The sequence below is a fragment of the Williamsia sp. M5A3_1d genome, assembly GCF_053345315.1.
In genome coordinates, this window is sequence record NZ_JBKEZX010000001.1 from 972,924 (window position 1) to 1,029,960 (window position 57,037).

At 68.9% G+C, this 57,037-nt stretch carries 53 protein-coding genes (2 of these 53 only partly in view); 30 read left to right on the forward strand and 23 right to left on the reverse strand.

The genetic code is table 11. The annotated features are described in order from the left end of the window. Positions 1-1,454, forward strand: the 3' portion of a protein-coding gene (locus tag ACLBW1_RS04500) for an MFS transporter (protein WP_447810329.1). It extends 13 nt beyond the left edge of the window; 1,454 of the gene's 1,467 nt are visible here — the last part of the coding sequence; its start codon lies beyond the left edge, outside the window; the stop codon is at positions 1,452-1,454. A 70-nt stretch (positions 1,455-1,524) separates the two neighbouring features. Next, positions 1,525-2,040, forward strand: coding sequence for a PaaI family thioesterase (locus tag ACLBW1_RS04505; protein WP_447810330.1), 516 nt, complete (start codon positions 1,525-1,527; stop codon positions 2,038-2,040). Between the two features lie 31 nt (positions 2,041-2,071). Here ACLBW1_RS04505 and ACLBW1_RS04510 read toward each other — a convergent pair whose 3' ends face one another. Then, complete coding sequence (locus ACLBW1_RS04510) at positions 2,072-2,662, reverse strand: hypothetical protein (RefSeq protein ID WP_447810331.1); 591 nt, start codon at positions 2,660-2,662, stop codon at positions 2,072-2,074. 191 nt (positions 2,663-2,853) lie between these two features. Here ACLBW1_RS04510 and ACLBW1_RS04515 point away from each other — a divergent pair, with 191 nt between their 5' ends. The 3 genes from ACLBW1_RS04515 (at position 2,854) to clpB (ending at position 7,637) form a co-directional block, all read left to right on the forward strand. After that, positions 2,854-3,675: a DUF1707 SHOCT-like domain-containing protein gene (locus ACLBW1_RS04515; RefSeq protein ID WP_447810332.1), complete on the forward strand. Its 822-nt coding sequence runs from the start codon at positions 2,854-2,856 to the stop codon at positions 3,673-3,675. Positions 3,676-3,748: 73 nt separating this feature from the next. Further along, complete coding sequence (locus ACLBW1_RS04520) at positions 3,749-4,897, forward strand: TerD family protein (RefSeq protein WP_447810333.1); 1,149 nt, start codon at positions 3,749-3,751, stop codon at positions 4,895-4,897. A 175-nt stretch (positions 4,898-5,072) separates the two neighbouring features. Continuing rightward, positions 5,073-7,637, forward strand: coding sequence for an ATP-dependent chaperone ClpB (clpB, locus tag ACLBW1_RS04525; protein ID WP_447810334.1), 2,565 nt, complete (start codon positions 5,073-5,075; stop codon positions 7,635-7,637). A 12-nt stretch (positions 7,638-7,649) separates the two neighbouring features. On the opposite strand, the gene ACLBW1_RS04530 is transcribed toward clpB, so the two are convergent. Then, complete coding sequence (locus ACLBW1_RS04530; RefSeq protein ID WP_447810335.1) at positions 7,650-8,006, reverse strand: winged helix-turn-helix transcriptional regulator; 357 nt, start codon at positions 8,004-8,006, stop codon at positions 7,650-7,652. Positions 8,007-8,105: 99 nt separating this feature from the next. Here ACLBW1_RS04530 and ACLBW1_RS04535 point away from each other — a divergent pair, with 99 nt between their 5' ends. Beyond that, the gene (locus ACLBW1_RS04535; protein ID WP_447810336.1) at positions 8,106-8,825 is read left to right on the forward strand and encodes an SDR family oxidoreductase; all 720 of its coding nucleotides are present in this window, start codon (positions 8,106-8,108) and stop codon (positions 8,823-8,825) included. Next, positions 8,822-9,601 carry an SDR family NAD(P)-dependent oxidoreductase gene (locus ACLBW1_RS04540; RefSeq protein ID WP_447810338.1) on the forward strand — a complete coding sequence of 260 codons (780 nt, stop codon included), beginning with the start codon at positions 8,822-8,824 and terminating at the stop codon, positions 9,599-9,601. Before ACLBW1_RS04535 ends, ACLBW1_RS04540 begins: the two co-directional genes overlap by 4 nt. Before the next feature lie 62 nt (positions 9,602-9,663). Here ACLBW1_RS04540 and ACLBW1_RS04545 read toward each other — a convergent pair whose 3' ends face one another. Further along, positions 9,664-11,184 carry an MFS transporter gene (locus ACLBW1_RS04545; RefSeq protein ID WP_447810339.1) on the reverse strand — a complete coding sequence of 507 codons (1,521 nt, stop codon included), beginning with the start codon at positions 11,182-11,184 and terminating at the stop codon, positions 9,664-9,666. 145 nt (positions 11,185-11,329) lie between these two features. On the opposite strand from ACLBW1_RS04545, the gene ACLBW1_RS04550 reads away from it, so the two are divergent. Continuing rightward, positions 11,330-11,977, forward strand: coding sequence for a TetR/AcrR family transcriptional regulator (locus ACLBW1_RS04550; RefSeq protein WP_447810341.1), 648 nt, complete (start codon positions 11,330-11,332; stop codon positions 11,975-11,977). 3 nt (positions 11,978-11,980) lie between these two features. On the opposite strand, the gene ACLBW1_RS04555 is transcribed toward ACLBW1_RS04550, so the two are convergent. Further along, complete coding sequence (locus ACLBW1_RS04555; protein WP_447810342.1) at positions 11,981-12,334, reverse strand: VOC family protein; 354 nt, start codon at positions 12,332-12,334, stop codon at positions 11,981-11,983. Between the two features lie 118 nt (positions 12,335-12,452). Here ACLBW1_RS04555 and ACLBW1_RS04560 point away from each other — a divergent pair, with 118 nt between their 5' ends. Then, a complete protein-coding gene (locus ACLBW1_RS04560; protein ID WP_447810343.1) occupies positions 12,453-12,884 on the forward strand; it encodes an SgcJ/EcaC family oxidoreductase in 432 nt (143 codons plus the stop codon). A gap of 63 nt (positions 12,885-12,947) precedes the next feature. Here the strand turns inward: ACLBW1_RS04560 and ACLBW1_RS04565 are convergent, their stop codons facing one another. Genes ACLBW1_RS04565 through ACLBW1_RS04580 form a run of 4 tightly spaced genes read right to left on the reverse strand, consistent with a single transcriptional unit; the run spans position 12,948 to position 17,314 of the window. Next, the gene (locus ACLBW1_RS04565; protein ID WP_447810344.1) at positions 12,948-13,628 is read right to left on the reverse strand and encodes an SDR family NAD(P)-dependent oxidoreductase; all 681 of its coding nucleotides are present in this window, start codon (positions 13,626-13,628) and stop codon (positions 12,948-12,950) included. A 17-nt stretch (positions 13,629-13,645) separates the two neighbouring features. Then, positions 13,646-14,284 carry a DUF998 domain-containing protein gene (locus ACLBW1_RS04570; protein ID WP_447810345.1) on the reverse strand — a complete coding sequence of 213 codons (639 nt, stop codon included), beginning with the start codon at positions 14,282-14,284 and terminating at the stop codon, positions 13,646-13,648. Beyond that, positions 14,281-15,933, reverse strand: a complete 1,653-nt coding sequence (locus ACLBW1_RS04575; RefSeq protein ID WP_447810346.1) for a dihydroxyacetone kinase family protein — start codon at positions 15,931-15,933, stop codon at positions 14,281-14,283. The genes ACLBW1_RS04570 and ACLBW1_RS04575 overlap by 4 nt, the downstream gene beginning before the upstream one ends. Then, positions 15,926-17,314, reverse strand: a complete 1,389-nt coding sequence (locus tag ACLBW1_RS04580) for an amino acid permease (RefSeq protein WP_447810347.1) — start codon at positions 17,312-17,314, stop codon at positions 15,926-15,928. Before ACLBW1_RS04580 ends, ACLBW1_RS04575 begins: the two co-directional genes overlap by 8 nt. A gap of 94 nt (positions 17,315-17,408) precedes the next feature. On the opposite strand from ACLBW1_RS04580, the gene ACLBW1_RS04585 reads away from it, so the two are divergent. After that, positions 17,409-18,308 (forward strand): SCO6745 family protein, encoded by a 900-nt coding sequence (locus ACLBW1_RS04585; protein ID WP_447810348.1) that lies wholly within the window; start codon positions 17,409-17,411, stop codon positions 18,306-18,308. Positions 18,309-18,317: 9 nt separating this feature from the next. Here the strand turns inward: ACLBW1_RS04585 and ACLBW1_RS04590 are convergent, their stop codons facing one another. Then, positions 18,318-19,133, reverse strand: a complete 816-nt coding sequence (locus ACLBW1_RS04590) for a MerR family transcriptional regulator (RefSeq protein WP_447810350.1) — start codon at positions 19,131-19,133, stop codon at positions 18,318-18,320. A gap of 37 nt (positions 19,134-19,170) precedes the next feature. Continuing rightward, positions 19,171-20,613, reverse strand: a complete 1,443-nt coding sequence (locus ACLBW1_RS04595; protein ID WP_447810351.1) for an amidase — start codon at positions 20,611-20,613, stop codon at positions 19,171-19,173. A 119-nt stretch (positions 20,614-20,732) separates the two neighbouring features. On the opposite strand from ACLBW1_RS04595, the gene ACLBW1_RS04600 reads away from it, so the two are divergent. Beyond that, positions 20,733-21,461 carry a GntR family transcriptional regulator gene (locus ACLBW1_RS04600; protein WP_447810352.1) on the forward strand — a complete coding sequence of 243 codons (729 nt, stop codon included), beginning with the start codon at positions 20,733-20,735 and terminating at the stop codon, positions 21,459-21,461. Positions 21,462-21,633: 172 nt separating this feature from the next. Continuing rightward, a complete protein-coding gene (locus ACLBW1_RS04605) occupies positions 21,634-23,013 on the forward strand; it encodes an MFS transporter (RefSeq protein WP_447810353.1) in 1,380 nt (459 codons plus the stop codon). A gap of 69 nt (positions 23,014-23,082) precedes the next feature. Here the strand turns inward: ACLBW1_RS04605 and ACLBW1_RS04610 are convergent, their stop codons facing one another. Then, complete coding sequence (locus ACLBW1_RS04610) at positions 23,083-23,688, reverse strand: flavin reductase family protein (RefSeq protein WP_447810354.1); 606 nt, start codon at positions 23,686-23,688, stop codon at positions 23,083-23,085. Between the two features lie 172 nt (positions 23,689-23,860). Between ACLBW1_RS04610 and ACLBW1_RS04615 the strand changes: the two genes are divergently transcribed. Next, positions 23,861-24,328, forward strand: a complete 468-nt coding sequence (locus ACLBW1_RS04615) for an OsmC family protein (protein WP_447810355.1) — start codon at positions 23,861-23,863, stop codon at positions 24,326-24,328. 178 nt (positions 24,329-24,506) lie between these two features. Here the strand turns inward: ACLBW1_RS04615 and ACLBW1_RS04620 are convergent, their stop codons facing one another. The 6 genes from ACLBW1_RS04620 to ACLBW1_RS04645 are packed head-to-tail and all read right to left on the reverse strand — an operon-like array spanning position 24,507 to position 34,031. Beyond that, positions 24,507-25,691, reverse strand: coding sequence for a M20 family metallopeptidase (locus ACLBW1_RS04620; RefSeq protein ID WP_447811140.1), 1,185 nt, complete (start codon positions 25,689-25,691; stop codon positions 24,507-24,509). A gap of 14 nt (positions 25,692-25,705) precedes the next feature. Next, on the reverse strand, positions 25,706-26,932 hold the full coding sequence (locus ACLBW1_RS04625; protein WP_447810356.1) for an aminotransferase-like domain-containing protein: 1,227 nt from the start codon (positions 26,930-26,932) through the stop codon (positions 25,706-25,708). 32 nt (positions 26,933-26,964) lie between these two features. Next, entirely contained in the window at positions 26,965-28,158 is a 1,194-nt protein-coding gene (locus ACLBW1_RS04630) for a M24 family metallopeptidase (protein ID WP_447810357.1), read from the reverse strand. A gap of 13 nt (positions 28,159-28,171) precedes the next feature. Further along, a complete protein-coding gene (locus ACLBW1_RS04635; RefSeq protein ID WP_447810358.1) occupies positions 28,172-29,656 on the reverse strand; it encodes an NAD-dependent succinate-semialdehyde dehydrogenase in 1,485 nt (494 codons plus the stop codon). Further along, positions 29,653-32,682 carry an FAD-binding and (Fe-S)-binding domain-containing protein gene (locus tag ACLBW1_RS04640; RefSeq protein WP_447810359.1) on the reverse strand — a complete coding sequence of 1,010 codons (3,030 nt, stop codon included), beginning with the start codon at positions 32,680-32,682 and terminating at the stop codon, positions 29,653-29,655. The genes ACLBW1_RS04635 and ACLBW1_RS04640 overlap by 4 nt, the downstream gene beginning before the upstream one ends. A gap of 8 nt (positions 32,683-32,690) precedes the next feature. Beyond that, positions 32,691-34,031, reverse strand: a complete 1,341-nt coding sequence (locus ACLBW1_RS04645; RefSeq protein WP_447810360.1) for an aspartate aminotransferase family protein — start codon at positions 34,029-34,031, stop codon at positions 32,691-32,693. Between the two features lie 90 nt (positions 34,032-34,121). Here ACLBW1_RS04645 and ACLBW1_RS04650 point away from each other — a divergent pair, with 90 nt between their 5' ends. The 5 genes from ACLBW1_RS04650 to ACLBW1_RS04670 all read left to right on the forward strand — a co-directional run bounded on the left by ACLBW1_RS04650 (position 34,122) and on the right by ACLBW1_RS04670 (position 38,152). Next, on the forward strand, positions 34,122-35,123 hold the full coding sequence (locus ACLBW1_RS04650; RefSeq protein WP_447810361.1) for a D-2-hydroxyacid dehydrogenase: 1,002 nt from the start codon (positions 34,122-34,124) through the stop codon (positions 35,121-35,123). Positions 35,124-35,238: 115 nt separating this feature from the next. Further along, complete coding sequence (locus tag ACLBW1_RS04655) at positions 35,239-35,790, forward strand: hypothetical protein (RefSeq protein WP_447810362.1); 552 nt, start codon at positions 35,239-35,241, stop codon at positions 35,788-35,790. A gap of 34 nt (positions 35,791-35,824) precedes the next feature. Then, positions 35,825-36,934, forward strand: coding sequence for a hypothetical protein (locus tag ACLBW1_RS04660; protein WP_447810363.1), 1,110 nt, complete (start codon positions 35,825-35,827; stop codon positions 36,932-36,934). After that, entirely contained in the window at positions 36,931-37,470 is a 540-nt protein-coding gene (gene pyrE, locus ACLBW1_RS04665) for an orotate phosphoribosyltransferase (protein ID WP_447810364.1), read from the forward strand. Before ACLBW1_RS04660 ends, pyrE begins: the two co-directional genes overlap by 4 nt. After that, positions 37,451-38,152 (forward strand): TrmH family RNA methyltransferase, encoded by a 702-nt coding sequence (locus ACLBW1_RS04670; protein WP_447810365.1) that lies wholly within the window; start codon positions 37,451-37,453, stop codon positions 38,150-38,152. The genes pyrE and ACLBW1_RS04670 overlap by 20 nt, the downstream gene beginning before the upstream one ends. A gap of 97 nt (positions 38,153-38,249) precedes the next feature. On the opposite strand, the gene ACLBW1_RS04675 is transcribed toward ACLBW1_RS04670, so the two are convergent. Continuing rightward, a complete protein-coding gene (locus ACLBW1_RS04675; protein WP_447810367.1) occupies positions 38,250-38,957 on the reverse strand; it encodes a DedA family protein in 708 nt (235 codons plus the stop codon). Between the two features lie 156 nt (positions 38,958-39,113). Between ACLBW1_RS04675 and fbaA the strand changes: the two genes are divergently transcribed. Continuing rightward, positions 39,114-40,151, forward strand: coding sequence for a class II fructose-bisphosphate aldolase (fbaA, locus tag ACLBW1_RS04680; protein ID WP_447811141.1), 1,038 nt, complete (start codon positions 39,114-39,116; stop codon positions 40,149-40,151). 84 nt (positions 40,152-40,235) lie between these two features. Here fbaA and ACLBW1_RS04685 read toward each other — a convergent pair whose 3' ends face one another. Beyond that, positions 40,236-41,549, reverse strand: a complete 1,314-nt coding sequence (locus ACLBW1_RS04685; protein ID WP_447810368.1) for an Rv0361 family membrane protein — start codon at positions 41,547-41,549, stop codon at positions 40,236-40,238. Positions 41,550-41,689: 140 nt separating this feature from the next. On the opposite strand from ACLBW1_RS04685, the gene ACLBW1_RS04690 reads away from it, so the two are divergent. Both ACLBW1_RS04690 and ACLBW1_RS04695 read left to right on the forward strand, forming a co-directional pair. Further along, positions 41,690-42,106: a DUF3151 domain-containing protein gene (locus ACLBW1_RS04690; RefSeq protein WP_447810369.1), complete on the forward strand. Its 417-nt coding sequence runs from the start codon at positions 41,690-41,692 to the stop codon at positions 42,104-42,106. A gap of 34 nt (positions 42,107-42,140) precedes the next feature. Next, positions 42,141-43,259, forward strand: a complete 1,119-nt coding sequence (locus tag ACLBW1_RS04695; RefSeq protein WP_447811142.1) for an FUSC family protein — start codon at positions 42,141-42,143, stop codon at positions 43,257-43,259. Between the two features lie 14 nt (positions 43,260-43,273). Here the strand turns inward: ACLBW1_RS04695 and ACLBW1_RS04700 are convergent, their stop codons facing one another. Then, positions 43,274-43,705: a PPOX class F420-dependent oxidoreductase gene (locus ACLBW1_RS04700; RefSeq protein ID WP_447810371.1), complete on the reverse strand. Its 432-nt coding sequence runs from the start codon at positions 43,703-43,705 to the stop codon at positions 43,274-43,276. 373 nt (positions 43,706-44,078) lie between these two features. Between ACLBW1_RS04700 and ACLBW1_RS04705 the strand changes: the two genes are divergently transcribed. The 8 genes from ACLBW1_RS04705 to ACLBW1_RS04740 all read left to right on the forward strand — a co-directional run bounded on the left by ACLBW1_RS04705 (position 44,079) and on the right by ACLBW1_RS04740 (position 51,447). Continuing rightward, on the forward strand, positions 44,079-45,305 hold the full coding sequence (locus tag ACLBW1_RS04705; protein ID WP_447810372.1) for an ATP-grasp domain-containing protein: 1,227 nt from the start codon (positions 44,079-44,081) through the stop codon (positions 45,303-45,305). Further along, the gene (locus ACLBW1_RS04710; protein WP_447810373.1) at positions 45,302-46,579 is read left to right on the forward strand and encodes an ATP-grasp domain-containing protein; all 1,278 of its coding nucleotides are present in this window, start codon (positions 45,302-45,304) and stop codon (positions 46,577-46,579) included. The genes ACLBW1_RS04705 and ACLBW1_RS04710 overlap by 4 nt, the downstream gene beginning before the upstream one ends. A gap of 55 nt (positions 46,580-46,634) precedes the next feature. Beyond that, on the forward strand, positions 46,635-47,060 hold the full coding sequence (locus ACLBW1_RS04715) for a nucleoside 2-deoxyribosyltransferase (protein WP_055793935.1): 426 nt from the start codon (positions 46,635-46,637) through the stop codon (positions 47,058-47,060). After that, the gene (locus tag ACLBW1_RS04720; protein ID WP_447810374.1) at positions 47,053-48,174 is read left to right on the forward strand and encodes a thymidylate synthase; all 1,122 of its coding nucleotides are present in this window, start codon (positions 47,053-47,055) and stop codon (positions 48,172-48,174) included. Before ACLBW1_RS04715 ends, ACLBW1_RS04720 begins: the two co-directional genes overlap by 8 nt. Further along, positions 48,171-48,404: a hypothetical protein gene (locus ACLBW1_RS04725; RefSeq protein WP_447810375.1), complete on the forward strand. Its 234-nt coding sequence runs from the start codon at positions 48,171-48,173 to the stop codon at positions 48,402-48,404. Before ACLBW1_RS04720 ends, ACLBW1_RS04725 begins: the two co-directional genes overlap by 4 nt. Positions 48,405-48,441: 37 nt before the next feature. Then, positions 48,442-49,716 (forward strand): MFS transporter, encoded by a 1,275-nt coding sequence (locus tag ACLBW1_RS04730; RefSeq protein WP_447810376.1) that lies wholly within the window; start codon positions 48,442-48,444, stop codon positions 49,714-49,716. Between the two features lie 41 nt (positions 49,717-49,757). After that, positions 49,758-50,678, forward strand: a complete 921-nt coding sequence (locus ACLBW1_RS04735; RefSeq protein WP_447810377.1) for a cation diffusion facilitator family transporter — start codon at positions 49,758-49,760, stop codon at positions 50,676-50,678. A gap of 136 nt (positions 50,679-50,814) precedes the next feature. Next, positions 50,815-51,447, forward strand: a complete 633-nt coding sequence (locus ACLBW1_RS04740; RefSeq protein WP_447810378.1) for a pyridoxamine 5'-phosphate oxidase family protein — start codon at positions 50,815-50,817, stop codon at positions 51,445-51,447. A 190-nt stretch (positions 51,448-51,637) separates the two neighbouring features. Here ACLBW1_RS04740 and ACLBW1_RS04745 read toward each other — a convergent pair whose 3' ends face one another. From ACLBW1_RS04745 to ACLBW1_RS04755, 3 genes are all read right to left on the reverse strand, one after another. Continuing rightward, positions 51,638-54,091, reverse strand: coding sequence for a hypothetical protein (locus ACLBW1_RS04745; protein WP_447810380.1), 2,454 nt, complete (start codon positions 54,089-54,091; stop codon positions 51,638-51,640). A 548-nt stretch (positions 54,092-54,639) separates the two neighbouring features. Continuing rightward, positions 54,640-54,861, reverse strand: a complete 222-nt coding sequence (locus tag ACLBW1_RS04750; RefSeq protein ID WP_447810381.1) for a hypothetical protein — start codon at positions 54,859-54,861, stop codon at positions 54,640-54,642. A gap of 42 nt (positions 54,862-54,903) precedes the next feature. Then, on the reverse strand, positions 54,904-55,371 hold the full coding sequence (locus tag ACLBW1_RS04755; RefSeq protein ID WP_447810382.1) for a hypothetical protein: 468 nt from the start codon (positions 55,369-55,371) through the stop codon (positions 54,904-54,906). On the opposite strand from ACLBW1_RS04755, the gene ACLBW1_RS04760 reads away from it, so the two are divergent. After that, positions 55,349-57,037 carry the 5' portion of an Ig-like domain-containing protein gene (locus tag ACLBW1_RS04760; protein WP_447810384.1) on the forward strand. The gene runs 1,680 nt beyond the window's last position, so the window shows 1,689 of its 3,369 coding nt (coding positions 1-1,689); the start codon lies at positions 55,349-55,351; the stop codon falls past the right edge of the window. The genes ACLBW1_RS04755 and ACLBW1_RS04760 overlap by 23 nt on opposite strands.

A 57,037-nucleotide genomic window follows, 5' to 3' on the forward strand; every position in this document is an offset into this window, starting at 1 on the left:
CCGTGCCCGCCGAGGCCTACGAGCCGGACCCGCGTCGGTGGACCGCCCTCACGGTCTGTCTCGCGGTCGGCTTCATGACCCTGCTCGACGTATCGATCGTGAACGTGGCGCTCCCGTCGATCGAGAAGGGGATCGGCGCGTCCTCGGCCGATCTCTCGTGGGTGGTGTCGGGGTACGCGTTGGCGTTCGGACTCTTCCTGGTGCCGGCGGGTCGTATCGGCGACGCGCGAGGACGCAAGACCACGTTCATCGTCGGTCTGATCCTGTTCGTGGTCGCCTCGGCGGCATGCGGCTTGGCGACGGGGCCGCTGACCCTGGTGATCGCCCGGCTCGTCCAGGGCCTCGCGGGCGGCATCCTCAGCCCGCAGGTGTCGGGGCTGATCCAGCAGCTCTTCCGCGGCGCCGAGCGAGCCAAGGCGTTCGGTCTGTTCGCCGCGACCATCGGCATCTCGACGGCCGTCGGCCCGTTGCTCGGCGGCGTTCTCATCGAACTCGGCGGTGTCGAGCACGGCTGGCGCTACGTGTTCATGGTCAACGTGCCCATCGGGGCCGTGGCGCTCGTCGCCGCGATCAAGTTGCTGCCGTCGCGCGACGCCGAGACACTCCAGCCGCTGCGCGCCTCGTCGTTCGACCCGGTCGGCGTCGTCCTCCTCGGACTCGGTGTGCTCGCGGTGATGCTGCCGCTGGTGCAGGAGCAGCAGTGGAAGGGCTCGGCCAAGTGGCTGCTGTTCATCCCGGCCGTGCTGCTGCTGGTGGCGTTCGTGCTGTGGGAGCGGCGCCAGGGCGCACGCGGGCATCAGCAGCTCGTCGACCTCTCGCTGTTCTCGATGCGCTCGTACACCCTCGGCTGCGTCATCGGCACCGTCTACTTCGCCGGGTTCACCACGATCTTCTTCGTGTACACGCTGTATGTGCAGCAGGGACTGGGCTATTCGGCCCTGCAGGCCGGTCTCGCGGTGACGCCGTTCGCGATCGGGTCGGCGGTGTCGGCGCGCATCGGCGGATCGATCGTCGGACGATTCGGCCGCAGCCTCGTCGCCGTCGGACTGGCCATGGTGCTCGTCGGAATGATCGGTGCAGTCGTCGCGTCGGTGGTCGTCCCCGGTTCCGGGGTCGGGTGGGCGGCTGCGATCCCGCTGCTGATCGCCGGCGTCGGGTCGGGTTTCGTGATCTCACCCAACGTCACCCTCACCCTCGACGAGGTCCCGGTGAAGCGCGCCGGCATCGCAGGTGGGGTCCTGCAGACCGGTCAGCGCATCGGGTCGGCCGCGGGTATCGCCCTCGTCGGTGCGGTGTTCTTCGCGAAGATCGCCGATTCGCGGGGCGACTTCGCCCCGGCGTTCCAGGTCGGTCTGTCCGTCGCCGCCGCGCTGGTCGGTGTCGGATTGCTCATCGCCGTCGTCGATGCCGTCACCGCGCAGCGCACGACGGAGAAGGCAGCGACCCCGGTCTGACACCGACGCACGGGCCCACGGATCCGAGGGCGGCGACACAGCCGACGCAACCTGGCCGACAATGGCGGGTATGAGCAACAACAAGACCGTGTTCCACGGCTGGCTCTACAAGCCGTCGAGGTTCCGACTGCTGGTCGGGCTCTACCCGCCGCTCCTCGGAGCGGGCGTGCGTGTCTCGCACATCGCCGACGACTGGACCTCCGGGGCGATCACGGTCCGCGTCTACCCGTGGACGGCGAACCTGCACGGCGCAGCGTTCGGGGGAGCGCTCTTCTCGGCCACCGATGTCCTCTACGGGATGATGCTCGCCGCGCAGCTCGGCCGTCGGTTCGAGGTGTGGACCAAGGCGGCGAGCATCGAATTCCAGGCGCCGGGCCGCGGTCGACTCGAACTCCGCGTCGAGCTACCTCACGACGAGGCACAGCGCATCCGCGACCAGGCCACCCGAGACGGTGTCACGCAGGTCATCCACCACGTCGACATAGTGGACTCCACGGGCGCCGTGGTCGCGGGCGCCGATCACACGATGCGGATCAGGTTGCGCAGCAACGACACCGCGCAATCGGTGCCCCCTGGTCCACGGTGACGGCGTACCGCCGCGGGCGGTCTGATGACTGTCAGGCGCCGCACTCGGGGGATGGGGTGCGAGGCAGGCACCAGATGATGGTGGGGGTCCGCGGTGCGGGCTGCGACACCGCGAGCACTCGGTTGCCGGTGACGCCGGTTCCGTAGGTCGCACCGATCTCGAGTCCCGCAGCGGGATGACGATAGAGGCCGACACCGGTCTTGCGGATCAGGCGCTGGTAGGTGATCGAGATACCCGGACCGGCAGGTTGCCATGTGACGGACCATGTCTCGCCGTCGACCGCCCCGTCACCTTCCAGAATCTGCCCGGTCCCATCGGCCGCGAGGTCGAGTGTGCTCGAGTGGCGTTGATAGTGGCCCACGAAGGCCGATGCAGTCGTCCCGCCCTGTTCGCCGCCCGCGGTGTCGACGGCCGTCGGGTCGGTGGGCCTCTCGGTGCTGGTGACCGTCTCGGTGACCACCGGTGGATCCGCCACGGCGGTCGCCTGTGTCGACGGCGCGGCAGAGCGGGTGACGGTCACCGTCGAGGTGGCTGTGGTGGCGCTGTTGTCGGTCGACCCGCATCCGGCGAGCGCGGCCACGGCCACGGCGACGGTGATGGGGGCGAGCAGGCGATGGGTCAAGGTGTCTCCTCGATGGGGGCGAGACCCCGCGAGGCGGGGCCTGGAACTGTCCTGTACCACCACTGTCGTCGCAATCCTCCTCTCCGTTACCGTGACACACGAACAACCTGTCCGAAGGCCGTAACGCACGCCGCGAACTGGGCGAATACCCGGTACGTCCCGTTACCCGCGACAGTGAGGCGAACCGAGCAGTGACCACGAACCCCGACGAACCGACACGTGCGCGCGACGTCGACCGCGTGTCGGTTCTCGCCGCGCTCGACGACGCACTGATGGACGGTCAACTCGACTACGGCGAGTACCGCCGTCGTGTCGGCGTCGCGGGATCGGCGGCCACCCTCGGCGAGCTCGGGGCGCTGACCGCGGATCTGCAATCGACGGATCGACTGCCCGCCCCGCCGACGCCGCAGTCGTGGTGGCGGCGTCGGCGGGTCATCGCCGCGTCGGGCATCGTTGCCGCGGCGGCGGCGGTCGCCGTGACCCTCGTGGCCGTGGTGCCCGGCGACGAACCCTCGGCAACGCCCGCGGTCGCGAGCGATCCGTTGATCGCAGGCGACATGTTCACCGCCGACGGGATACGCGAGGTCGTCGACGCCACGCTAGACCGGTTCCACACCACCACCGTCGAGGGGATCCACCTCTACCGAGACCATGCGGTCCTCCATGTGGTCGATCCCGCATCCCCGACCGGCAGCACGCACTACGACTACTCGCCGGGCGGCGAGTTCCATTCCCCGGAGTTCTACAACGGCCTGTCGGTCAGCAACTCGAACGCGCCGGTCGACCTGGCGCGCATCGACGCCGACCGTGTCGCGACGCTGATCGCGTCAGCACCGCAGCGTCTGGGCCTCACGCCCGCGAACGCCGGGCGCGAGCAGTTCCGCGTCACCGTCGGCGGTGACGACGGGGGCGAGATCTGGATGGGCGTCAACGACTTGGGTATCGATTCGCATCTGGTGTCTCATCTCGACGGCACGGTCGAAGGTGTCGAACGGTGCGGTTGGGGTTGCTAGGTCGCACGAACCGGTCGACGGGCGAATCAGGCTGGCGCCTCGGACAACTGACCGGTGCGGCTACGGTCGTGACATGACGATCCTGACGCGCGGCGCGAACGGCCCACTCGACGAACGCCGGTTCACGGCGTCGGTGTCGGGACCGTCGGCGGGGACGTGTGACCTCATGGTGTTCTGTGTGACCGAGGCCGGTCGTGTCCGCACCGACGACGACTTCGTGTTCTTCAACAACCCGGTGGCGCCCGGCGGTGCGGTACGGCTCGCCGGAGCCGACGCAGTCGAGGTGGATCTGGATGCCGCGCCGACCGACGTGCACACCCTCCGGCTCGCCGTGGTGCTCGACGACTCGGCGCCCGGGACCCTGGCCGACGTCGGTGGCCTCTCCGTCACGATCGGCGGCGTCGACCTGCCGGCGATGGGTCTGACCACCGAACGCGCGGCCGTCCTCACCGAGATCTACCGGCGTGGCGGGGCGTGGAAGATCCGCAACGTCTCCGCAGGCTGGGACGCCGGCTTCACGGCGCTGGTGACCGAACACGGCGTCAGCGTCGACGACGCACCCGCGGCTTCTCCACCGGCAGCCCCGACACCGCCACCCGCCGCGACACCGCCGGTGAACCTGGGGAAGATCACGCTCACGAAATCGGCGCCGACGATCTCGCTGGCCAAGGTGCGCGACAAGCCGAGCGGCACCATGCGTATCAACCTGAACTGGAGTCGCGGCGCCGTGAAGGGCGGCCTGTTCCGTAAGCAGACCGGCGGTGTCGATCTCGACCTCGGATGCCTCTATGAGCTGACCGACGGCACCAGGGGCGTGGTGCAGGCGCTCGGCAACTCCTTCGGCAGCCTCACCGGCCCGCCGTGGATCCTGCTCGACGGCGACGACCGCAGCGGAACCGTGTCCGGGGGCGAGAACCTCCTGATCGACCTGTCGCATCTCGCCGAGTTCCGTCGGGTCCTGGTGTTCGCGTTCATCTACGAGGGCACGCCGAACTGGTCGACCGCCGACGGCGTGGTGACGCTCTTCCCGCCAGGGGGCGCCGAAGTCGAGGTCCGTCTCGACAGTGCGGACAACACGGCCATGACCTGTGCCATCGCGGTGCTGGAGGTCCGCGGGGGCGAGTTGAGCATCACCCGCGAGGTCCGCTACATCAACGGCGGCCAGCGCAAGCTCGACGAGGCGTACGGGTGGGGGATGAAGTGGGCCCGTGGCTCGAAGTGAGCCGATCGCGGATGTGCTCATCCGCGGTGCGGTGGCCGTTGTTGCGCGAACCCTCCCGCATCCGCATACTTGAGCGGAACAGACTCAAGTAAGTTCGCGTTGAGGTCTGTAACGGGCCTCGCAAGCCCGATGGACCACGAAACATGCACGAACCTCACTCAAGAAAGGTGAGCCCATGACCAACCCCAACTCCGGCGGGTTCAACCCGACCACCAAGACGCAGGCCGCATTGTCGGCCGCGGTGCAGGCGGCCACCGCCGCCGGTAACCCCGACGTGCGCCCCGCACACGTCCTGGTCGAACTGCTCGATCAGCCCGACGGGATCGCCTCCCCCCTTCTGAAGGCGGTCGGTGTCGACCCCGCATCGGTGAAGGCGCAGGCCGCGAACCTGGTGTCCCGGATGCCGACGGCGTCGGGCAGCAGCTCCGCACCGCAACTCACCCGCGAGACGATCGCGGCCATCACCGCCGCCCAGCAGCTGGCCGGCGAGCTCAGCGACGAATACGTCTCGACCGAGCACCTCGTGGTGGGTCTCGCCACCGGCGACGGAGATGTCGCGAAGCTCCTCGCCGATGTCGGGGCGACCCCGCAGGCCCTGCGCGACGCGTTCGTCGCCGTGCGTGGCAGCGCGCGCGTCACCTCGCCGGACCCGGAATCGACGTACCAGGCGCTCGAGAAGTACTCCACCGATCTCACCGCGCAGGCCCGCGAGGGCAAGCTCGATCCGGTCATCGGCCGCGACACCGAGATCCGACGCGTGGTGCAGGTGCTCAGCCGCCGCACCAAGAACAACCCCGTGCTCATCGGTGAACCCGGTGTCGGCAAGACCGCCATCGTCGAGGGTCTCGCGCAGCGAATCATCGCCGGCGACGTGCCGGAGAGTCTGCGCGACAAGACCGTCGTCAGCCTCGACATGTCGTCGATGGTCGCCGGCGCCAAGTACCGCGGCGAGTTCGAGGAACGTCTGAAGGCTGTCCTGGAGGAGATCAAAGGCTCTGCGGGGCAGGTCATCACGTTCATCGACGAGCTGCACACCATCGTCGGGGCCGGCGCGACCGGCGATTCCGCGATGGATGCGGGCAACATGATCAAGCCGATGCTCGCCCGTGGCGAGCTCCGACTGGTCGGCGCGACCACGCTCGAGGAATACCGCAAGTACATCGAGAAGGACGCCGCGCTGGAGCGACGGTTCCAGCAGGTGTACGTCGGTGAGCCCTCGGTCGAGGACGCCGTCGGCATCCTGCGTGGACTCAAGGAACGGTACGAGGTGCATCACGGTGTCCGCATCACCGACTCGGCCCTGGTGGCCGCGGCGTCGCTGAGCGACCGCTACATCACCTCACGCTTCCTGCCCGACAAGGCGATCGACCTCGTCGACGAGGCCGCTTCGCGCCTGCGCATGGAGATCGACTCGCGGCCGGTGGAGATCGACGAGGTCGAGCGCATCGTGCGGCGGCTGGAGGTCGAGGAGGTCGCGTTGTCGAACGAGACCGACGAGGCGTCGAAGCAGCGGCTGGACAAGCTGCGTCGTGAACTCGCCGACCAGCGCGAGAAGCTCAACGAGCTCTCGGCGCGGTGGCAGGGCGAGAAGCAGGCCATCGACGGTGTCCGCGACCTGAAGGAGAAGCTCGAGGCGCTGCGCGGCGAGTCCGACCGCGCCGAACGCGACGGTGATCTCGGTCGGGCCGCCGAGCTGCGATACGGCCAGATCCCGGCGCTGGAGAAGGAACTGGCGGTCGCCGCCGAGAAGAGCGTGCCCGCAGGTGATTCGGTGATGCTCAAGGAGGAGGTCGGCCCCGACGACGTCGCCGAGGTCGTCTCGGCGTGGACCGGGATGCCCGCCGGCCGCATGCTCGAGGGCGAGGTCGCGAAGCTGCTGCGCATGGAGGACGAGATCGGTGCGCGCGTCGTCGGCCAACGTAAGGCGGTCGAGGCCGTGTCCGACGCGGTGCGGCGTTCCCGCGCCGGTGTCGCCGACCCGAACCGTCCGCTGGGCTCGTTCATGTTCCTCGGGCCCACGGGCGTCGGCAAGACCGAGCTCGCGAAAGCGTTGGCCGAGTTCATGTTCGACGACGAGCACGCCATGGTGCGTATCGACATGAGCGAGTACGGCGAGAAGCACAGTGTCGCAAGGCTCGTCGGTGCCCCTCCGGGCTATGTCGGGTACGAGGCGGGTGGTCAGCTCACCGAGGCGGTGCGGCGACGCCCCTACACGGTGGTGCTCTTCGACGAGATCGAGAAGGCGCATCCCGATGTGTTCGACATCCTGCTGCAGGTGCTCGACGAGGGCCGGCTCACCGACGGTCAGGGACGAACGGTCGACTTCCGCAACACGATCCTGATCCTCACCTCGAATCTCGGTGCCGGTGGCAGCGAGGAGCAGGTGATGACGGCGGTGCGCTCGGCGTTCAAGCCCGAGTTCATCAACCGGCTCGACGACGTGTTGATCTTCGACGGGCTCAACCCCGAGGAGTTGACGTCGATCGTCGACATCCAGATCGGTCAGCTCAAGACCCGACTCGCCCAGCGGCGCCTCGACCTCGAGGTGTCGACCAACGCCAAGCGCTGGCTCGCCGCACGAGGGTTCGATCCGCTCTACGGTGCCCGGCCGCTGCGCCGACTGGTGCAGAAGTCGATCGGCGACCAGCTCGCCCGAGGGCTGCTGGCCGGCGACATCCACGACGGCGACGTGGTGCCGGTCAACGTCTCTGCCGACGGCGAGAGTCTGGTCCTGGGTTAGATCGAGCCCGGTCTAGCCACTGTGTCGGGCGTTGGCCGCCTGCACGTCCGGGACGTGGGTCTCCGCCCACTCCCGGACGGCGGCCAGCGGCTCGAGCAGTGACCGTCCGAGGTCGGTCAGCGCGTACTCGACGTGCGGCGGTTGCCCGCCGAAGTCGGTGCGTTCGACGAGTCCGTCGTGATGCAGCGCGCGGAGGGTCTCGGTGAGGACCTTCGGGGTGATGCCCTGGATGTGGGCCTTGAGTTCGCTGAAACGCATCGGGCCCTCCGCCAGCGCGGTGACCACGAAGACCGTCCAGCGCGCGCCGATGCGGTGCAGCACCACCCGGCTCGGGCAGGTCGGGGCCATCACGGTGTAGGCCTTCGACATCGCGTCTCTCCTGGTGGGGGTCGGTTTCGTTGTAGATACCGGTATCAAATCCATACCGTTTTCGGTGCAAGTCTACGACGACATCGACAGGGGACATCCATGAGTGACGAACTGACCGGAGCGACCATCCTCGTGGTCGGCGGTGCGAAGAATCTGGGGCTCGCGATCGCCACGCGCGCAGCCGAACTCGGGGCACATGCGGTGATCGGGGCCCGAGACGGTGACGCTGCGGCGAAGGCCGCCTCCTCCCTGGCCGGGGCCCGCGGTATCGCCATCGACGTCACCGACGAGGCGTCCATCACCGCGGCGGCCGCCGAACTCGGAGCGGTCGACCACATCGTGTCGCTGGCCGCGGCGCACCACAATGTGCCCGTCGCCGATCTCGACCACGACGCCACGGTCACCGCCTTCGAGGCGAAGGTCATCGGACCGCTCCTGCTGGCCAAACACTTTGCGCCGACCATGCCGCCGACGGGCTCGATCATCCTGTTCTCCGGGGTCGCGGCGTGGAAGCCGTCGCCGGGCAAGGCGATCATGGGCATCACCAACGGCGCCGTGTCGTTCACCGCGAGCCACCTCGCGAAGGAACTCGCGCCGATCCGCGTCAACGCGATATCGCCGGGCATCGTCGACTCCGGTCAGTGGGACGGCATGCCCGACGCCGACCGGACGGCGTTGTTCGAGGGTGTCGCAGGCAGCGTCCCGGCCGGCCGCGTCGGCGCGACCGCCGACATCGTCGATGCGGCAACATGGTTGTTGACCGCCGGCTTCGTCAGCGGCGAGACCATCCACGTCGAGGGAGGCGCACGCAGCGCATGACCACCAACACCTATGCAGTCGCCGACAAGGTCGTCGTCGTCACCGGCGCCGGAACCGGGATCGGCCGGGCCATCGCACGTGCCTTCCTCGCCAACGGCGCGAAGGTCGTGGCGACCGGCCGCCGTCGCGAACCCCTGGAGGACGCCGTCGGCGACGCCGGTGATGATCGCGCCCTCGTCGTCACCGCCGATGTGGCCCGGCGGGCCGACGTCGACGCACTGGTCTCGGCGACACTCGAGAAGTTCGGGCGTATCGACGTCGTCGTGAGCAACGCCGGCGTCCACGACGGTGGCGGCGACATCGCCGACCTCACCGACGACAACTGGGCTCTACTGCGAGGGGTCAACATCGACGGCTTCGTGCACATCGCGCAGGCGACGCTGCCCGAACTGGTGAAGACCGGCGGCAACCTCGTGGCGGTGTCGTCGGTGTCCGGGATTGCCGGCGACTGGGGGCAGGCGGCGTACAACGCGACCAAACATGCGGTCAACGGGTTCGTGAAGTCGTTGGCCCTGGACTACGGCGGCCGCGGCGTGCGGATCAACGCCGTCGGACCGGCGTTCACCCTCACCGAGATGACCGAGGGCATGGCCCGCGACAAGAAGGCGTTGGCGCCGTTCGTCAACCGGATCGCGCTGGGTCGGCCCGGTGAGCCCGACGACGTCGCACCCGCGGTGCTGTTCCTCGCCTCCGACGACGCCCGCTACATCACCGGCACCATGCTCACCGTCGACGGCGGAACCAGCGCCTCGACCGGTCAGCCGCACGTCGAGTAGCGCTCGCACACCGACGAAGGGCCGCCTCGAGTAGAGGCGGCCCTTCGTGTGCGGTCTGTGGATCAGGCGACGAGCAGGGGATCCGGCGACTCGTCGGCGAGATCCTGCTTGCGCATCCGGATGAACACCAGCGCCACCACGAGCGCGGCCGCCATGAAACCCGCACCGGAGTAGAAGGCGACGTCGTAGCTGTAGATGTTCGCGGCCTTCAGTCCGTCCGGGGTGTTCAGGTTCGGACGGCCGGTGAACACCTGCGCGACGATCGTGCTGAGCAGCGCGAGCCCGATCGACCCGCCGATCTGCTGGGTGGTGTTGACCAGCGCGCTGGCCACGCCGGAGTCGTCGGCGTCGACGCGGTGCAGTGCGACGGTCTGCATGGAGACGAACACCAGGCCCATGCCCGCGGCGATGAGGATCATCGACGGCAGCACGTTCACCAACCACGTCGAGTTCACGTCGAGCTGAGCGAGGTAGAGCAGACCCGCTGTGGCCATGCCCGATCCGCCGACCAGCAGCGCGCGCGGACCGAACCGCGGGAGAAGCGAACTGGCCAGGCCTGCGCCGATCACGATGAAGATCGGGAAGGGCAGGAACAACACACCGGTGCGCAGCGGGGTCTCGCCCAGGGTGTTCTGGAAGTAGTAGCTCAGGAACAGGAACATCGCGAACATGGGGATGGGCACGATGAACGAGATCAGGAACGCGCCACCACGATTGATCTCACCCGGGATGCGCAGCGGCAGCAGCGGGTTCGACACCCGCATCTCGATGGCGATGAACGCCGCGAGGAGCACGACGCCGGCGACGAGCAGCGACACCGTCGACGCTGCGCCCCAACCCGATTCGGCCGCCTTCGTGAAGCCGTAGACGAGACTGACCAGCGCGGCGGTCACGGTGATCGCACCCGGCAGGTCGTATCCACCCGTGCGAACACTGGGCTTGTCCTTGATCACGAGGATCAGTCCGCCGATGGCGGCGACCAGGGCGATCGGGGTGTTGATGAGCAACGTCCATCGCCAGGAGAAGAACTCGGTCAGGGCGCCGCCGGCGATGAGGCCGATCGCAGCACCGCCGCCGGACACGCCGGCGTACACGGCGAGTGCCCGTGCGCGTTCCTTCTGCTCGGTGAACGTGACGGTGATGAGCGACAGGGCGGCCGGGGCGAGCATGGCGGCGAAGACGCCCTGCAGTGCGCGACCGGCGAAGAACGAGGCACCGTTCCACGCGAGACCCGCTGCGGCAGAGGACAAGGCGAACCCGGCGAGGCCGATCAGGAACATCTTGCGTCGACCGAGGTAGTCGGCCATCCGACCGCCGAGGAGCAGCAGCCCGCCGAACAGCAGCGTGTAGGCGGTGAGCGCCCACTGGCGATTGGCGTCGGAGATCTCGAGATCGGTCTGGGCGAACGGGAGGGCGATCGTGATGATCGTCGCATCGAGAACGACCATCAGCTGGGCGAGAGCGATGATGCCCAGCGCCCACCACTTGCGGTTGTTCTTCGGCTCGGCGACCGACGTGTCCGCCGATCGGATGGTGTCGACGAGTTCTGTGTCGACGAGTTCTGGGGGATTGGTGGTTGCCACGATTCCTCGAATCTGGAGAGGGTGTGCCAGGCGGCGCCTGGCAATAGTGGCAGGCTCAGACAGTTGGCGTCAAGCGCCAGAAGGCAGCAAGTGACATTTGACGGTTCTCGCCGCTTGGCGGGGCCGGACGGGTACGATGGGGCTCGTGACAGTCGTGGACACCGAGAATCCGCAGGCCAGAGCCGGTCTGCGCGAGCGCAAGAAGGTACAGACGCGGGCTCGGTTGATCGACGTCGCCCTCGAACTGTGCGATTCGCAGGGGTTCGACGCGACCACGGTCGAGCAGATCTCCGACGCCGCCGACATCTCACCGCGCACCTTCAACCGCTATTTCGCGACCAAAGAGGACGTCATCCTCGCCCCCATCGACGACATGGTGACCGCGGTCGCGGCCGCGATGGACGCCCAACCGCGCACCGGCAACGAGTTCCAGGCGCTGCTCGACGCGCATCTGTCGGTGCTGTGCGGCGGGTGTCCCGACGTCTCGAGCCTCGACCTCGACCGCTTCGAGGTGATGAACCGCATCGCGCAATCGTCACCGTCGGTGAGCGGCCGCAGCGCCGAACTGAGCGAGACGAAGTTCCGCCGCCTCAGCGAGAAGATCGCCGAGCGCACCGGCGCCGACAGCGACGACATGCAGGTGCGCGTCGTCGTCACCGTGTGGATGTCGCTCATGCACCTCGCCATGGACAAGTTGTGCGGCGCGGGTTCGCAGTTCGGCAGCCAGGCCGCGCGCGCCGATGCGCTGCAATCGACCTACGACGCGTTCCGCGTCGCGGTCAAAAACCTCTGACGTTCAGTACTTCTCGCGGAAACTGCCGATCAGTGTGATCGAGTTGCCGTCGGGGTCGATGACGTTCGACAGCTGAACGCCCTTCGTCACCGTCTGGATGTCGCCGGGATCCAGTCCACGTCCGGTGAGTTCCGCGATGTGGGTGTCGATGTCGTCGACGGCGACGTTGAGCAGGCCCGAACCGGCTCGCTCGGCGTCGACGGTGACCTGCACCCACCCGTGGTCGGTGACCTGCCACTCGACAAGGCTCGGCATCGGGTTGTTGTCGGCCGGACGGCCGAAGAGCTTCTCGTACCAGGCGGTCGCGGTCGCGATGTCGGTCACGGGCACCACTGCGAGCAGATGTTCGATGGACATGGTTCTCCCTTTCGCCAGTGTTTCGGTGTACACACATATCGACTCGCCGGGGCGTCGGAACTCATCGGTCGCCGACGGTGTTGACCCGAAGCGAGGTTGAGGTCCTACCGTCTCGGCCATGGACATCGACAACGACCGAGCCCACCGCCCGACCCTCGACACCGGTGCGCACCGCGACGCGATCGCGCACCTCGTCGACCACCTCCAGCGTGGTCACGACACGGGCGACGCCGACACCTACGATCTGAGCTTCGCCGGCGACATCCTGTGGGGTTCACCGAAGGGCCAGGTGCTGCAGGGCTTCGCGGCCCTCAACGCGATCCATCACACGCAGCTGACCGGGACGCCGGCGTCGCCTGCCTCGGTGTTCGAACTCGCACAGGCCTCGGCAGTCACCGACGACGTCGTCATCGCACAGATCCGGCGGCGTGCCAAGAACGGGGCCTTCTCGGAGATGGCGATGTACGTCCTCGTGCGACGTGATGATCGATGGTGGGTCGCGGCCGGTCAGAACACACCGATCACCGACGTGCTGCCGGCTGTCGACTGAGATCGTCCCCGTGACGAGTGCTCGACGGCGATATGCCCTTGGTGACGCCTCACGGGGACGATCTCAGCTGAAGTCGGAGCTGGCGACCTCGCGTTCGCCTCCGGTGATCGCCGCGATCACGCGGTCGGCGACGGTGTCGGGGCTCAGGCCCTCGGGCATCTTCGGCGGATCGCCCGCGATGGCGCGGTCGGCGAGGCCGGTCTCGGTGTGCGGCGGCCGCACGTCGACCACGCGGATCTTGCTGCGGCGGGCCTCTTTCGCCGCCGCGACGTACAGGGTGGAGGCGGCGGCCTTCACCGCCGAGTACGTCGCCATCCCCGCGACGGGCTGTTCGGCGAGCACGGCGCTGATCCCGACGATCACGCCGCCCTCCTCCACCTCGCCGAGCGCGGCGCGCAGCAGTCGTAGCGGCCCGAGGAAGTCGATCAGCACGAGGTCGTCGACGGTGTCGTCGTCGATGTCGACGACCGGACCGAAGGCCGCCACCCCGGCCGCGTTGACGACGCCGTCGATGCGCCCGTGCTTCGCCTTGGCCTCGGCGATCACGGTGCGCGCCGCATCGGGTTCGCGGAGATCGGCCGCCACCACGTGGGCGCCGTCGATACCGAGACCCTCGAGCGTCTCGGTCGATCGGCCGCTGATCGTCACGGTCGCGCCCTGTTCGGCCAACGACCTCGCGATCCGCGATCCGAGGGCGCCACTGGCGCCGACGACGACGTACACCTTGCCCGAGATATCAGTCATCTCACCATAGTGCCTCGTCAACCGTGGGGCGATGTGTGCGCTGCGTCTCGACGCCCGCTGACCAGCACGACAGCAGCGGTCACGATGTCCCAACCGATGATCGTGTAGACGCTGCCGCGTTCGATGGCGCCCTCGATCCCGGTGTCGGCCCCGCTCACCGCGAGCAGCGCCACGAAGCATCCGACGCCGACGATGCCCGCCGCGCGGCTCGCGACGCAGTACGCCCCGGGTGCGCCCCACCTCCGGAGCAGCCCACTGGAGACGATGGGCGCCGCGTTACCGCCCACGATCGCGAGGAACGCGCCCAGGCCGTGCAGGGGACTCGCGCCCGCGTGGAACAGTCCGACGAGCACGTTGCCGACGCCGTTCGCCACCGCGAAGACGACGAAAGCCACACGCGTGCGGCGCGTTCCGCTCAGCCCGCGGGCTGCGACGATGCCGGCCGCGGCGAAAAGGCAACCGTGGACGATGAACGCACCGATGTTCATCGTGGTCGCCCGTGGGGATTCGCCCGGGATGCCCAGTGCGCTGATGTAGTCCCGCGCGAGGCTGAAGCCGGGATACCCGGCCACCGCGATCACCTCGGACACCACGTAGACCACGCCGCCCAGCAACCACAGCCACGCCGCGACGCGCACCGGTCCGCGCCTGCTCACCTGTGGTCTGCAGCGGCGTGGACCAGCCACGAGACCACCAGCGCGCCGGGGTCGATCACGCCGCGGGCGCGATCGCCCACGTACCGGGCGCGACCCCGCGCGGCGACGAGGTCGCGTGTCGATTCGGCGCCGGCCTCCGCGGCCTCGGCTGCCTCCGCCACCGAACCACTCGAGGTGAGGGCCTCGACCGCGGGTGCCAACGCGTCGACCATCGTGTTGTCGCCGACGCGGGCGCCACCGAGGTCGGTGATCTCGCGCAGCGCGGCCGCCAGCCCGTCGCGTAGGGCATCGGTCCACGAGTCGGTGGCGGCGAAAGCGTTTGCCAGTTCTGCGAACATCGTCCCGAACACCGCGCCCGACGTGCCACCGGCGCGGACCAGGAACGAGGTGCTCAGCGCGCGAGCCACGTCAGCGTCGGAACCGCGAAGCGGCGGGGTGAAGTGCTCGAGTGCCGCCGCCATGTTGGTGCCGAAGTCGCCGTCGCCGGCCTGCCGGTCGAGGTCGGTGAGATCGTCGATCGACTCCTGGACACGCTCGACGAACGCGCTGAGCCAGGCACATTCAGGCCCGTCGTCGGCGGAGTCGTCGGGCTCGGCGAACGTCACGTCCACCGGCTGCGACGCCGACCTCGCGGTGTGCGCAGGCCACCCGGGCGCGCCGGTGGGGGCGTCGAACAGTTCCACGATCTCGTCGTCACAGCGCACCACGGTCAGCGAGAAGCCGGCCATGTCGAGCGCGGTCACCAACGTCGCGACAAGACTGCGCCGCACCTCGAAACCGCGTGTCGTCAACTGACGTACCACCTGATCGAACACCACGCCGAGTTCGAGTGGATGCGTCGAACCCAGTCCGTTCACGAACACGATCAGCGGCTCGCCGGAATCGGGCGCCAACGCCTCGAGGATGCGTTCCAGCATTCCCGAGACCAGCTCATCGACGGGCTGCTGTGCGATGCGGTCGACACCGGCCTCGCCGTGGATACCGACACCGAACTCCATCTCGTCGGGCGCGAGATCGAAGCTGGTGCGGTCGGCGCCGGGCACCGTGCAGGGCGCGAAGGCGACGGAGAAGCTCCGCGCGCCGGCCGCCACACGACGCCCAAGATCGGCGACCGCGGTAAGGTCGTCGCCCCGTGCAGCCGCTGCGCCACAGACCTTCTCGACGATCACCGTCGCGCCGGTGCCGCGGCGTCCAGGACCGTCGGTCTCGGAATCGGTGGCGACGTCGTCGTCGATGAGGACGTGGTCGGTCTCGACCTCTCCGTCCACGAGGCGGCGCGCGACCCGGAAGTTCATCACGTCGCCGGTGTAGTTCTTCACGATGTGCAGCACCCCGGCGCCACGGTCGGCATGCCTTGTGGCCGCCGCGACCTGCAGCGCGTTCGGCGAGGTGAACACCAGTCCGGGGCAGGCGGCGTCGAGCATTCCCGCGCCGATCAGCCCCGAATGCATCGGCTCGTGACCCGATCCACCGCCCGACACCAGCGCCACCCCGCCGCCTTCGCGGTCGGTGCGGTAGAGAAAACCAGGGTCGGGTTCCCACGCGATGTGATCATGCGCAGCAACGAAACCCGCGAGGGCGTCGGTGAGGAATCTTCGGGGGTCACCGCTGATGTATCGGTGCACCGGGCGCGTCTCGTTCTCAGCCATGGGTCGACCCTGACACGAGGTCCTTCGGCGCGTCGGAGCGTCGGTGGTGCCACACGCCGATGGCGACGATCACGACCGCGGAGATCACCGAGAAGAAGATCGGCTCGCGCTGGTTGTCGTCGAAGACCATCAGCACCAACACCGCCACGATGAAGACCATCGCCACCACGGTGAGATACGGGAACATCCACATGCGTACCGGTGGGCGCTCGCCGGCGGCGCGCATCTGCCGTCCCAGTACGAACTGACTGGCCGCGATGGCGAGGTAGACGAACAGCGCCACTGCGCCACTCGTGGCCAGCAGGTAGCCGAAGATCTTGTCGGGCAACACATAGTTGCCGATCACGGCCAGGAAACCCACCACCATCGACGCGAGCACCGCGACCCACGGCACGCCGTTGTGGGTCAGCAGCCGCACCACCGCGGGCGCCTCGTTGCGCTCACCGAGCGAGAACAACATCCGCGAGGCGGTGTAGAGCGCGGAGTTGAGGCACGACGCGACGGCGGTCAACACCACGATGTCCATGATGCGGGCCGAACCGGGGATCCCGATGGCCTGCAACACCGTCTGATACGAACCGTCGTCGAGGCGGTCGTAGGGGACGAGCGCGACGACCACGAAGATCGAGCCGATGTAGAACAGGAAGATCCGCCAGATCACGGAGTTGACCGCGCGGCTGATCCCCTTCTGCGGGTCGGGGGACTCGGCGGCGGCGATGGTCACGATCTCGGTGCCCATGAACGAGAACATCGTGGTGAGCATGGCCGCGACGATGGCCGAGTAGCCGTTGGCGAAGAACCCGTCGGGCTGCCACAGGTTGCTCACGCCGCTGACGTCGGAGCCGGGGAAGATGCCGAGGATGGCGACCAGGCCGATCGCGATGAACGCCACGATGGCAACGACTTTGATCAGTGCGAACCAGAACTCGAACTCGCCGTAGTTGCCGACACTGACCAGGTTCGTCGCGGTCAGCAGCAGGGTGACGGCCAGCGCCCACACCCACTGCTCGCTACCGATCAGTCGACTGAGCACGTCTGCGGCCGCCGTCGCCTCCACCGGGATCACCAGCACCCAGAACCACCAGTACAGCCATCCGACCGAGAAGCCGGCCCACCGCCCCAGTGCGCGTTGGGAATACACCGAGAACGAGCCGGTGTCGGGGTTGGCGGTCGCCATCTCGCCCAGCATCCGCATCACCAGGACCACGAGTGTGCCGGCCAGGCCGTAGGAGATGAGGACCGCGGGACCGGCCTCCTTGATCGCCGTCGCCGATCCGACGAACAACCCGGCGCCGATGACCCCGGCGATCGAGATCATCGTGATGTGACGCGGCTTCAGGTTGGCGCCGAGCGAGGCGGGCTGTGTGGGTGTCGCGGTCACGTAGGCCCCTTCGAAAGTGAGGTGGAGGTCGTCACGGTAGGCGGTGTGGCTACCGTGAGGTGGTTTCCACTCATGCTGGCACGAGGAGTTGCAGATGGCGCACCGATTCGACGCGACCGCACGAGCACGTGCGCGCACGGCCTACGAGACGCTCGAACCGATGCATGTCCTCTGCTACTTCAATCCCGGGTTGGGTGCGGCCCAGGCCGACACCGGTCTCGACGCCTACGCGTTCTACGTCGGTGCCCGCGGGGCGCCGCTGGGCGACTGTGTGCCGTCGGTGGTCTCGGCGGCGTTCTTCAACTTCAGCGAGGACATCGTGCACCCCGGGTGGGATGCGGCGAAGGCGGTCGGGCTCGGGCAGGTGGCGCGGCGTCGCGACGCGATGCTGGCCGAGTCGTTGGCGAACGCCTACGGCGAGGCCGCCGATCCCGCGATCCTGACCGCCCTGGCCGACCGGTTCTACGCGATCGCGGCTCGCGTGCCGATGGCCGGTCGCACACTGGCCTCGGCGTGGGCGCACGTCGCGCGCCCCGACGACCCGGCCGTCGCGCTGTGGCACGCCGTGGCGATCCTGCGGGAGTGGCGCGGCGACGGCCACATCGCGGCACTGGTGGGCGCCTCCCTCGACCGGCTCGAGGCCGTGATCTTCCATGAGGCGCGACACCCCGACCCCGCGGTGCGCAAGCGCGGGCTGGGCCGACGGATATCGCAGCTCACGCGCGGGTGGTCCGACGAGCAGTGGGATGTCGCCGCCGACGGCCTGGTGGACCGCGGACTGTTGTCGCGGTCGAGCGACGACACCGGCAAGGTCACCGACACCCTCACCGACGCCGGGGCCGCGCTCTACGCCGAGATCGAGGAGATCACCGACGACTCCGCGGCCGCCGCGTGGGCCGACCTCGACGACTTCGACGACCTCATGGCCTCGACGCGACCCTTCGTGAAGGCGGTCATCGACGCCGGCGTCCTACCGGGCACGAAGAAGAAGTAGCCACCGGGTTCAGCGGGTGAAGGCGACCTGCACCTCGGTCACCCAGTCGGCCGGGTCGTTCGGCATCTCGAGGTAGATCTCGCGGCCCTCGCCGGTGAGGTGCAGTCCCTGCTCGGTGACCCAGCGGTTGAGCTGCTGGTAGGCCGAGTCGATGGTGTCCATCGAACCGGTGTGGATGATCGATGCGTACTCGCCGCCGGGGAGGTCGATGGTCGTCAGGCCCGCGACCTCGGTGTCGGGGACAGGGAACGTGGCGTGCACCCGGATCGCCTCCTCGCCGCCGGTCGGCTCGGGTCGGTAGTAGGCGATGCTGGGCCCCGTGGGCGCAACCCCCGCCGTGGTCAACGCCTCGATGATCTGCGGGTACATCGGTCGGATCACCGGCCCGACGGCCTCACTCGTCGCGCTCTCGGCGACGGCGGTCAGCCCGACATGGCGGACCGGTGTGACGACGGTGGTGCTGATGTGTGCGGTGGTCATTGCGTTCTCGCTCTCGATGATGCGGATCCGCGCCGCCACGCGCGCCAGGCGGTGTTCCTCGGCCGCGATCGAGGCGGCGATCTCGGCCTGCCGCGTGCGCAGCAGGGTCCGCAGATCGTCACCGGTCAGCTCGTCGTCGACGATGCGTCCGACGGCCTCGAGGGTGAACCCGAGATCCTTCAGCGCGACGATCCGGTTGAGCCGACGCAGTTGATCGAGGTCGTAGTACCGGTAGGAGGTGTGCGGGTCGACGTGTGCGGGCGTGAGAAGCCCGATCGCGTCGTAGTGCCGCAACATCCGAACCGACACCCGGGCGAGTGAGGCGAAGTCTCCGATGGTGATCATGACGCTGTCCACGCTGAGCCCTCACACGGTGTGAGGGTCAAGCCCTCTCGGGCACCGGATCCTGGATCCGGGCGAACGGACGGTCGGCCTCGAGTTCGAAGGCGAGCTCGAGCAGCGTGCGCTCGTCGCCGTGATCGGCCGAGATCTGCACGCCCAGAGGCATTCCCGTGGCGGTGCGGCCGAGTGGCAGCGAGATCGCCGGACCACCGGCCGCATTGTTCAGCGGGGTGAAGGCGACGTAGGCGATCAACCGCGGGAACAGGACGTCGAAGCCGTTCGCGGGGGAGAGGTACCCCAGTTCCGGTGTCGTATGGGCGACCACCGGCGACACCATCGCATCGAGATCGGCGAAGCTGTTGTGGTACTTCGCCTCCGCGGCACGCAATCGCCACAGCGCGGTCGGTGTGCGCCAGGCGTTGCGCAGGAACTGGCTCGACAGTCCGCGGGTGAGCGACTCGGTGCGGTCGCCGTCGAAATCCGGACTCATCACCCGCGACCCGAACTTCTGCACCCCGAACGCGAGCAGTCCCCACAGGTGGATGAAGTCGTCCTTGAACCGCGAGAGATCGCGTTCGGGCAACGGCAGTCCGATCTCGCGGACGTCGTGGCCGAGATCGGCGAGACGCCTTGCGGTGTCGGTGACGGCGGCGCTCGTGGCGGCGTCGACGGGGAACTCGCTCAGTGAGCGGTTCACGACCCCGATGCGCAGCCGCTTCGTCGACGGGCCCTCCACGAGACCGATCGGCCGCAGCGACGGCGCCGGTCGGTACCGCTCGATCTGTGCGGCGAAGTGCGCGGTGTCGCGTACCGACCGTGTCAGCGCGCCGTTGGACACCAGGTTGACCGGCAGATCCTTGGCGTGGTCGTCGGGGAGTTCGCGACCCCTCGTCAACTTCAGACCCACGAGTCCGCACGCCGCCGCCGGGATGCGGATGGATCCGCCGCCGTCGTTGGCGTGCGCGATCGGCACCACGCCGGAGGCGACCAACGCGGCCGAGCCGCCGGACGACGCGCCCGCCGAGAACCCGGTGGCCCACGGATTGCGGGTGGGCGGGAGGTCCTCGTACTCGGTGCTCGCGTTGAACCCGAACTCGGGCATCGTCGACTTGCCGAGGCTGATGAGACCGGTGGAGAGGTACTGGTCGGTGACCGCCGCGTTGCGGGACGCGGGCCTCGCGTTGACGGCCAACGAGCCCTGGTTGGAGGCGAGTCCCGCGACGTCGGTGTTGTCCTTGATCACCGTCGGTACGCCGGCGAACACACCTTTGCCCGGACTGCGGGCGAAGGCGCTCGCACGGTCGAAGTCGGGGGTCTGCATCGCGTTGAGGTGCGGGTCGACCGCCTCTGCGCGTGCGATGGCTGCGGCCACGGCCTCGGCGGAGGAGATGTCGCCCGCGGCGATCGCCGCGGCCACCCCGGTCGCGTCGAGGTCACCGAGCGCGTCGTCGGTGAACGCGTGCCTGCGGTGCGTAGGGCTCATCGTTCGAATATAAAGCCGCGTTCGAGGGGGCCACGCGGCCACCGCCGATGCGCGATGACGTAGATTGTTGACAATCTACCGATCCAGCTCGCACCATCGGTGCATGAATGTGACGGGCCATGACTGACCTCGAGGGAGGGCCGAGCACCCGCAAACGGGTACTCGAGCCGCTGGTGCAGGAGTCGACGCCGGCGATCATCGCGCGCAAGTTGCGCGCGGCCATCGCGGCGGGAGACTTCGCGCCCGGAACGCAGCTCACCGAGTCCGGTCTCGCCGCCGATCTGGGGGTGAGCCGTGGGCCGCTGCGCGAGGCGATGCAGCGCCTCACACAGGAAGGACTGCTGGTCAGCTACCGCAATCGCGGGCTCTTCGTCATCTCGATGGACGACGACGACATCAACGACATGTACGTGGCGCGGTCGGCGATCGAGCGGGCGGCGTTGGCGCAGGTGGTGTCGCGTCGTGATCCCGCCGACGTCGCCGCACTCGAGGCGACGATCGATCACATGCAGGCGTTCGCCGACGATCCGAACGGCCGCGAGATCGCCGACGCCGACATGGCCTTTCACGCACAGCTCGTGGAATGCGCTCGCAGTCCCCGACTCTCACGCATCCACGAGACGATCCTGGTGGAGACGAGGATGTGTCTGGGTGCCATGCGCGGAACCTATGCGTCGGCGCAGGCGCGTATCGACGAGCACACCGAGATCGTCCACGCCATCGTCGCGGGCGACCTCGCCACCGCCGACGATCTGATGATCGCGCACATGCGCGACGGCCTCGCGCGGCTGATGCCCGAGGAATCGGCTGCGGTGGCGCAGAACGTTCCCCCCGGTCATCGCCGATGAACTCCGACATGCGATCTACCTGCGAGGACATCCGGTTCGTCCGCATCGATCGGGCGCAGGCGATACCGTTGCCCGGAAAATCGTTCGGGTGTGCAGCATGGCGCACCGATCGCGACACGACGCGCGGGCCCGTTCTCCGCGGACCGCACGACCATCGACGCGGGAGGCATTCATGACCACCAGCACCGCTTCGTCCGGCGTACCCGCGCTGCCGGATCCGGAAACCCCCGAGGGGAAGAAGCTGCTCCGCAAGGCGATCGGCGCCTCGGCCATCGGCAACGCGACCGAGTGGTACGACTATGGCGTCTATGCCGCGACGGCCACCTATCTGACGCAGGCCTTCTTCCCCGGTGACCTGGGGACCATCGGCACCATGCTCGGCTTCGCGGTCTCGTTCGCGCTGCGTCCTCTGGGCGGCATGGTGTGGGGACCGATCGGCGATCGCATCGGCCGTAAAGCCGTGCTGGCCATGACGATCATGCTCATCTCCATCGCCACGGCCCTGATCGGTGTGCTGCCGACGCACGCCGTCGCGGGCGTGTGGGCGCCTGTCCTGCTGATCGTCCTGCGTGTGGTGCAGGGCTTCTCGACCGGTGGTGAATACGGCGGCGCGGCAACGTTCATGGCCGAGTACGCCCCGGATGCCAAGCGCGGTAAGTACGGATCGTTCCTGGAGTTCGGGACGCTCGCCGGCTTCGTGTTCGGCACCGCGTTCGTGCTGGTGCTCGAGCTGAACCTCGACAATGAGCAGATGCAGACCTGGGGCTGGCGCATTCCGTTCTTCTTCGCGCTGCCACTCGGTCTCGTGGGTCTCTACTTGCGAAACCAGATGGAGGACACCCCGATCTTCCGCGAGATGGAGCAGAAGGGCGAGATCGAGGGCACCGCGTGGACACGCTTCGTCGATCTCCTCCGTGACTACCGTCGACCGATCATCATCATGTTCGGCATGGTGATCGCGCTCAACGTCGCGAACTACACGCTGCTGGCGTACCTGCCGACGTACCTGAAGAACACCATCGGGCTGGAGGGCAACGACAGCACCGTGACCATGCTGATCGGTCAGTTGGTGATGATGGCGCTCATCCCGTTCGTGGGACGCCTCTCCGATCGCACCGGGCGCAAACCGATGTGGTGGGTGTCGCTGATCGGACTGTTCGTGTTCGCGCTGCCCATGTTCTGGTTGATGGGGCAGGGATTCGTCTGGGCCATCATCGGATTCGTGGTCCTGGGGGTGCTGTACATACCGCAGTTGGCCACCATCTCCGCGACGTTCCCGGCGATGTTCCCCACGCAGGTGCGCTACGCCGGGTTCGCGATCTCCTACAACGTCGCGACCGCGGCCTTCGGTGGCACAGCACCTCTCGTGAACGACGCCGTCGTGGAGAACAACGACGGCTGGGACCTCTTCCCGGCCGGCTACATGATGATCGCGTGCGCGATCGGCATGGTGGCGCTGTTGTTCCTCCGTGAGACCGCGGGGTGCTCGATCCGCGGCACCGAGATCCCCGGCGAGGAGACCGACGCCGAGAAGTCCCTCACCAACGCCTGATCCCGCCCCCAACCCCGCAGTTGGGCCGTCGTTCCCGCCAGTTGGGCCGACGTTCGCGTCGAGTGGGCCCTAGTGCGGGCGGTCGAGGTCGACGGTGTCGCCCGGCATGCCCCACTCGATGCGGCCCAGGCGGCTGACGGCGGCGAGCTTGTCGTAGTCGGGCAGCCCGTCGTCGGCGACAATCCAGGGATCGACGGTCAGCGCGACGACCTCGCCCATGATGACGACACTGTTCCCGACCTCGATCGACCGGTGCAGCCGGCACTCGATGGCGATGGGCGAGTCGGCGACGCGCAGGCAGTCGACCTTCGTCGCCGGTGTCGACGGGACACCCGCCTCGACGAATTCGTCGACGTCGGAATCGAATCCGGCCGAGCTGTCGTTGGCGAGGTGCATCAGCGACTTCGAGACGATGTTGATCACGAACTGTCCGGAGTCGATGGCGTTGCGCGCGCTGTCCTTTGCGCCGCCGACCGAGGTGAACTGCACGACCGGCGGACTCGTCGACGACACCGAGAAGAAGCTGTACGGCGAGAGGTTGTCGATGCCGTCGGTGCTGCGACTCGACACCCACGCGATCGGTCGCGGAACGATCGACGCGGTCAACAGCCTGTAGAAGTCACCCGGGTCGACGGTGCCGGGGTCGTGCACGATGCGGTCGTTCGATGAACTCATCGTTCCAGTCTGCCCGAGATCGTTCGCGCCCCGTCGAATCGTTCACCGAGTCCCGGACAGCTGCCTGACCCGCTGGCGAAAAGACGTCGCCAACCGTCTTGATAATCGTCCAGAATGTGACCCGTCCGGGTTGGACGGCGTGGTCAGTGGGTGACGACGGGATGTGGTGACGATGGCAGAACACCGATATGAGCTCGATCTGCTGTGGACGGGTGACCGCGGCCTCGGGACCGAGAGCTACCGAGCATACGGCCGCAACCATATCGTCAGCTCACCTGTCACCGATGCCATCATGGGGTCCGCGGACCCGCAGTTTCTGGGTGATCCCTCGCGATGGAATCCCGAACAACTGTTCCTCGCGTCGATCGCGAACTGTCACCTGCTCTGGTACCTCCACCTGGCGTCTCGGGCGGGGGTCGTGGTGACGGACTACCGAGATCATCCGACGGGAACGATGCGGGTGCATCCGGACGGCTCAGGCGAATTCACGGCCATCACACTGCGACCGACGGTGACGGTCACTCCGGCGTCGGATTCTTCGACCGCATTGGCTCTGCACGACGACGTCGGTCGAATGTGCTTCATCGCACGGTCGGTAAACGTTCTGATCGCGCACCGGGCGGAGATCGTCGTCGGGTAGCGACCCGGCTCCGGACATCAGCCCAACCGACGCGAACAACGGCCCAGCTGGGGGGAACAACGGCCCATCCGGGGGAACGACGGCCCAGCTGGGGGGAACGACGGCCCAACCGGCGCGAACAACGGCCCAGCTGGGGGGAACGACGGCCCAACTGGGGGGAACGACGGCCCAACTGGGGTCAGGAGAGGAGGCGGAGGGCCATGAGGGCGTAGGCGCGCGATGCGGTGACGAGGTCGTCGATCACGACCGATTCGTCGGGTTGGTGCGCCTGGGTGTTGATGTCGCCGGGACCGAGGACGATGCAGGGGATTCCGAGGTCGCGGGTGACGAACCCGCCGTCGCAGGCCGCCGTCCAGCCGCCGATCGAGGTCTCACCGCCGGCGTCGCGGACGGCGTCGACGGCCGAGGTCACCAGCGCGTGGTCGGGGGCGGTGCGGAAACCCGGCATCTGCATGGTGACCGAGATGTCGACCTCGATGCCGTCGGTGTCGATCCCCTCGGCCGCGACCCGCTCGCGCAGCGCGGCGGCGATCACATCGGCGTCCTCGTCGGGCATGAGTCGTCGGTCGATGCCGATCGAGGCATCGGGCGCGACGGCCGAGATGCCTTGGCCGCCGGAGATGGTCCCGACGTTCCAGGTGCCCGCGCCGAGCAGCGGATCGAGGTCGGTCTGCATCGCGTCGTGGTCGGCGCGGATGATCTCGATGATGCGTGCGGCGGCGTTGATGGCGTTGCGTCCGTCGGCAGGGCGACCAGAATGCGCTGCCCGGCCGCGGATCTCGATCTCGATGTACGACGCGCCGCGGCAGGCGATCACCGTGTCGAGCCCTGTCGGCTCGGCCACCACACAGCCGTGGAACGACACCCCGTCGGGCCGCGACACCAGGTCTCGCACGCCGATCCCGTGCTCCTCCTCGTCGACCGTGCAGGTGAGACGCACCGGGCCGGTGAGCTTTTCGTCGCGCAGGGCGTTCATCGCGACGACGATCGCGGCGAGCCCGCCCTTCATGTCGGTGGCGCCGCGACCGATGATCGTGCCGTCGACCACCCGCGACACGAACGGGTCGGCGGTCCAGCCCGGACCGGTGGGCACCACATCGGAGTGACCGAGGAACATGAGCCCGGGGCCGTCGCCGCCGGCCAGCGTCGCGACGAGGTTCGGTCGATCGGGCGCCACCTCCACGAGATCCACCGACGCACCCGCGGCACGGGCGGCGTCGGAGAGAACGGCCACGGTCGACGCCTCGGTGCCGCCGGGGTTGACGCTGGGTTGTTCGACGAGGGCCCGGGTGAGTTCGACGATCGACTCCGCGGTGATCGACGCGCACACCGCACGTTCACGATCGGTGCGCGCGGAGAGCAGGGAGGGTGCGTCGGTCACGCCACCATCTTCTCAAGGCTTCCGGCGAGCCGCTTGATGCCCTCGTCGATGCGCTCGGGGGTGCTGGAGGCGAAACAGAGGCGTAGCGCGTTACGGAAGCGTCCACCGGGCGACAGGGCGGGTCCGGGGATGAAGGCGACGCCGTCGGCCAACGCCACCTCGAACAGCTCGCGGGTGTCGATCTCGCCGAACTCACCGGCGAGCGTCAGCCACAGGAAGAACCCGCCCTCGGGGTTGGTGGTGGTGACGCGGTCGCCGAGGTGTCGCGCGATCGAGGCGAGCATCGCGTCCTTGCGTTCGCGGTAGAGCACCCGGATCTCCGCGAGGTGATCGTCGAGTCCTCCGCGCGCGATGTACTCGGCCACGATGTGCTGGTTGGGCACGTTGGTGCAGGTGTCCATGGCCTGCTTGCCGTTGATGAGCAACTGCCGGATCGACGGATCGGCGTCCACCCAGCCGACCCGCCAACCGGGCGCCAGGATCTTCGAGAACGTGCGCACCGAGAACAGCAACGGATCCTGCGGGCTCAGCGTCTGGAAGGTCGGGATGTCCTGACCCGAGAATCGCAGCAGACCGTAAGGATCGTCGTCGATGATCACCGACCCCCACCGATGCGCCAACTCCAACAGCGCCTTCCGCCGTTCGAGCGACATCGTGACACCGGACGGGTTCTGGAAGGTGGGGATGGTGTAGATCGCCTTCGGTGGGCGGTGGTGGTGCGCCACCAGATCTTCCATCATGTCGACGCGCATGCCGTCGTCGTCGACGGGGACCTCCAGCAGCTGTGCCCCGTACGACAGCGCCGTCGCCGAACCGTTGGTGTAGGTGGGGGATTCGACGACCACGAGGTCGCCCGGATCGACGAACAGTTTGCACGCCAGGTCGAGGCCCTGCATGCCGCCGGTGGTGATGACGAGCCGGTCCTCACTCGACGGATCCGGCGTCCCCGCGAGGTATTTCACCAGCAGTTCGAGAAGCCGCGGCTCACCTTCGGTGGCGCCGTAGGTGAACGACGACGCATCGAGGATGGACCCGGCGATCTCGCGGAACTCCTCCGACGGCACCGCCTCGTCGGCCGGCGATCCCATCGCGAAACGCACGATGTCGTGGGTCTGTGCGGCGAGCAACGACGTCGACGAGTCGATCATCGAACCCACCAGGTCTTTCGCGCGTCCGGCGAGGGGGAGGGTGGGTGCGTGCCTGGCGATCTCGGTGGCGGTCATGTCGTGCTCCTTCGTGGTCGAGATGGATCAGGTCACTTGCGGATGAGCTCACGCGGAAAGCTGGTGAACGTCTCCACGCCGGTCGCGCTCACGCGCACCGACTCCGACAGCTCGAATCCGTAGCCGTCCATCCACATCCCGCACACGATGTGGAACGTCATGTTCTCGGCGAGGATCGTCTCGTCCTCGGTGCGGATGCTGATGGTGCGCTCGCCCCAGTCGGGCGGGTAACCGATCCCGATGGAATAGCCTAGGCGCGAGGGCTTCTCGAGTCCGTACTTCGCCAGCGTCCAGTTCCAGGTGGAGGCGAGTTCGCGGGTGGGCACACCGGGACGGATGGCGTCGAGGACGTTGTTGAGGCCTTCGGCGGTCGCGCCCGCCACGTAGTCGACGTCCTTATTGGGCGTTCCCAACGACACCGTGCGCGCCAGCGGACAGTGATAGCGGTTGTGCGCCCCGGTCAGCTCGATCACGACGGCCTCGTCGTCGTTGAACGTGCCCTGATGCCAGGTTAGGTGCGGGGTGTCGGCGGCGGCGCCGGTCGGCATCATCGGCACGATCGCCGGGTAGTCGCCGCCGAAGTCATCGGTGCCGGTGATCTGGGCCTGCGAGATCGCCGCGGCCGCATCGCATTGCCGCACACCGACGTCGATGGTGTCGATGGCGGCGCGCATGGCCTGCGAGCACACCATCCCGGCCTGTCGCATCAGCTGTATCTCGGCGTCGGACTTCACCGATCGCACCCAGTTCACGAGTTCGAAGCTGTCGACCAGCTTCCACTCGGGGATCGCGTTGTAGAGCGCGCGGTAGGCCTTGGGGGAGAAGAAGTGCGAGTCCATCTCCAGCCCCACCGACCCCTGCCGTGACGCCGGGGCGATCTGGTGTCGCTGGCGTAACGCCCACGCCACCCAGTCGAACGGGTGTACGTGCGGCCGGTGCACGTAGCTCTCCGGGTACCCGACGATCTGATCGGCCGGGAGCCACGTGGTGCGATGCGCGCCGTGGGCGTCCATGTCGCGCAGGAAGAACACCATCTCGCCCTCGATGGGCACGAACAGCATCTGCGGGGTGTAGAACGACCACGCGTTGTAGCCGATGAGGTAGAAGATGTTGGCGGGATCGGTGACGACGACGGCCGAGAGTCCCTGCTGTTCCATCAGTTCGCGCACACGGTGCAACCGCGTGGCGTACTCGTCGTCGGAGAAGAGTTGGGATCCGAGATACACGGGTGGTCGCCTCTCAGGTCCGTGACGCAGGAGCGGATCGGGGAATGGCGAGGTACTTGGTCTCGAGGAACTCCTCGATGCCGACCCGACCGCCCTCGCGGCCCAGGCCGGACTCCTTCACGCCGCCGAACGGCGCGGCCGGGTTCGACACCAGGCCGGTGTTGAGACCCACCATGCCGACCTCGAGCGCCGCCGACAGCCGCAGCGCGGTGTCGATGTCCTGGCTGAACAGGTATCCGACCAGCCCCCAGGGGGTGTCGTTGGCCATGGCGATCAGCTCGTCCTCGCTGTCGAACGGGATGAGAGGGGCCACCGGGCCGAAGATCTCGGTGGCCATGAGATCCGACTCCGGGCTCACACCGCTGAGCACGGTCGGAGGGTAGAAGTGACCTGGCCCCTCGGGTGCGGTTCCGCCGCACATCACCGTCGCCCCACGCTCGACGGCGTCGGCGACGAGATCGCGCACCTTGGCCAGCGCCTTGTCCTCCACCAACGGTCCGACCTGCGTGCCCTCGGCGACACCGTCACCCACGACCAGCGCCCCCATCCGCTCGGCCAACTTCGCGCCGAACTCCTCGGCCACGGACCGGTGCACGAAGATGCGGTTGGCGGCGGTGCAGGCCTCGCCCATGTTGCGCATCTTCGCGACCATGGCGCCCTCGACGGCGCGGTCGATGTCGGCGTCGGCGCACACCACGAACGGTGCGTTGCCGCCGAGTTCCATCGACGTGCGCATCACGGTGTGCGACGCCTGCTCGAGCAGGAGCTTGCCCACCTGTGTGGAGCCGGTGAAGCTGAGCTTGCGGGCGAGTCCGCTGTCCATCCAGGTGGTCACCACCGGACCCGGGGTGTTGGTGGTCACGATGTTGAGCACGCCGTCGGGAAGGCCTGCCTCGGTGAGGATGTCGGCCAGGGCCAGCGCGGTCAGCGGGGTGAGCTCGGCCGGTTTGAACACCATGGTGCACCCGGCGGCCACGGCGGGCCCGATCTTGCGGGTGCCCATGGCGAGGGGGAAGTTCCACGGCGTGATCAGCACGCACGGCCCGACCGGCTCCTTGGTGACCACGATGCGGTTGGCGCCGTCGCCGGTGGTGGTGTGGTCTCCGCCGATGCGGACGGCCTCCTCGGCGAACCAGCGGAAGAACTCGGCGCCGTAGGCGACTTCGCCCTTGGCCTCGGCGAGCGGCTTGCCCATCTCGGTGGTCATGATCAAGGCGAGATCGTCGGCGCGGTCGAGGATCAACCGGTGCGCGCGGTAGAGGATCTCGCTGCGCGACCGAGGAGACGTTGCCGCCCAGCTCTTCTGGGTCGCAGCCGCGGTCTCGATGGCGCGCCGGGCGTCGGCTGCGCCGCCGTCGGCGACGGTCGCGATCTGCTCGCCGGTCGCGGGGTTCTCCACGGCGAACGTGGCGCCCGATTCGGCGGCGCTCCAGCTGCCGCCGATGAACAGGCCGGTGTTCAGCTTGCCGATCAGTTCGGCGGCCCGGGTGTCGGTCACGTCGAGTCCTTTCGTGTGGGTGCGGGACGCACAGTATCGGTGAGGGGATCGAGCAGCTCGGCGAGATGGGTCCCGGCGACCGAGGTGATCGCACTGTCGACACCCGCGAGGTGGTCGACCGCCATCGCGCAGCTGAACCCGTCGGTGAGCACCGGCGAGTCGTCGGCCCGTGCGCGCAGTGCCGGGGCCAGGGCCTGCTCGCCGACGGCCATGCTCACCTCGTAGTGTCCGCGTTCGAAGCCGAAGTTGCCTGCCACGCCGCAGCATCCGTCGGCTGAGGTCACCTCGGTGACGCCGAGTCGCTTGAGCACCGACACCTGCGTCGCGGGGCCGAACACCGCGTATTCATGACAGTGCGTCTGCACCGTCACCGAGGCAGGCATCGGCGGCGGGGTGTATCCGTCGTCGAGCATCTCCCCGACGTGGGCGGCGAAGCTGCGGACGCGCGCCGCCACCCGTTTCGCGGCGTCGGTGTGCACCAGCTCCGGCATGTCTTTACGCAGTGCCGCAGCACAACTCGGTTCGGGCACGACGATCGGTCGGTCTGTGCCGTCGTCGAGGGCGTCGGCGGTGCGTGCGAGGACCTTTTTCGCGTGGTCGAGCTGGCCGGTCGAGATCCACGTCAGTGCGCAGCAGTTGTCCTTCTCGCAGCTGACCTGTTCGGTGTCACCGGCACCGAGCACCCGGGCCGCGGCGGATGCGACGTCGGGCCGGAAGGCCTTGGTGAACGAGTCGAGGAACATCACCACCGGGGCATCGGACCGTCGGACCAACGGTGCGAGCGCCGCCCGTACCGCCTTCCGGCGGGCGAAGCGGGGCATCGACCGCCGTGCGTCGAGTCCGGCGATCCGGGCGGCCGGGCCCGACAGCCGGCTTGCCAGAACGGCGTTGATGGCGGGCGCCAGAGCGGTGGCCGGTCGCAGCCAGGCCGGCATCCAGCCCAGTGCGTAATGCGACATCGGGCGCAGTCGACGACGGTAGTGGTGGGAGAAGAACTCCGAGCGGTAGGTCGCCATGTCGACGCCGGTCGGGCAGTCGGTGGAACACGCCTTGCACGACAGGCACAGGTCGAGGGAGTCGCGGACGTCCTTCGACCGCCACCCCGTCGCGACGTCGGGGGCGGTGCGCGTCATCTCCTGCAGCACACGGGCTCGTGCGCGGGTCGAGTCCTTCTCGTCGCGCGTGGCGCGGTAGCTGGGACACATCACCCCACCCGAATGCGAGCGACACCGTCCGACCCCGATACACGCCTGGGTGGCGTGCACGAACGGATCGAGTCCGGACATCTCGTGTTCAGGCGCCTCGAGCGGGTGATCGGCGCGCCCGTCGGTGCCGGGCCCGGGGATCCCGAGATCGAACGCGGTCGTCCAGGTGCGGGCGGGGATGCCGTCGAGGGCGAGGTGGTCGCCGATCGCGTCGGGGTCGACGATGCTGCCGGGGTTGAGCACGCGACGGGGATCCCAGATGTCCTTGAAGGCGGCGAAGATCGACATCATGGCGGGCGAGTACATGATCGGCAGCAACTCCGACCGTGCGCGGCCGTCGCCGTGTTCGCCCGAGAGCGATCCGCCGTGCGCCACCACGAGGTGGGCGGCTTCGCGGCAGAAGGCGAGCATGGTCGCGCGACCGGACTCGCTGCGCTGGTCGAAGGTGATGCGCACGTGCATGCAGCCGGCACCGAAGTGGCCGTACATGACTCCGGTGAGTCCGTGCCGGGCGAGCAGGTCTCGGAAACCCTCGAGGTACTCGGGGAGGTTCTCGGGTGCGACCGCGGAATCCTCCCAGCCGGGCCACGATTCGTATCCGCTGCCCGCGTCGGGATCGTCGAGGTCGACCAGGCGCGACGACAGTCCGGCACCGTCCTCGCGTACCCGCCACAGCATGGAGCGGGCACTCGCATCGGTGACGGTCCGCGCGTCGACGAGACGTCCCTCGGCGCGCAGCTTCTCCAGGAGATCCGAGATGGCCGCGGACACATCGTCGGCGCTGAACTCGTCGAGTTCGACGTAGATCCAGGCGTTCCCGTCGGGCAAGCCCTCCACCGACGACCGGCCGCGGCGGGCGCGCATGGTCGCCACGATGCGTTCGTCGATGCCCTCGATCGCCGAGGGAGAGAAGCTCAGCATGGTGGGGACGTCGCGGGCGGCGTCGACGACGTCGCGGTACCCGAGGCACAGCAGTTGCGGGTGGGTCGCGACGGGCACCAGCGACACCGTCGCCGACACCACGATCGCGCAGGTGCCCTCGCTGCCGACCAGTGCCCGCGCGACGTCGAAACCACGCTCGGGCAACAGATGTGCGAGGTGGTAGCCCGAGACCTGCCGAGGAATGCGTTCGAGTTCGGTGCGCAGCGGGGCGAGGTTGTCGCCCACGAGACCGCGTAGGGCGTCGGTGAGGTCCTCGGCACGGCGGACCGCCGCGGCGTCGTCGGGGTCGGTGGCCCCCACACCCGTCCGGGTCGCGGTGAGGCGCAACCCGTCGGCGGTCACCAGCGAGATCGCGACGACGTGGTCGGTGGTGCGGCCGTAGCGTACGGAGTGATTGCCGCACGCGTCGTTGCCGATCGCGCCACCGACGGTGGCCCGTGACTGGCTCGACGGGTCGGGCGCGAAGGTGAGGGTGCCGTCGCTGACCTCGCGGACCCGCTTCTGCAGGGCGGTGAGCACGACACCGGACTGGGCGACGGCGGTGCGGCCCTCGACGTCGACGGAGGTGACGGCGTCCATGTGTCGGGAGAAGTCGATGACGACGCCCTCGCCGATGGCGTTGCCACCCATGCCTGTTCCGCCGCCACGGGCGACGATCGGCACCCCGTGCTCGTGACACCAGCGTGCGGTGGTCGCGACGTCGATGTCGGTGCGCGGGAACACGACACACAGCGGGGACAGTCGGTAGTTCGAGGCGTCGTAGGAGTACTCGGCCCGTCGGCGCGACGAGTCGTCGGCGTCGAGACCCAGCCCCCGGAGCGCGGTGGCGGCGGCCACGGTGGCGTCGCCGGTGGTCTCGCGGTGCGGTGTGAGGGTCACCGCGGGTGTCAGCCCAGCGCGGCGTCGACCGCCGCGCCGAATCGTGCCAGCCCGGAGTCGATCTCGTCGGCGGTGACGACCAGCGCGGGGATCAGGCGCACGACGTTGCCGAGCGGTCCACATGTCAGGGTCAGCAGATCCTGATCGATACACGCCTGCTGCACCTTCGCCGCGGCGGCGGCGTTCGCGGTGGGCACCGAATCCGAGGCGTCGGGGTCGATGAACTCGATGCCGGCCATGAGCCCCTGGCCGCGGACGTCGCCGATGGCGGGTACGCGTGCGGCGAGCGTCTGCAACCCGGCGAGGAGTTGATCACCGCGTTCGCGGGCGTTGTCGACGAGGTTCTCCTCGGCGATCACGGCCAGCGTCGCGACCCCGGCGGCCGCGGCGACGGCGTTGCCGCCGTAGGTGCCGCCCTGCGATCCGGGCCACGCCTTGGCCATCAGTTCGGTGGGTGCGGCGATCGCCGAGATCGGGAAGCCCGAGGCGATCCCCTTTGCGGTGATGAGGATGTCGGGGACGAGTCCGTCGGTGAACTCGTGACCCCAGAACTTCCCGGTGCGTCCGACGCCGGACTGCACCTCGTCGACGATCAGCACGATGCCGTGGCGGTCGGCACGCTCACGCAGCCCGGCGAGGAAGGCCGGGGGTGTGGGCAGGTAACCGCCGTCGCCGAGGACCGGTTCGATGAGCATCGCGGCGGTGTCGTTGGGGGCGACCCGGGAGGCGAAGAGATAGTCGAGCTCGCGCAGCGCGAAATCGACGGCGGTGTCGGTGTCCATCCCGTAGCGGTAGGCGTAGGGGAACGGTGCCATGTGTACGCCGCTCATCAACGGGGAGAAGCCGGCCGAGAAGCGGGTGCCCGCGGTGGTGAGGCTGGCCGCGGCGACGGTGCGTCCATGGAAGCCGCCCTGGAACACGACGATGTTCGGACGCCCGGTGGCCATGCGCGCCAGGCGGATCGATGCCTCGACCGCCTCGGAACCGGAGTTGGCGTAGAAGACGGAGTCGATGCCGTCGGGGAGCACCTCACCGAGGGCGTCGGTGAGCTCGAGCAGCGGCTTGTGCATCACGGTCGTGTACTGGGCGTGGATGATCTTGCCGCACTGTTCCTGTGCGGCGGCGACCACCCGGGGGTGGCAGTGACCGGTGCTGGTGACGCCGATCCCGGTGGTGAAGTCGAGGTAGGAACGCCCGTCGGTGCCGTGGATCCACGAACCCGTCGCGTGGTCGACCACCACCGGCGTGGCCTGCTTGAGCGCCGGACTGAGCGTGGCGCGAGCACGGTGGATCTCGGTCGTGTGGTCGCTGCTCGAGGTGTGCGCGACGGTGCCCAGGGTGGAGGTCATGGGTACACGGTGACCGGTGGATGGTCGGATTGTCAACAATTGGACCATCCGGCTCAGGGTGGTGTCGGGGCGTTGTCTACGGTGAGCGTCGTGACCGCCGATCCGAGCCCAGACACGACCCCGGCCGACCGCGGCATCCGTGTCGCCGTGCTGACCCGTGACGGGCTCGCCGACCCGCACAATCTCGACGCCATCTCCGAGCTCGCGCAGGTGCGGATGTGCACGGCCGAGAGCCTCGCCGACGCCGTCGCCGGGGCCGACGTGCTGATGCTCTGGGACTACTTCTCCGCCGCCCTGCGCGAGGCGTGGCCGCACGCCGACGCCCTGCGGTGGATCCACGTGTGCGCCGCCGGCGTCGACGCCATGCTCTTCGACGAGCTGCGCACCTCCGACGTCGTCATGACCAACGCCCGCGGGGTGTTCGACGGCCCGATCGCCGAGTTCGTCCTCGCCTCGATCCTGGCCCGCGACAAGTCGCTGCACGAATCGCGCGCCCTGCAGCGCGACCACCGATGGGTGTGGCGCGAGACGCGGCGCACCACGGGATCGAGCGCGTTGGTGATCGGCACCGGTTCCATCGGTCGCGCCGTCGCCCGCCTGCTGCGCGCCGCGGGACTCGACGTGACCGGCGCCGGACGCACCGCTCGCACGAACGACCCCGACTTCGGCACCGTCCTCGCCACCGACGACCTCGTCGAGAGCGTCGGTGCCTTCGACAACGTCGTCCTCATCGCGCCGCTCACCGAGCAGACGGCAGGTCTCGTCGACTCGCGCGTGCTGGCCGCGATGAAGCCCTCGGCGCATCTGATCAACGTCGGACGCGGGCAGCTGGTCGTCGAGGGTGATCTGATCGACGCGTTGACAGAGGGCACCATCGCGGCGGCCTCGCTCGACGTCGTCGAGACCGAACCGCTGCCCGCCGACAGCCCGCTGTGGGACCTCGAACAGGTGGCGATCTCGGCCCATATGAGCGGCGACGTCGTCGGCTGGCGTGATGAACTAGCTGACCAGTTTCTCGAACACCTGCGGCGATATTCGGCGGGGCAGGCTCCGGACCACCCCGTCGACAAGGAACGCGGATATGTGCGCTGACCGCCGGGCACGCCGACGCGCCGCGATCGAGGCGTATTCACAGACGTATCTCAGGGTCGGCTCCTAGCCTCGGGGCGTATCGCAAGCGAGCATCGGCGAAGGAGGTCAGCGCGTCATGAAGCGGCAACGACGACTGACCTGGCGGCCGAAGAGCGCCTGGAAGACCGACAGCGGCACCCGCACCACCCTTCTGTGTGTGGCCGGTCTCATGGTCGCCGGTATCGGCCTGGCGTACTGCATACATCTGGGCGCCGATCGCGGCGAGGACGCCGAGGCCGAATCGACCTCGGCCGCTGCGATGAAGTTCATCTCCCCACCCAGCTCCACCCCGGCCGTCCCCGACACGGTGGGGCCCGAGCCGGTGGAGCCCCCTGCCTCGGGCAACGCGGTCGGCGGTGTCGCCCCGACGGCCATCAGTCGATCGAAGATGCTGCTCGGGACGGTCGACAGCCTGTCGGCGGCGGAGATGGGCATCCACATGAGCGACGGTCGGCGACACCGCATCGCGCTCACCGAATCCACCCACTACGAGACCGCGGACGCCGACGCACCGTCGCCGTTGAAGCTCGGTGACCTGGTCGTGGTGCACGTCCTCATCGACGGCGAGCGCATGGTCGCCGATCTCGTGGTCGACGGACGCGTGACCGCGTCGCGTCCGGGAAACTGACCTCTTCGGTCACCAGTGACTAGGCTGTAGCGCGATGACCGCCGTCTACTTCGTGATCGCCGCTGCAGCCCTCGCCGGCGCGGCCCTCCTCCTCGTGCTCGACCGTCGTCGTGCCGCGGTGGTCCGTCGTGAACGCGCGGTGTGGGGTGACGGCCACGGGTTCCGTTTCGTCGCCACCGAGCGCGCCGCACCCGACGAGGTGCGCGACCTGCGGTCGGAGTTGCACCGCGCCGCGATGGACATCGCCGACCACGTCGAGATCGTCGACATCACCCACGGCCGCTACTTCGGTGACGAGGCCGTCGTGTTCGATCTCGTCGACATCGGCACCATCGTCGCCGTGCGTCGGTCGATCGCGTCGTCGGTCGTGATCGATGTGCGGCAGGAGAAGGTGCTCGCCCCGGCCGAGGACGACGTCGAGCTGCTCGGCGCCATGGGCCGACGCGTCATGTTCTCCACACACCTCGACATCGCCCGCCGCGTCTGCGACCGCCGCATGATCGCGCTCGCGACCAACGCGCCCGACTACATCGAGATCATCTGGAACGAGGGCAACTGGTCGGTCGCGTCGATGCCGCTGACCAACGACCCCGATCGGCTCGACACCGCACTGGAGACCGTGCGTCGGTTCACCGATCTGCTCCGCGTGCTGCCGCCCTCGACCGACCCGGCGCCGAGTCCCGATCCGCGCGATCCCTCGAGCCCCACCGGCCGCGCCCGTCGGGGGCTGGTCGAGCCGAAGACCGAAGCCATTGCGCGCGAACAGCTCGCACCCACCGCGGGCGCCGTGGGAGCACGCGCCGCTGCTCCCCGTGACGGGACCCGCCCCGACGGTCCCCGTGGTGATCGCACGCGGGCCGAGAACGCGCGCGCCGAAGCGCCTGCGGCACGGCCGGTCTCACCGGTCGACGTCGCCGGCGGCCCACCGCGCACCCTGCCGCCCCGTCCCCAGCCGCGAGCGGCCGAGTCTGCCCAGCCGCGGGCGGCTCAGTCTTCCCAGCCGCGGCCGTCCTCGCCGCCGTCGGATGCACCGCGCCGCGGTGTGCAGCCGATGCCCGTGCGTCGTCGCGTCGATCCCGATCGTGACGTGCCGCGCTCGGACCTCCCCCGCGAGGGCTACTCTCGCGACGACCGATCGGAGTGACCGCAGTGAGCAAGCAGCGACTGGCCGAACTGGTCGCCGAACTCGCCGTGGTCCACGGTCGGGTGACGCTGTCCTCGGGCAAAGAGGCCGACTACTACGTCGATCTGCGGCGAGCGACGTTGCACCACGAGGCATCTCGGCTCATCGGTGCCCTGATGCGTGAACTCACGGCCGACTGGGATTTCGCGTCCGTCGGCGGTCTCACCCTCGGCGCAGACCCCGTCGCGACCGCGATCATGCACGCCCCCGGACGCGACATCGACTCCTTCGTGGTCCGCAAGGCCGCGAAAGCCCATGGCATGCAACGTCAGATCGAGGGCCCCGACATCGTCGGCAAGCGGGTCCTCATCGTCGAGGACACCACCACCACCGGCAACTCGCCGTTGACCGCGGTCGCCGCGGCCCGCGATCTCGGCGCCGAGGTGGTCGGTGTCGCCACGGTGGTCGATCGCGACACCGGTGCCGCCGCGGTGATCGAGGCCGAGGGTGTCGAATACCGGTCGCTGCTGGGCCTCGGTGACATCGGACTCGCCTGACCGCCCGTCTCTGCCCGAGTTGGAGCCCGGACCGACCGAGTGGGCGACGGCGGCCGACGAGGCGGTCGGTCTCGGACCGTGGTCGGTCGAACGCGACGGGCCACTCCCGACCGACGCCCACTTCGATCCCGAACTGCTCGCCGAGGGTGACCGGCGCAACGTGGTCGACCGGTATCGCTATTGGCGGCGGGAGGCGATCGTCGCCGACCTCGACACCCGGCGGCACCCGTTCCACGTCGCCATCGAGAACTTCGCCCACGACGCCAACATCGGCACCGTGGTGCGCACCGCGAACGCCTTCGGGGCGGCCGCGGTACACATCGTGGGTCGGCGGCGCTGGAATCGGCGGGGTGCGATGGTCACCGATCGCTATCAACACATCTCGCATCACGCCGATGTCGCGTCGCTGATCGCGTGGGCGCACGAGGCGGGGCTGTCGGTGGTCGCCGTCGACAACACCCCCGGCTCGACGCCGCTGGAGACCACCGATCTACCGCGCGACTGTGTGCTGTTGTTCGGTCAGGAAGGACCGGGGGTCAGCCCCGAGGCGCACGCCGGTGCCGACCTGACGGTGTCGATCGCGCAATTCGGTTCGACCCGCAGCATCAACGCCGGTGTCGCGGCCGGGATCGCCATGCACGGCTGGATCCGCGCGCACGCCGATCTCGATCAGGCCTGGTAGCCGGTCGCAGCGTCGGACATCGTCCGCGCACAGCGTCGGTTCGGGCATATGACCCGAGGCGGGGCTGTACTCGGACGATCTCCGTCTGCGAGCGAGCTCAGGGGGCGTCGGCCTCGACGGGCGGCGGGGGACCGCTGGCCTTGCGGCGCTTGTAGTACTCCCAGACGATCGGCACGATCGACACCAGCACGATGAGGATGAAGATCGGCTCGATGAGCTTCTGGATGATCTCGAACTGGCCCAGCCAGTAGCCCAGCAGCGTGATGCCGCAGCCCCACACGATGGCGCCGAGCACGTTGTAGGCGGTGAACAGGGCGGCGTTCATGCGGGCGGCGCCGGCGACGATCGGGGCCAGCGTGCGGACGATCGGCACGAAACGCGCCAGGAAGATGGTGACGGGGCCGCGCTTCTCGAAGAATGCGTGCGCCTCGTCGATGTAGCGCTTCTTGAGGAAGCGGTTGCCCTCGGCGAACATCGCGGTGCCGGCGTAGCGACCGATCCAGTAGCCGATCTGCCCGCCGATGATCGCAGCGATCGGGATGAACACCAGCAGCTGCCACAGCGACGCGAACTTGGCGACCTCGGCCGACTCACCCGCGGCGACCAGCCCGGCGACGAAGAGCAGCGAGTCGCCCGGCAGCACCGGGAACAGCACGCCCGATTCGACGAGGATCACCACCAGCAACCCCACCAGGGCCCAGGTCCCGAAGTACCCGAGAAGGGTGATCGGGTCGAGGAAGCCCGGCAGCAGGGCGGTGTTCACGGTCGTGGTGCTCGCGGCATCGGCGAGCGCGCTGGAATTCACGGCCCTGACGATAGCGGGTCGGGCCTGAGTAATCGCTGTGCGTGCGGTGCCGGTCTGCACCGGACCCACACCGCACCGCAGGTGACTTGCCATACTGTCTGCGGACGCGAGACCTACGCGAGCACCACGAAGACCTACCGGTTGGAGGACGACCCGATGCCCATCGCCACCCCCGAGCAGTACGCGAAGATGCTGGACAGCGCCAAGAAGGGCGGCTACGCATTCCCCGCGATCAACTGCACCTCCTCGGAGTCGATCAACGCGGCCCTCAAGGGCTTCGCCGACGCCGGCAGCGACGGCATCATCCAGTTCTCGACCGGCGGCGCGGAGTTCGGTTCGGGTCTCGGTGTGAAGGACATGGTCACCGGCGCGGTGGCGCTCGCGGAGTTCGCGCACGTGGTGGCCGAGAAGTACGACGTGACCGTCGCTCTCCACACCGACCACTGCCCCAAGGACAAGCTCGACACCTACGTCCGCCCGCTGATCGCCATCAGCCAGGAGCGCGTGGACGCCGGTCAGAACCCGCTGTTCCAGTCGCACATGTGGGACGGCAGCGCCGTGCCGCTCGAGGAGAACCTCGAGATCGCCAAGGACCTGCTGGCCAAGTCGGCCGCGGCGAAGATCATCCTCGAGATCGAGATCGGCGTGGTCGGCGGCGAGGAGGACGGTGTCGAGAACGAGATCAACGACAAGCTGTTCACCACCGCCGAGGACTTCGAGAAGACCGTCGACGCTCTCGGCGCCGGTGACGCGGGTAGCCGCTACCTGCTGGCCGCCACCTTCGGCAACGTCCACGGCGTCTACAAGCCGGGCAACGTGAAGCTCAAGCCCGAGGTCCTCAAGACCGGCCAGGAGGTGGCCGTCAAGAAGCTGGGCTCCGGCGCCGGTGACAAGCCGTTCGACTTCGTGTTCCACGGTGGCTCGGGTTCGCTGAAGAGCGAGATCGAGGAGGCGCTGAGCTACGGCGTCATCAAGATGAACGTCGACACCGACACCCAGTACGCGTTCACCCGTCCGCTGGCCGGGCACATGTTCGCGAACTACGACGGTGTGCTCAAGGTCGACGGCGACGTGGGCAACAAGAAGGTCTACGACCCGCGCAGCTACCTGAAGAAGGCCGAGACCGGTATGGCCGAGCGCGTCGTCGAGGCCTGCAACGACCTCAAGTCGGCCGGGAAGTCCATCAGCGCCTGATCTCCCGCACGACGCGACGCGGCCCCCGATCGATCCGATCGGGGGCCGCGGTCGTCCGGTGTCGTGGTGACGGTCGGTCAGGGATCAGCCTGTGGTGCAGACCTTCCAGTCGCCGTTCTCGTTGCGCAGACGCACCGACACCGGTGTGCTGGTCTGCGGTGTACGCGCACTCGACGCGATGAGCTCGACGATTGCGGTGTTCGGGTCGACGATCTTCGACGCCTGCACCTTGCGGACCACGACGAGCTCGTTGTTCGCCTTCTGCGTCTCGAACTGCTGGCGGAACGCGTCGTCGGCGACGCTGTCGTAGAACTGCTTTCGCTCGCCGCAGGTCACCGATCGCAGCGTGGCGAGGTCACCGTCGCCCAGCGCCGTGGCGTATTTCATCGCCGATGACGCGGCACGATCGGCCTGCGGCTCACTCGGCTCGCCCCGCGTCGCGAACACCGCGATGACCACCGCGGCTACGGCGACCACGATCACCACGATCGACGACACCCACAGCAGCGTGCGTCGTGAGCGACCGGTCTTCTCGGGTTTCGGTGTCGTCGTCGGCGGGATGTACTGCGGCGCAGCGGTATCCGAGCGCCAGGACCCGTCGTCGGACCGCGGGGGTTCGGGTTGCGCCTCGGGTTCGGGTGCGGGTGTCTCGTCGGATTCGACGACCGGTTCAACGACCGGCGCCGCCTCGACCTCGGGCGCCGCCTCGACCTCGGGCGCCGCTCCGGCCTCGGGATCTGGCTCCGGCTCGGGTTCTACCTCGGCGTCGATTTCCGGCTCGGGTTCGACCGCGGCCGCGGCCTCGGGTTCCGCCTCCGGTTCGCGCTCGGGCTCGGGTGCGGCGGTCGACGCCTCCTCGCAGTCGGGTTGCGGGTCGGGGTCGGGTTCCGGGTCGGCGTCGGGCTCGGGATCCGCGGTCGGCTCCGCGTCGTCGGTCGGCTCGGCCTCGGACTTGGCGTCGTCGGCCTCCGCGTCGTCGGCCTCCGCGTCGTCCGTCACCCCGCCGTCCGTCATCCCGTCGTTCGTCACCGAGTCGTCGGATCCGGTCTCGTCGGCCTCGGCGTCGGAATCGGATCCGGTGCCCGCGGAGCCGGCGGCGGGGACGTCGTCGTCGGACTCATCGTCGTCGGAATCTCCCGCGGTGGCGTCCTCGTGATCGGCACGAGGGGCGCGGTCGACGTCGGAGTCGACGGACTCGTCACCCGTGGCGTCCTCGACCTCGGCACGCGGGGTCGGCGGGACACCCTGCTCGGACTTCGGGGTGGGGACGGTCGGGGTGGGTGCGGGAGGCTCGGACAGGGTGCGGCGCAGTCGTCGCAGAGCGGAGAGAGCCTTGCCGACTCCTGTGGAACCCGTGTCGTCGGGATGCGACATCCGTGCTGCCTCGCCTTCGTTCATCACGCTCGTGCGTCGGATCGTTCCTCGTGGCGCGCCGCGCGCCGGGGGGTGACGACCGCGTCGCTCACCCTATCGAAGGGCCGGGCGTTCGTCCGGTGCCGGAGTACCCCGACCAGCCGCGTCGTGTGCACAATGGGGCGGTGACGTCCTTCGGAGATCTCCTCGGCCCCCAGCCCACCCTGCTCACCGGTGACGACGACGCCGAATCGGACCTGCTCGCGGGTACCGACCCGAAGTCGGTCGCCGCCGCGCATCCCACGGCGTCCATCGCATGGGCGTATCTCGCCGAGGCGGCCATCGAATCGGGCGAGACGATCACCGCCTACGCCTACGCGCGCACCGGCTACCACCGCGGACTCGATCAGCTCCGCCGGCACGGCTGGAAGGGTTTCGGCGCCGTGCCGTGGAGTCACGAGCCCAACCGCGGGTTCCTGCGGTGCGTGGCCGTCCTCGCGCGCGCCGCGCAGACCATCGGCGAACAAGACGAGTACCTGCGCTGCCTCGACCTGCTCAACGACAGTGACCCGGCGGCGGCAGCCGAACTCGGCCTCGCCTGATCCCGGTCGCGCCGATCTGGGCGCCTCCGGTGCGGTGAGTCGAGATGCGGTCGCGGCGTCGCTGCGTACCCGTCACAACCGGCTGCCGCCCGCGATCCGCACACGCACGCGGCGGGTCTGGTACTCGCTGCTGCCGATCGCCCAGTGCTCGATCGCCGCGGGTGTCGCCTGGTTCATCGCATTCGACCTCGTCGGCCACGAGCGACCCTTCTTCGCCCCGATCGCGGCGGTGCTGTCGCTCGGGTTGTCGCTGGGTCAACGCTGGCGGCGGGCGGTGGAGATGGTCGGCGGTGTCACCGTCGGCATCGGAGTCGGCGACCTCATCATCAGCGTCATCGGTACCGGCGCCTGGCAGATCACCGTGGTGGTGGCGCTGGCGATGACCGTCGCGGTCTCCCTCGACCGTGGTCCGCTGGTGCCGATCCAGGCGGCCAGCTCCGCGGTCCTCGTCGCGACCCTGTTGCCGCCGGGTGGGCCGGCCGGGGTGAACCGCATGATCGATGCGCTCATCGGTGGCGTGGTCGGTCTGGTCATCGTCGCGCTGATACCCACGCACCCCGTGCTGAGGGCTCGTCGCGACGCGGCGGCGGTGCTGGCGACGATGGGTCTGGTGGTCGACGGCGTCGTCGACGGGTTGCGTGCGTCCGACGCCACACTGATCTCCGAGGCGCTGACCCGGGCCCGTGGAACGCAGGGCGCGATCGACACCATGCGATCGGACATGAGTGGTGGCCGCGAGATCAGCCGCATCTCGCCGCTGTACTGGAATTCACGAGATCGCTTGTCGCGGTTGGAGGCGACGGCCGATCCCATCGACAACGCCGTGCGCAACATCCGTGTGATGGCGCGGCGCGCGCTGTCGGGGATCCAACACGGTGAGACGATGCACGACGACGTGATCGACGTGGTCGGCGAACTGGTGGGGGCGCTCGACGTCGTGCGGCAGATGCTGCTGGCCGACCCCGGCGACAAGCCCGACGGCGCCGACGCCGCGCGGGTGCTGCGCACGATTGCCCGGAGGGCGAAGCCCGAACTCGTCGCCGACAGCGGCCTGTCGGAGACCGTGATCCTGGGCCAGCTCCGGTCGGTCGTGGTCGATCTGTTGATGGTCGCCGGACTCAAGCGTGAATCGGCGATCGCCACGTTGCGCTGACTGCGCCGTGATCGCTAAGCGGTCACGTCGGGGTTGAACAGCACACGCACGGGTCGGATGCGGATAGCGACCTCGTTCTCGTCGGCGTTGCGATTGCCGAACTCCTGCGCCCGCTCGGCTCCCATGTAGCGAGCGCCGCACGCGGTGGTGACGGCGCGGACGTGGTCTGGTCGGGTGTCGAACTCGGCGTGTCCCTGGATCTGCACGAAGCTGTAGGGCGCACACGGCGCGTCGACCGAGACGGTCACCCGCGGATCGCGGGCGAGTGCCCGACCCTTCGCGGTTGTCCGTCCGGTGGCGAAGACGACAGTGTCATCGACGACGACGAACCAGACCGGGGTGACGAGCGGTCGGCCGTCGGCACCGAGATAACCCAGATGTGCTGTGCGCGTGCCAGTGCGGAGGTAGTCGAGGACCGGGTCCGGGAGCTCCACGTACGACGTCATCGGATCTGCTCTCCTCTCGACCGCGGTCGTCTGCGGCCGGACGGTGAAACCTGTTGTGATGCTTGTGGTATGGCATACGACAGGTCGTCGGGGCGGCGAAAACTGCGATCCTAGCACCGGCTGTCGACGTCGAGAATCGACCGTGCTGTGTGCCGGTGACCCGGGTGTGTCGTCCCGTCGACGATGAGGGGAACGACACCTGACACCACGATGACGACGTCCCGGGCGACCTGCGATGCAGTTTTTGTCACCGCTCGACGAAGAATTCATCCCGCTTATGTTCACGGGGAACGAAACTGTATGTTTCGCCGAAGTAACAGCGCTAGCTTCGGCGGGTCCCCCGAACAACAGTCCAACTGGCTCAGGAGATCCCGTGTCGAACGTTCTCGTACTGGAAGCTTTCGGTGTCAACGGTCCGCCGATCATCGACGCCGTCAGGCGAGCCGGCCACCGCGTCATCGTCGCCTCGCATCGCTCCCTGATCGACTCCTTCGCCCCCGCGGTGATCGCTGCGGTCGACGAGTTCTGGGAAGTCGACTACCGCGCGGCCGACATCGCCGAATCGTTGATCGAGCGGGCGTCGGACGTCGACGTCGCCGGGGTGGTGACGGGGTGGGAGTTCTTCACCCCACTCGCCGCCGTCGTCGCCGACGGCCTGGGTCTGCCCGCGAACGACCCGTCGCGGGTTCTCGCGGCGCGCAACAAGAAGGCCATGGCCGCGGCGTTCTCCGACGCCGGGGTCCGGCACGCGCGCACCACCGTCGTCGGTCCCGACGATGCGATCGACATCGCCGCGGCCGGTCTCGACTTCCCCGTCGTGGTCAAGCCCGCCGACAACGCGGGTTCGTGCGGTGTGTCGGTGGTCGAGACGTTCGACGATCTGCCCGACGCGATCCGTCGGGCCCGATCGTGGCCGACGGAGTTCCCCCACGACATCCCCCTCGACACCGATGTACTGGTGCAGTCCTACGTCGGCGGATCCGAATACAGCGTGGAGAGTGTCGCGTTCGACGGGGAGTTCCATCACGTCGCGGTCACCGAGAAGCTGACCACGACCGGATCGAGCCGGGCCGAACTGGGCCACCTCGTGCCGGCGCGGATCGATCCCGGCATCCGGGAGAAGATCGTCGCCGAGGTGACCTCCGCACTGCGGGCGGTGGGGTTCCGCTACGGCGTGGCTCACACCGAGGTCAAGGTCGACGCGGGCGAGGCCTGGATCATCGAGACGGGCGTGCGGCCGGGCGGCGACCTCATCCCCGTACTCGTGCACCTCGCCGGCGAGGTCGATCTGCTCGACGCCTACGTCGCCACCGCGACCGGTCAGCGCCCGACCATCACCCGGCAGCCGCAGGCCTCGACAGCATCGCTCGTGCGTTTCATCGTGCCGCCGCACAAGGGGGTGGTGGCGAAGCTCGACAACCTTCCGAGCGGAAGCGAGGTCGTGGCAGCAGTTTTCGCCAAGAAGCCGGGTGACCCGATCGACGCGGTGAGCGACAACGTCTCGCGCCTGGGGCATTTCGTGCTGCGTGGCGACGACCCCGACGCGCTGGCCCAGCGTGCCGAGCACCTCCTCGACGAGATCACCGTGGAGCTGCGATGACCCGGCTCGCCTACATCCGGTCGATCGAGACCCAGCAGGCACGACCGTTCCTGCGCCTCGCGAGCGAGCGTCTCGCCCGGACTGGGGTGACGCCGACCCTGCTCTACACCGACGGCGACGTCGAGCCCGAGGATTTCGCCGGGGAGGCCCTGCGCCTCGACCCCGACATCCGGTCCGGGCGTCTCGCCGACTCGTTGGCAGACCTGGGGGTCGATGTGGCGGTCTCGATCTCGATCCCCGACAACAGCAGCCTGCGCGATGCGGCGGTGCGCGAGATCAGCACCGCACGCGGCACGATCGACGTCGTCGCCCACCCCGTCGACCTCGCTGCCACGTTCGCCAACAAGCACGAGACCAAGGCGCTGTTGGCCGGGTACGGGATCGCCACCCCGGCGTCGGTCTACGTCGACGGCGACCTGCTCAACGGGCGCTCACCCGCCTACGACGATTACGCGACGGCGATCGCTCGTCGCGTGGCCGAGTCGGGCTATCCGGTGATCGTGAAGCCGATCTGGGACTGCCTCGCCAACGGGATGTCGGTGCTCTCCGATCCGGCGCAACTCGCCGAGGCCCTGTCGTCGACGTCCATCCCGGGCAACGTCCTGCTCGAACAGTGCCTCGATGGCCGTCTGTGCTCGATGGAGGTCATCGCGGCCCACGGATCGGTGTACTGCCAGCCGCTGGTCTGGAAGGGGTCGACCACTGCCGGGCCGGAATTCGCCTTCGAGCAGCTGCGGATAGCGGGCGTGGTCCCATCCGGACTGGAGTCACAGATCGCCGAGCTCGAGTCGCGAATCGCGGCGTTGTGCCTCGCCGAGTTCGTGCACGGTGTGCTCGAATTCGAGTTCATCGAGGTCGACGGTGTCTTCTTCTGCATCGAGGTCAATCCGCGGGTGTCGGGTTCGACCGGCATGTCGATCGCGGCCTCGGGGGTGAACACCTACTGGGAACTCGCGCGGATCGGACTCGACGGCCGCTGGGATGCGCCCGAGGCTCGGCCTGACACGCATGTGGCGTGGCAGATCCCGCTGGCACCCGCGGAGATGCATCCGCTGGCCCTGCCCGGCTACGTCGAGGTACTCCGGGACAACGCGTTCTCGGTCGACGGCCTCGAATACGCGAACACGTTGCTGCGTGTCGACCACGAGCGCGTCGAAGACTTCGCCCGCTGGTGTCGAGGTGCAACGAGGCCGCACTCCCGGTCCGCAGACGACGTGCTGGAGAAGATCGCCGCGCTGTGGGACTCGATGGCACCGATCCCTGCGCCCGTCTGACATGAACCCGATCGGCCGTGGGGTCGATCATCCGACGAGAGAACGGAAATTCCACATGAAGGTCTATTTCGCAGGATCCATCCGTGCGGGTCGTGACGACGTGCCCGTCTACGAGCAGTTGATCAGCCGCATCAAGGGGTACGGCGAGGTGTTGACCGAGCACGTCGGCGACTACCGGCTCTCGGTGAAGGGGCAGCACGTGCTCAGCGACACCTTCATCCACGATCGGGATGTCGAGTGGTTGCTGTCCTCGCAGGTGGTGATCGCCGAGACCACCGTCCCCAGCCTCGGCGTGGGGTACGAGATCGCGCTCGCCACCGCCCATGGGATCCCGGTCATCGCGTTGCACCGCGGCGAGCAGGGAGATCTGTCGGCCATGATCGCCGGCAGCGGGGGAGTCACGACCCACTTCTACACCGACATCAGCGAAGCCCTCACCATCATCGACGACTACTTCTCGCAGGAGTTGGCCCATGTATAGGAATCTCACCGACGCGTTCGTCGACGTGGTCGCGCGCATCCACACCGAGGGGACGAACGTGGTCGCCCGCGGTCAGCATCAGAAGGAGTTGCTGTCGCAGCTCCTGACGATCAGCCATCCGCACGAACGGGTGATGATCATCCCGGTGCGCAACAACAACGTGTTCGCCCAGGTGGCCGAGACCCTCTGGGTTCTGCACGGCCGCAACGACATCGCCTACCTGTCACGCTACCTTCCCCGGGCGGCGGAGTTCTCCGACGACGGCCTCACCTGGCGCGCCGGATACGGTCCGCGGCTGCGCAACTGGAACGGCGAGGTCGACCAGGTCACCGCGGTCGCCGACCGGATCGGCCAGGACCTGAACACCAAACGCGCCGTCATGAGCATCTTCGATCCCGCCGTTGACTACACCGACACCAAGGACGTCCCCTGCAACAACTGGTTGCACTTCATCCGACGCGGCATCGACCTCCACCTCAACGTGTCGGTGCGGGCCAACGACGCCTTCTGGGGATTCTCCGGGATCAACTACTTCGAGTGGAGCGTCCTGCATGAGCTGATGGCGAACGTCACCGGCTCGAGTGTCGGCAACCTGTCGTGGTTCGCCGGATCGCTGCACATCTACGAGCGGCACTACTCGAAGGCGTGGCAGATCGCCGAGGCCGTTCGCGGGACGAGCGTCTACGACTTCGGGGTCGAGCACCTCCCGGTCACCTCCGACACGGTCGCGGCCTTCGACGCCGATCTCGCCACGGTGTTCGCGGTCGAGGATGCGGCCCGCGCCGGCGACCACCGACGGGCCATCGCCGACCTCGGGTCGGTGAGCGACGCCTTCCTGCACGACGCGGGACTGATGCTGGTTGCCTACAACATGTTCCTCGACGACGTGAGCCGCGGCCGCATCGTCGAGGTGATCAACGAGATGCGGCCGTCGGATCTGCGCACCGCGAGTGCGGAGTACCTGCTGCGGCGGTGGAAGCAGAACGATCCGGGCTACCTCGGCCTGGACCTGTCCGATGCCGAGGCGTCCTTCCTGCGAACGCATTTCGCCGCGGTGTCGAGGCTGGTGGCGGATGAGCCCCGGTTGCGCCCGACCCTGATCGAGGCGACATGATCGACACCGCCGACAAGGTCGTCGTCCTGCTGGCCGACGCGCTGCGGATCGTGGAGGACGAGTCCGACACCCCCGAGATGTCGGCGCTGGTGCATCTCATCAAATGCTCCCGATCCGCGGCGGAGATGATCGCCGGCGGGACAGAGCCATCCGAGATCCGCACCGAGGTCAGCATGGAGGCCCGATCGGCTCTGACGTGCGCCATGATGTTGGTGCGGGGGGCCGCCTAGTGCGGGGCGGCGACCTGGCGATGGTTGCCCGGATCCGATGACCGCCACCGCAACCCGGCGTGACGTCCTGGGTCTGCCGCCGCTGTCGGGCCGTCGACTCTTCGTGGGTTCGACGGTCGTCGACAGTCTGGCGGCGGGGTTGGTGTTCGCCTTCCTGATCGTCTACTTCCAGCGGGTGACCGACCTGTCGTTGGTCGACATCGGGGCGGCCCTGACCGTGGGTCGGTTGATCGCGATGCCCACACCGCCGCTCGTCGGCGTCCTCATCGATCGCATCGGTCCGCGCCGCGTGGTCATGGCGGGCAACGTGGTGTCGTTCGCGGGGCTGGTGGTGTGCGCGTTCGCCGCTCACGCCCCCGAGATCGTCCTGGGTCAGTTCCTGTCGCAGCTGGGCATCACCGCCTACTGGACCGCGAGTCGCGGACTGGTCGAGATCGCCGCAGCGGGGGAAGCCCGCCGTCGCTGGTACGCGCTCCTCGGTGCGTTACGCAACGTCGGCACGGGATTCGGATCGGCGATCACGGCGCTGTTCGTCAGTTTCGGATCGCCGACCACTCTGCGAGTGGTGGTCGCGACGAGCGGTGCGGCGTTCCTTCTCGCGGCGATCCTCCTGAGCCGGTGGAAGCCCCCGACGTCGCCAGAAGGCGACGATGCCGCGGTCATGGAGAAGGATGGGCCGACACCCTCGCGGGACGGGTTCCGTGCGGTGGTCACCGATGTCGACTACGTGCTCCTGCTCGGCATCAACCTGACCTTCGTGCTCGCGGCCATGGTTCTGCCCCTCGTCGTCACCGTCTACGTGACCGACACCATCGGCGCGCCGGCCTGGTACGCCGGACTGCTCGTGGTGATCAACACCGTGATGGTGGCCCTGCTCAACAATCCGATCGCCGGCTACGCCGAACGATTCGCGCCCGGCCGGGTCATCGCTGTCGCATCAGGGGTGAATGTGCTGGGGTACGCAGTGTTCGCCGCCGCGGGAGCGCTACCCGGGGGCGGATACGTCGCAGGAGCAGTACTCGCGCTGGTGGCGATCGTGGTCTACAGCCTGGCCGAAGTGCTCTCGACGCCGCCCATCAGCGACTTGAGCGTGTCCCTGGCCCGTCCGGAGATCGCAGGCCGCTACCAGGGTGTCTTCCAGCTCTCCTGGAACCTCGGCATGGCCGTTGCCCCGGTGCTGTTCACGGCGTTGCTGTCGGCCGGGTCGACCACGCTCTGGCTCGTCCTGGGTGTCGTATCGGCTGCGGCCGTGGGTGGTGCCGGCCTGCTGGCGCGCAGAACGGAGCCGAGACCGGCAAGCGCTCCGTCCTGACCCACTTGTCATATATGCGTTGTCACGCATATATTGGCGCCATGGGGCACACGCACGGCCACTCGCATTCACACGCGCCGACGACGGTGGACGGCTCGACGCGTCGACTGTGGCCGATGGTGGTCGGCATGGTGATCATCGGGACGTTCTTCGTCGTCGAGGTGGTCGCCGGTGTTCTGGCGAACTCGCTGGCGTTGCTCGCCGACGCGGGCCACATGCTGACCGACGTGATCGCGATGGCGATGGGACTCATCGCGTTGCTGCTCGCGCGACACGGGCGCGCCGACGGCGAGAAGACGTTCGGTTGGCACCGCGCCGAGGTGTTCACCGCCGTGGCGAACGCGGTGCTGCTCATCGGCGTCGCGGTGTTCGTGCTCTACGAGGCGTTCGAGCGACTCGGCTCCGACCCCCAGGTGCCGGGCCTCACGCTCATCGTCGTAGCGCTCGCCGGCCTGGTCGCGAATCTGGTTGTCATGCAACTACTCCGCAGCGACTCCCACGACAGCATCGCGGTCCGGGGCGCCTACATGGAGGTTCTCGCCGACGCCATTGGCAGCGTCGGCGTGCTCATCGCCGGCATCATCGCGCTCACCACTGGGTGGGGTTACGCCGACATCGTGGTCGCCGTGCTGATCGCGCTGTGGGTCGCACCGCGGGCCATCCGCCTCGCGCTCGACGCGCTGCGGATCCTGTCGCAGCGCGCGCCCGCCCACGTCGATGTCGATGCCGTGCGCGCCGAACTCGAGGCGCTGCCGCAGGTGCACGACGTCCACGATCTCCACATCTGGACGCTGACCACCGGGATGGACGTGGCCACCGTGCACCTCGGGAGCGACCAGCCCAACGCCGATGTACTGACCGCGGCGCGTGAGGTCCTCGAACGGCACGGCCTCGATCACGCGACCGTGCAGGTCGACCCGATCGAGATCCAACAGCGCTGCCACCGCGACCTGACCTGGTGATCGGGGCGGTCGCGACCGCGGTGATCGGGGCGGTCGCGACCGCGGTGATCGGGGCGGTCGCGACCGCGGTGATCGGGGCGGTCGCGACCGCGGTAAACGTCTGGCGGGACCACCGGGCGCCCGCCAGACTGTGCGCATGAGCTCCGAATCGCTGACCCGACTGCACCGCAAACCCGATCGCGGGGGAGACCGTGCGTTGCTCGACGAGATCCTCGACGAGGTGAAGGTCGGCACGCTGAGCACGGTGGTCGACGGCCTGCCGTGGTCGGTGCCGATGCTCTTCGCCCGCGACGGTGATCGGATCATCGTCCACGGCTCCACCGGGGCGGGTGCGTTGAGACAGGTCGCGACCGGCGCGCCGGTGACGCTCACCGCGTTCGTGCTCGACGGTCTCGTGATCGCCGACACCCTCTTCGACCACTCGGCGAACTATCGGTCGGCGGTTGTCCGCGGAACTCTCGACGAGGTCGATGTCGACCCGTCGCACGCGCTCGACGTGTTGTCGGACAAACTGATTCCCGGCCGTCCCGACGAGGTCCGCACACACTCGGGCAAGGAACTGGCGGCGACGATCGTGCTGGCGCTCGAGATCGTCGACGGGCAATGGATCACCAAGGCGCGCAGCGGACCTCCCGGTGAACCCGAGGACCGGTCGCACTGGACCGGGGTCGTGCCCACCCGGATCATCTCCGAGGATCCGATCACCGCCACCTCTGGCGAGGTGCCTGCATCGGTTCGCCGCCTGGTCGGGCGCTCAGCAGAATCCTGATCCGCCGCACGGGTCCTGTCTCGGTGCGGTCGGATGTCGGTGCGTGCCAACGCTCTCGGTGGGCCACACGGCCGCACGTCGACGACGATCCCTTGGATCGCCGCCGACGTGCGGCGTCATCATGAACGACTCGGCGGAGGGCCTACCCGGTCGTCACCGGTGACCGGCGTCAGCGGAGGTGCCCCGGTTGTTATCCGCCTCCGTTGCTTCCGCCGGAGCCCGTTGCGGTGGCCGTGCCGGGGTTGCCTGCGACGCCACCCGGCTCGCGAGTGCTGACACCGCCGCCGGCTCCGGCGACCGCGAGACCATTCGTCCCGTTGGCGGTGGCGTTGCCACCGTTGCCGCCGACGCTGGCCCCACCGACCGCCTCGCCGCCGGTACCGCCGAATGCGGCGCCACTGTCGGCGTTGTTCGTCGCGTTGCCTCCGTCACCGCCGACGCCGTTGCGGCTCGAACCGCCGGTGCCGCCGTGGGCGAAACCTCCGTAGGCCCCGGCGAAGGTGGCGTCGCCTCCCGCGCCGCCCTTTCCGTTCGGCTGGCTCACCCCGTTCACGCCCGCGGTCCCGGTGCCGCCCTGCCCACCGGTACCCGCCTGGCCCCCGGTGCCGCCCGCGCCACCGAGCGTGCCGTACGCGCCCATGCCGCCGTCGGCCTGGCCGGCGAACCCCGTGACCGTCGCATCCCCGCCCGCGCCGCCGTCACCACCGCGACCGCCGTTGCCGCCGTTGCCGCCATTGCCGTTCGCGCCCGCGGTACCGACCGTCGACCCGCTTCCGGCCGCGCCACCTGCGCCGCCCGCGCCGCCGTCGCCACCACGGCCGGCATCGGTTCCCGGTGAGCCGTCGCCGCCCCGTGCGCTGGTGTTCTCGGCGGTCACCGACTGACCCTTCGTGCCGTCGAGACCGTCTGCACCCTTCGCGCCGGTGCCACCGATCCCTCCGGCGCCGCCGTTGCCGCCGACACCCTGGGCGCCCTGCGAACCGCCGGTGCCCTGGATGCCGCCGTTCCCGAACCCGGGGAGACCGCCGACGCCACCGGCGCCGCCTTCGCCGCCGGCACCTCCGGCGCCACCCGCCTGGCCTTCACCGCCGTCGGCGCCCGGGGTGGAACCTGCGGCGCCGTCGGCACCCTTCGCGCCGTTTCCGCCCGCGCCACCGGTCCCACCGATGCCGCCTGCGCCACCGCTACCACTGAGCCCGGCGGCTCCGTTGGTCGATCCGGCGCCACCTGCGCCGGCGTTGCCACCGACCCCGCCGCCGCCGGCGAACGTCCCACCGCCGCCCATCGCTCCCGCTGCACCGGGGGTCGCGCCGTCGGCGCCGCGGGTGCCGGTGGAGCCATTGGCCCCCGCACCGCCGACGCCGCCGTTGCCGCCCTGGCCGCCGACACCTCGGGTCCCGTCCGTCCCGGAAGCACCCGCCGCGCCGCCCGTTCCGCCCGTACCCGCAGCTCCGCCGACGCCCGCCGCGCCACCATCGCCGCCCTCACCGCCGCCGCCGCCGTTCTGGCCGGCCGAGCCGTCCGCGCCCGCGGTCGCACCGACGGTGCCGGCAGCACCGTTCGCACCGGTGCCGCCGGTTCCACCGAACCCGCCGTTGCCGCCCTGGCCGCCGTCGCCGTTCGTGCCGGCGGTTCCCGCTGCCCCCAGGAGTCCGGCTGTGCCGCCGGCACCCGCGTTGCCGCCGGCACCGCCCGCCATCCCCACGCCGCCGGCGCCGCCGTTGCTTCCGCCTGCTCCCGGCACTGTGCCGTTCGCACCCGTGGCGCCGGTCGCGCCATCGCCCCCGGCGCCGCCGACACCGCCGGATCCGCCGGTGCCACCGCTTCCGTTCAGCAGGCCGCCGGCGCCACCGCGTCCACCGTTGCCGCCTGCCGAGCCGGCGACCCCGGTGGCGCCATCCGCCCCGGCCGAACCCGCGCCACCGTTGCCGCCGTTGCCGATCAGGCCCGCGTTGCCGCCGTTGCCCCCGGCCTGTCCGATACCGCTTGCGGCGCCACCGTTGCCGCCGTTGCCGAACAGCCCAGCGTTGCCGCCCGACCCGCCGTTCGCGCCGTTCCCTCCGTTACCGAACAACAAACCGCCGTTGCCTCCGTTGCAGGCCAGTCCGACACAGTCGGCGGCCGCATCGGTCCCGTTGCCGACGAACACCCGGATCAGGACACCGAGGAAGTCGGTGCCGCCGCCGGCAGCGGTCCCGGTCTCGCCGGTCGGCGCGACGAGTGCGTACGACGTCGCACGGGCACCGGACGTGATGGGGGTCCACTCGGTCACGGCGGGGAAGGCGCTGAATCCTGTTGCGACATAGGGTGCGAACTCCTTCGACACCGACACGAACATGGTCGTGGTGCCGCCGGCGGAAGGGCCCGTCTGCGACGGGGTCTGCGTCGATGAGCCACCGGAGAATCCCGGCCCGCCGGGCGACGAGGCGCCCGTCGTCGAGGTACCTGTGGTCGGAACGGCTTCGCCGCCCTTGCCGATCTGCGCCAGCACCGCCGAGATCGCGTCCTGGGTGAGGGCGAGGCCATCGGTGTGTGTACCGCCGGCCGACCCGTCGGTCCGGGGCGCCACGACCTCGGCGCCCGACGGCGCAGCCGATCCGACGGTGAACGCCACCGCGGCCGCCGCTGCCACGGTTGCCGTCACGGCGGTACGCACCGCCGATCTCGTAGGCACCGGATGTGCGAGGGGGGAATTGTGCATGGACACGACGGTGGTCCCTTCGACCCGCGACGGGACGCCTCGATGAGTCCGCTGATCGCTCGAGCCGGACGGTACGGACGGGGTGCAAACAGAATGCACATGTTGCCCACGCGAAGGAATTGCACTCTCCACCAACGTGGTCCGATATGCCGGATACGGGTCACGCTTCCGGGTGCTGTCCCCCGCCCACATCGGCCCGAGTGCGGGCGAGTGCACATGTTTCGCAGGACTCACATGTGCAAAAAATGTGCAGTCGCCTGACACAGTCCTCGTCGAACCCCGGGACGAGCCGGGTCGTGCGCGCGAGCGCTGGTGAGGAACGGGTCGGCAGTGAGTGCACATCGGGTCAGGAATCGGGCGAAGGCGAAGTCGCGGGCGGCCAAGGAGAACAGGCGCGGTCGCCATCGCGCATCGACCACCCACCACGAGGTCCCGGTGTGGATGAAGACCGGTGCCGTGGCGATGGGCTTCGGCGCAGCGATGTTCGCCGGTCACGGGATCGCCGCCGCCGACACGCTCGCCGGCAGCCCCGCAGGTCCATCGGCATCGTCGTCGGCCTCAGGTGGCGCAGCCGCGAACGCGACCGGCGCCGCCGACACCGCGAACTCGACGTCGGTTCCCTCGATCACCACGCCGCCGACCACAGCATCGACCACCCCGCAGACCGATTCGGCCGCATCCGGGTCTTCGACGTCGTCGTCCCCGCAGACCACACAGTCGGCGTCAACCGGTTCTGCCTCTGAGCCGACGGCGATCTACCCGACGTCGAGTGGATCGTCGACCGCATCGGGAACGCCCGCCGGGACCACCCCGTCGACGACACCCGCGACCTCGACGGCCGGTGGCGCGACAGGTTCGCCGATCACGCCGGCGACAACCGGAAAGCCCTCCTCCGGCACCGGCGCATCGTCGAGCACGAGCACGAGCACCACCACCACGACCACGGCGCCGACGACCTCGACCGCTCCGGCCCCGACCACGACGTCGGCGCCGCTCGTCTCGACCGCGGCGAACTCGGTGATCGCGGTCCCGCCGGTCCTGCGGTCGGCAGCGACGCAGTCGAAGCAGGCTGCGACGACGCCGGTGTCCGCGTTCGCGACGATCGGCCTGTCGCTGCTGGGCGTCCCCGTGGCGGCCGCGAACACGACGACCGGCACACCTGCGGCTCCCGCGCCGTTCGCCAATCCGATCGGTGATCTGGTGGCGGCATTCTTCCGGCGCATCCAGTCGGTGTTCGATCCGTACCGGAGCAACCAGAATGCGCCGACGACCGTCGACCCCGCCACGGGACAGGTCACCGGCAGCGCGCAGTTCACGAGCCCGTTCTTCCTGCCGCAGTGGTACACGATCACCGCACCCGCCGGTGGCACGGCGAGCATCGACAAGAACGGGCAGTTCGTCTACACCCCGACCGCGGCGGCGCGACACGCCGCTGCGACACCCGGTGCCGCATCGACGGATTCGTTCACCGTGACGGCGAACAACTGGATCTCGAAATCGTCGGTCGTGGTGACGGTTCCCGTCGTCCCGACCAACAGCGCGCCGGTCGCGGGAACGACCACGGTCGGAACTCCCGGCGCGAACGGAGTGGTCGCGGGTTCGGTGGCGGTGACCGACGCAGACCGGGATTCGATCAGCTACGTCGCGTCCGTTCCCACCAAGGGCACTGTGGCAATGTCCGGTTCGGGTGCGTTCACCTACACCCCGACCGCCGCGGCCCGTCACGACGCGGCCGCGACGACCGCGTCGACGGCGGCGCGCTCGGACGGGTTCACCATCACCGCCTCCGACGGTCACGGCGGTGCCACCCCGATCAGCGTCGTGGTGCCGATCCTGCCCGCGAACCAGGCGCCGATCGCCGGGACCACCACGGTGGGCACGCCGGGAACCGATGGTGTCGTGAACGGCTCGGTCTCGACGACCGACGCCGACAAGGACACGGTCACCTACAGCGGGACATCCGCCCCGTCACGCGGCAGTGTCGTCGTGACCTCGACCGGCGGGTTCACCTACACGCCGACCAGCACCGCGCAGCACGCGGCGTCGCTTCCCGGTGGGGTGACCACGGATTCGTTCACCGTCACCGCGAACGACGGCCACGGAGGTGTCGTCCCGATCAGCGTGGTGGTGCCGATCTCGTCGGCGAATCGGGCGCCGGTCGCCGGCACCACGACTCTCGACCCGACGGCCCCGAACGGGTTCCTCGGTGGAACGGTCACCGCCACCGATCCCGACGGCGACACCGTCACGTTCTCCGGCCCGGCGACGAGCGTCGGCGGCGGAACGGTACAGGTCTCGGGCAGCGGACAATTCATCTTCCAGCCGACCGGTCAGCAGCAGCACGCAGCCTCGGCGACGGGCGGCGCGACGACCGATTCGTTCACCATCACCGCTTCCGACGGACACGGTGGCGCCACCCCGATCAGCGTCGTCGTCCCGATCCTCCCCGCGAACACCCCGCCGGTCGCCGGTACCACCGTCATCGGCACACCGGGTGTGAACGGCGTCGTGACCGGGACGGTCGCGGCGACCGATGCCGACAACGACACGGTGAACTACACGGCCGGAACCGGTTCCGGCGCGCCGACCCAGGGCGCGGTGGTCGTCACATCCGCGGGTGGGTTCACCTACACGCCCGCCGCCGGGGCGGGAGCGAACGGTGCCTCCAGCGACACGTTCACGGTGATCGCATCCGACGGCCACGGCGGTGCCATCCCGATCAGCGTCGTCGTGCCGATCGCTGCGGCGAACCATCCGCCGGTCGCCGGAACCACAACCGTCGGTACGGCCGGCGTCGGCGGTCTGGTCACGGGAACGGTGTCGGCAACCGATCTCGACAACGACACCGTCACCTTCACCGCTCCCGCCGGTGGTCTCAGCACTCGAGGT

What these genes read in the sequence shown, in the direction of transcription:
- fbaA (WP_447811141.1), top strand. Translation starts at nt 39,114, where the DNA reads ATGCCCATCGCCACCCCCGAGCAGTACGCGAAGATGCTGGACAGCGCC.
- ACLBW1_RS04700 (WP_447810371.1), bottom strand. Translation starts at nt 43,705, where the DNA reads ATGACGTCGTACGTGGAGCTCCCGGACCCGGTCCTCGACTACCTCCGC.
- ACLBW1_RS04755 (WP_447810382.1), bottom strand. Translation starts at nt 55,371, where the DNA reads ATGCGCCGGAAGAATGCCGCCACCAGATCACCGATCGGATTGGCGAAC.
- ACLBW1_RS04520 (WP_447810333.1), top strand. Translation starts at nt 3,749, where the DNA reads ATGACGATCCTGACGCGCGGCGCGAACGGCCCACTCGACGAACGCCGG.
- ACLBW1_RS04585 (WP_447810348.1), top strand. Translation starts at nt 17,409, where the DNA reads ATGGCGCACCGATTCGACGCGACCGCACGAGCACGTGCGCGCACGGCC.
- ACLBW1_RS04535 (WP_447810336.1), top strand. Translation starts at nt 8,106, where the DNA reads ATGAGTGACGAACTGACCGGAGCGACCATCCTCGTGGTCGGCGGTGCG.
- ACLBW1_RS04685 (WP_447810368.1), bottom strand. Translation starts at nt 41,549, where the DNA reads ATGAACGAAGGCGAGGCAGCACGGATGTCGCATCCCGACGACACGGGT.
- ACLBW1_RS04565 (WP_447810344.1), bottom strand. Translation starts at nt 13,628, where the DNA reads ATGACTGATATCTCGGGCAAGGTGTACGTCGTCGTCGGCGCCAGTGGC.
- ACLBW1_RS04540 (WP_447810338.1), top strand. Translation starts at nt 8,822, where the DNA reads ATGACCACCAACACCTATGCAGTCGCCGACAAGGTCGTCGTCGTCACC.
- ACLBW1_RS04600 (WP_447810352.1), top strand. Translation starts at nt 20,733, where the DNA reads ATGACTGACCTCGAGGGAGGGCCGAGCACCCGCAAACGGGTACTCGAG.
- ACLBW1_RS04660 (WP_447810363.1), top strand. Translation starts at nt 35,825, where the DNA reads ATGACCGCCGTCTACTTCGTGATCGCCGCTGCAGCCCTCGCCGGCGCG.
- ACLBW1_RS04740 (WP_447810378.1), top strand. Translation starts at nt 50,815, where the DNA reads ATGAGCTCCGAATCGCTGACCCGACTGCACCGCAAACCCGATCGCGGG.
- ACLBW1_RS04560 (WP_447810343.1), top strand. Translation starts at nt 12,453, where the DNA reads ATGGACATCGACAACGACCGAGCCCACCGCCCGACCCTCGACACCGGT.
- ACLBW1_RS04625 (WP_447810356.1), bottom strand. Translation starts at nt 26,932, where the DNA reads ATGACCGCCACCGAGATCGCCAGGCACGCACCCACCCTCCCCCTCGCC.
- ACLBW1_RS04555 (WP_447810342.1), bottom strand. Translation starts at nt 12,334, where the DNA reads ATGTCCATCGAACATCTGCTCGCAGTGGTGCCCGTGACCGACATCGCG.
- ACLBW1_RS04710 (WP_447810373.1), top strand. Translation starts at nt 45,302, where the DNA reads ATGACCCGGCTCGCCTACATCCGGTCGATCGAGACCCAGCAGGCACGA.
- ACLBW1_RS04595 (WP_447810351.1), bottom strand. Translation starts at nt 20,613, where the DNA reads ATGAGCCCTACGCACCGCAGGCACGCGTTCACCGACGACGCGCTCGGT.
- ACLBW1_RS04655 (WP_447810362.1), top strand. Translation starts at nt 35,239, where the DNA reads ATGAAGCGGCAACGACGACTGACCTGGCGGCCGAAGAGCGCCTGGAAG.
- ACLBW1_RS04605 (WP_447810353.1), top strand. Translation starts at nt 21,634, where the DNA reads ATGACCACCAGCACCGCTTCGTCCGGCGTACCCGCGCTGCCGGATCCG.
- ACLBW1_RS04505 (WP_447810330.1), top strand. Translation starts at nt 1,525, where the DNA reads ATGAGCAACAACAAGACCGTGTTCCACGGCTGGCTCTACAAGCCGTCG.
- ACLBW1_RS04615 (WP_447810355.1), top strand. Translation starts at nt 23,861, where the DNA reads ATGGCAGAACACCGATATGAGCTCGATCTGCTGTGGACGGGTGACCGC.
- ACLBW1_RS04720 (WP_447810374.1), top strand. Translation starts at nt 47,053, where the DNA reads ATGTATAGGAATCTCACCGACGCGTTCGTCGACGTGGTCGCGCGCATC.
- ACLBW1_RS04575 (WP_447810346.1), bottom strand. Translation starts at nt 15,933, where the DNA reads ATGGCTGAGAACGAGACGCGCCCGGTGCACCGATACATCAGCGGTGAC.
- ACLBW1_RS04590 (WP_447810350.1), bottom strand. Translation starts at nt 19,133, where the DNA reads ATGATCACCATCGGAGACTTCGCCTCACTCGCCCGGGTGTCGGTTCGG.
- ACLBW1_RS04530 (WP_447810335.1), bottom strand. Translation starts at nt 8,006, where the DNA reads ATGTCGAAGGCCTACACCGTGATGGCCCCGACCTGCCCGAGCCGGGTG.
- clpB (WP_447810334.1), top strand. Translation starts at nt 5,073, where the DNA reads ATGACCAACCCCAACTCCGGCGGGTTCAACCCGACCACCAAGACGCAG.
- ACLBW1_RS04645 (WP_447810360.1), bottom strand. Translation starts at nt 34,031, where the DNA reads ATGACCTCCACCCTGGGCACCGTCGCGCACACCTCGAGCAGCGACCAC.
- ACLBW1_RS04725 (WP_447810375.1), top strand. Translation starts at nt 48,171, where the DNA reads ATGATCGACACCGCCGACAAGGTCGTCGTCCTGCTGGCCGACGCGCTG.
- ACLBW1_RS04730 (WP_447810376.1), top strand. Translation starts at nt 48,442, where the DNA reads ATGACCGCCACCGCAACCCGGCGTGACGTCCTGGGTCTGCCGCCGCTG.
- ACLBW1_RS04735 (WP_447810377.1), top strand. Translation starts at nt 49,758, where the DNA reads ATGGGGCACACGCACGGCCACTCGCATTCACACGCGCCGACGACGGTG.
- ACLBW1_RS04610 (WP_447810354.1), bottom strand. Translation starts at nt 23,688, where the DNA reads ATGAGTTCATCGAACGACCGCATCGTGCACGACCCCGGCACCGTCGAC.
- ACLBW1_RS04715 (WP_055793935.1), top strand. Translation starts at nt 46,635, where the DNA reads ATGAAGGTCTATTTCGCAGGATCCATCCGTGCGGGTCGTGACGACGTG.